Consider the following 56,110-nt stretch of genomic DNA (forward strand, 5'->3'; position numbering starts at 1 on the left):
GGCCGATCCGAAAGGCATGGCGACGCGAGTCGCATCCGGCAAGGTGCTGAATGCCCTCGCCTCCCGCGTACCTTCGCTGGTCGGCGGATCCGCCGATCTGAATCCATCCACCTTCACCGCACTGACCGGGCTCGGCGATTTCGAGGCCGCCGGCATGAACGCGCTTGACCGGCAGGGCTCCGAAGGCGGCGGCTGGAGCCGCAGCGGCCGCAATCTGCATTTCGGCGCGCGCGAGCATGCGATGGGCGCGATCCTGAACGGCCTGGCGACCCACGGCGGCATCCTGCCGTTCGGCGCGACCTTCCTGATCTTTTCCGACTACATGCGTCCGCCGATCCGGCTTGCCGCGTTGATGCGCCTGCAGGTGATCTATGTGTTCACGCACGACAGCCTCGCGGTCGGCGAGGACGGTGCGACGCATCAGCCCGTAGAGCAGCTCGCCGGCCTGCGCGCAATCCCGGGCCTGCTGGTGATTCGACCGGCGGATGCCAACGAGACGGCCGTCGCGTGGCGTGTGGCGCTCGAAGCCCGCGAGCGGCCGACCGCGCTGGTCCTGACTCGCCAGGACGTGCCGACCATCGATCGCCTCCGGTTCGCGCCGGCCGAAGGCTTGCAGCGCGGCGGCTACGTGCTGGCCGATGCCCCCGATGGACGCCCCACGCTGATCCTGATCGCGACGGGCTCGGAAGTCGGGCTCGCGCTGGCGGCGCACGCCGAGCTGCTCGCGCGCGGCGTGGCGGTTCGGGTCGTGTCGCTGCCCTGCTGGAGATTATTCGACGCTCAGCCGCAGCGGTATCAGGACGCCGTGCTGCCGCCGTCGGTCGGTGCGCGGCTGGCGATCGAAGCGGGCGTGTCGCAAGGCTGGCACCGCTATGTCGGCGATCGTGGCGACGTGCTCGGCGTCGCATGCTTCGGTGCGTCGTCCCCGGGCGCCGAGCTGATGCGCGATTTCGGCTTCACCGTCGAGAACGTCTGCGACCGCGCGCTGAAACTGCACGCGTGATCCGCGGGCGGCCGGTGCGCATATCAGGCGCTCGGGCCGCCGCCGGCACGGCGCGTACCGGCTTCGAGCACCGCGTCGACCATCGACTGCGCATCGGACACGATGCGCGCCATGTGATCCTCTCCGGCGAATCCCGGCGTGCCGTCGAGTAATCCGCCGACGAACCACTTGAACCCGACAGGCACTTCGTGGACTTCGCGATCGCGCGCGCGGGCCACTTCGACCGATGTGCAGACAGATAATCGACGAGCACCGCGAGACAGTGATTTTTTTCGGCTCGCGGCAAACGTGATGCGACCGACGTATCGCCATCCCGTGACGCCCCTCGCCGACCGCCGCCGGTACGCGCACCCTGCCAGGGACGATCGGCGCGATACTAGGCAATGAGTGCGGGGGCGTGTCGACGCCACATGGCGACCTGCGCTCGACACGCGGCGAGCGCGACGTTATCCATGCAAGGGATTCAACGTGACCGAAACCATCGGATGCCTCATCTTCGGAGCCCTGCTGATTTTCATGGGACTCATCGGATCGTCGCTCGAGCGCCTGCCGCTTAGCGCGGCCATGGTGTATCTCGGGATCGGCTTTCTGATCGGACCGGCCGGTACCGGTTTCCTGTCGATGACATTGCCGGACGACGTCGCGCGGTTGCGCATCGCCGCCGAAATCGGCTTGCTGATCTCGCTGTTCGCGATCGGCCTGAAGCTGCGTGTCCCGCCCGCCGATCCCCGCTGGATGCTGCCGCTGCGGCTTGGCGTCGTCGCGATGATCTTCACCGTCGCGTCGATCGCCGCGCTCGGCGTGCTGGTGTTGCATTTGAGTCTCGGCGTCGCGGTACTGCTGGGCGCGATGATCGCGCCGACGGACCCGGTACTTGCTCATGACGTCGGCGTGCGCGACGCGGGCGATGTCGAGCTGGTGCGTTTTTCGTTGTCCGGCGAAGGCGGGATCAATGACGGCACGGCCTACCCGTGCGCGGTGCTCGGCCTGCTTTTGTGCGGCTCCGGCACGACGTCGGCGCTTCACTGGAGCATGGTCGGCGGCATTGCATGGGGCATCGCATCCGGCGTGGGCACCGGCTGGCTGTTCGGCTTCGCCACCGCCCGGCTCGTCGCATTCCTGCGCAGCCGTCACGGACAGGCGCTCGGCTTCGAAGGGTTCTTCGCGCTGGGCCTGATCATGCTGTCGTACGGCGTGACGCTCGCCATTCATGGCTACGGGTTCCTGGCCGTATTCGCCGCGGGCGTCGCGATGCGGCGCGTCGAGCATCGAACGAGCGGCCGGAAGACGCCGAAGGAGACGGTCGGCGTCGTGGACAGCGAGGATGTCGAGGCCACCGCCACCGATCCCGACAAAGCCCATGCGTTCGTCGCGGAATCGGTCATGGGATTCACGATCGAGCTGGAACACATCGCCGAAGCCGTGCTGATCCTGCTGATCGGCGCGCTCGTCTCCCGCTATTGGGCCGATATGCTCACCTGGACGGGCGCGGCCGTGGTCGCGACACTGCTGTTCGTCATCCGGCCGGCCGCCATCCAGCTCGCGCTGATCGGGTCCCGCGCGTCGCACCGCCAGCGCCGGTTGATCAGCTGGTTCGGCATTCGCGGCGTGGGTTCGCTGTATTACCTGATGCTCGCGCTCGAGCAAGGGCCGCGCGCGGAACTGTTGCCGCTGGTTCCGTGGGTACTGGTCATCATCGCCGTGTCGATCGTGCTGCACGGCATTTCAGCGGCGCCGCTCATGCGCCGTTATGCGTGAGATCCATCGCGGGCGCAGTGGCACGACGCGTGCCTCGGTCGAACGGTTTGGCGCGATGCCCCCCCCCGACACGCAAGGTGCCGGGCGGCCGTCTTTCCATGAACCTGCAGCATCGATGATGTCCCGCGTCACAGCCTGCCCAGCAGCATCAGGACGAGCAACACGACCAATACCAAGCCCAGTAATCCGCTTGGTCCATAACCCCAGCCGTTGCTGTAGCGCCAGGTCGGGATCACCCCGACCATCAACAGCACGACAACGATCAGTAGAAGAAGTCCCAATGACATGTCGTCTCTCCTCAATCAATCCGGCCCCGGCCATGTCGCGATGCGTCCGCACCGATGGCCGCCGAATGCAATCGAACCGATGTTTCCGTCGATACGCTCCCGTGCGCTCACGCGTCGACGCGCACGCGCGCCGTTCGTCGCCTGTCGCGTCGAATTGGCGGTTCCGCATCTCGAATGCCGGAGTAGCCGGGACGTCAGTCGTCCTGCTCCTTCATGCAGGACGCGTGCTCGATGCACCCGGTTCGGAACGTGCATCGGCTCTTTCGATATCAAGGTAGACGGACGCGGGCGTGGAGTCTGTCCGGCAACGTACCGGACGCACGCGGGCCCTCGCGGACATCGCCGCACATCACCTGCCTGCCGATCTGAAGTGACGCCAACCGCCACTGCACGGCATCGTACCGACTTCCCCCTTTCGCTCGCCCATTCTGTGTCGGCACGCATTCGCGGCAGTGGTCGATATCGATACGCAGTACGCTCCAGATCAGGAGGATCTATGAAACATCATTCAGGCACAACACTTGATCAACGCGATCAGGCTACTTGGCAAAAGCAACGGGAAGATCTCGCCCGCGCCGACATCGAACGGTCCGAAAAGCGCATCCGCGACGCCGCCGGCATCAACTCCAATGCGAGCAAGTGGCGTTATTCGCGTCCCGACAATCGGGCGAGATAAGCGGCGCGCGGCGCAACGCGCCTCACGGCCTCCACGAGGCCAGGCCGGCGTTCAGCCGCCATATCGCGAACGGTGCGTGGCCAGTGGGCTAGCTCGTCACGTTGTGCAGTACGTTGCCGCCCGCCACAATCGCCGACGACCACGAGAACGGGGTTACCTGGAACATTGCCGCAGATATGCGACGGACTCCGCGGCAAAATAGGACGAACAGCACCGCGCCACCGATCGACCTGTCAACGGGCCGATGATCGCGGGTGCTGCGTGAAATGTTCGCCACCCTGCTTTTTCGTGAGGAGCCCGGTTCAGTGGAGATGTCCTCCGAACAGCCCGAGCAACCCGATGACGATCAGATAGATCGCAACGATGTAATTCAACAGACGCGGCACCACCAGAATCAGAATGCCGGCAATCAGCGAAACCAGCGGGCCCGCGCTCGTGAGAATGTTCATACGCCCTCCGCAAGATTGAAAACAACACACGAATACAAAACCGCCCGGCCTCCGCCGCTGATTACAGCGACCTGAGCCGGGTGACCTTCGTGCCTTCGAGCGTCACGCCGGCCATTCACCCGTTGTGCGTCAGCCCGATCGAACCGGTCGTGGTGCTGTCTTACCCTACGGTACTGCCGCCGACGCGCAGCGAGCCTTCACCCTACCGGCCGCCGACGAAAAGACCGGCCGCGATGACTGATGGGAATACCAGCACGTTGCGTGCCTTGCCGGCGAGTTCGCACGAGTCTTTGGCTGTCGTGTAAAGGCGAGCAAGGGTCGATGCGACGCCTGCATCAATGGTGCGACGTTCGTCGATCTGGTGGCCACGGGCGTCGGATGCGTCGCCGGTCAGACCGATAGCCAGGAACGATCCTGGCGTACATCCCATAGAAATATTCGTCACACCATGATTCGCCCCAGGTGGTTCGTGAATACCCTGATGCCGTACATGGGCGAATACGGGACGAAAGCGTACCAAGCGTGTAAAAAAGACAATATGTACAACCCATCTTCGCGGCGATTCGCGTACGGCATCGTACCGACTTCCGTCACGATGGCGCGCAGTGTGTCTTCGGGCACCCTGATTTTCCGGCGCTAAAGCGCCCGATACGAAGCTTCGATGGTTCCGGGTTTCGTACCGGTGAAACAGGCGACCAATGTCAAGGAGCAGTGTCATGAACAGGGATCAGGTGAGAGGCCGCATCGCGGAAGCAAAAGGCAAACTGAGGGAAGTGGTCGGCAAGGTCATCGGAAATCGAGTGACCAGAATGCAGGGCAAGGTCCAGCAGGTCGTCGGAAAGACACAAGCGTCTTTCGGCGACGCGAAAGAGCAATTCAAGAAGCGGCCGTAGGGTATTCGCGCGAACCGCGCCGAAGCGCCGCGCGATCGAGCAAGGTGCCGCGGACTCGCCGGGTGTTGATTGCGCACGTACGCGTCCGGCGAGATCCGTTTCCCAGCCGACCGTCACGATCCTTCATTGGGTCGGGTGTCGTCGCCGTGCGCGGCGGCAAGTGGTTTGTGCTGCTCTGCTCCCATGCCGGGAAAGAACGCATCCCACGCATCCCGGACACCTTTCGCTGCGGTCGCATCCGCGGCAATCGTCTCCTGGTCGCCCGACTTGGCCGGATCGGAGCGCAAGCCTCGCCAATGCGTAAAGGTGAGCACCGGCTTTTCCGTCCATTCGCCGGCGCCAAACTTCGCAAATGCCGTGTCTCCGCTCACCAGTCGCACCTCATACCATCCGTCGCGAACAGGCGCATATCGGTTCAGCGTAAACCATCGTGTAGATTGGATTTTCATCATTGCCTCCATTGCCTCACTTGTCCATGGAGCGTTGTACGCGACAAAACTCCCGTCTCGTCCGGTCGACGCGTGCGCGCTTCTTAATAATCGGCGCACCGATTCAGCCACAGCCGGCCTGCGGCCGTCATATTGATCGAACCGCCGGTGCGCGACTCGTATGCGAGCCCGTGATTCAACAGTTCATTGGCTATGGCGCGTGGTATATCGGCTTGGGAATCCGGAATTCGATCAAGCGATTTGAGGGTCTCGACGACCTCGGGTGAAAGTGGGATGCACATGGCGGCCTCCTCGGTATCGAGTTCATCCTGAACCGGACGACACGCGCGGGTCTGTACGGTATCGACTATTTGGAAGTCTCACTCTTCAGAAACCGCATTGCAGCCGGGCCATTTTCCCGCATCGCAAATATGATTCGGTATCCGATGTTTTGATTGCGTAGCCGGTATCGGACGCGCACACTACAGATACATGCCCGTTTTTTTCGAAGCATCGGCGCCCTTGAATCCTTCGGCGCCAACGATTGCTCTGTCAGGAGCAAATCATGACCATCCCCACTGTCGAATATCGCGGACGTGAACTGCGTGTCTATTCGCAAATCCTGTTCCCGCCGTTCGGCGATCCCCACGCCCCGGGCCCGAAGCGCTTCGGTTCGATCGTGCGCATCGATACGATCCCGGCGACCTCGGCAACGGCGCCGCGTTACTCGACCATTTTCGAGCATGGCGCTCCGCCGACGGCGGCGCTGGCACTCGACCTGGCGATGCAATTCGGCAAGGACATCGTGGATGGCAAGATCGCTCCCGCAGCGATCTGATTCGTCCGCCGCATCCGGCTCGACGCCGCGTCTCGCGACGCGAGCACACCTCACTCCGGAGGATCCATGAAATATCATTCAGGCACCTCGATTGATCGGCGCGATGACGCGACCCGGCAAAAGCAGCGGGACGATCTGGCCCGTGCCGACGTCGAACGCGCCGAGAAGCGCATCCGCCAGAATGCCGGCATCAATTCCAATGCGAGCAAGTGGCGTTATTCGCGTCCAGACAATCGGGCGAGATGAGCGGCAGATGCGCACCGCGCACTGTTGCACGTCGGTCGCGCATGGCAGGCCACCGGCGTGCCGGGATCACGCATACCGGCGCAGGCGCATCGAGAAATCGGCGATCGCCTTGATGCCGCTCTGCTCCGCGCAACGGCACCAATCCTGCAACTGAACCAGCAATTGCTCGTGCGACGCGTGCGACCACGTCCATAGCTCGAGCAATGTCTCGTACATATCCACGTACACGCGTATTCGCCGGTTCGCATTGGGGCTCGTCAGCGCCCGCAGATCGGGCTTGTCCCGATGGCCCCAGGCCTGGCGCAGCCAGCGTTTCATGCCGAGTGCGAACGCGCGCTTGTCGTCGCGGCTCATGTCCTTGATGCGGCGCAGCTCCCGCCGGCAGGCCGGCTCGAGCATGCGCGCATAGGCGGCCAACACTGCATGCCGGTTGCGGATGACCGCTTGCAGCGTCGCGTCGTCGGCCACTGCCTTGTTCGGGAGCAGCCGCGGCTTCGTCGCGACTCGCCGAATCGTCGCGAGTCTCAACGTCGCCAGCAGGCGGATGTACAGCCAGCCGATGTCGAACTCGAACCAGCGGTTCGACAGCCTGGCGGACGTCACGTATGCGTGGTGATTGTTATGCAGCTCTTCTCCGCCGATCAGGATGCCCAGCGGGAATAGGTTGGTGCTCGCATCGGGCGTCGCGAAATTCCGGTAACCGCTGAAGTGGCCGCAACCGTTGACCACGCCGCCGGCCCAGAACGGAATCCACATCATCTGGACCGCCCACGCCGCCACACCGGGCAGCCCGAACAGCCCGACGTCGAGCACGGCCAGCAGCCCGACGCCGAGATTCGGATAGCGGGCATACACGTGGCGTTCGAGCCAGTCGTCCGGCGTGCCCGATCCGTATCGGCGCAACGTTTCCTCGTTCCGCACTTCCGCGCGGTACAGTTCCGCGCCGCGCAGCAGCACGGTCGCGAGGCCGCGGGTGCGCGGGCTATGCGGATCTTCCGGGGTCTCGCTTCTTGCGTGATGCTTGCGATGCACCGCGACCCACTGCGTGGTCTGCATGCCGGTCGTCAACCACAGCCAGAACCGGAAGAAGTGACTGACGCACGGGTGCAGTTCCAGCGCCCGGTGCGCCTGGCAGCGATGCAGGTACACCGTCACGCTGATGATGGTGACATGCGTGAGTGCGAACACGACCCACGCAAGCTGCCACCAGGACAGCTTCAGCTCACCGTTCAGGAGAAATGCCGACATACCGGTCGCACTCCGCGCCACGCACCTATCCGCGCGCGCTTCGCCGTGACGGCGCGTGCGCGTGCCGCTTCCCTACCCTTCAACCGACCGGCCTATTTCCCGACCTGATTGCCGACCACCCCGCCGACAGCCGCACCGCCGACGGTGCCCAACGCACTGCCGCCCGTCAGGACCGCACCGGCGACGCCGCCGACACCCGCCCCGATCACGGTATCCGTTCCGCGGCGAGACATACCGCCGCAACCCGCCAGCACGACAATCGCCATCGTGACTATCGCCATCTCGACTGCCACTGAATGTAGCTTTCTCATGATCATCTCCTCGGGTTGCCGCTGCGCCGTCCGATCCGGCCCGACGCATGGAAGCCCATGCGCTGACGTCTCGATGGAATTCGAAACATCGGTTCATGATCGGACGTAATTCGCGCGCAGTCCGTCCGCTAACGTACCGGCCCGAGCGCCAGCCTGCCGCCTCACGGCAGCACCGCCTGCGCGGCCCCCAGCGTCACGACCACGCTGTGACGCCGACCGTCGTCCACGAGCCGCACCGCCGCTTCGCCGGTGGCGAGCCGCACGCCATCCACGACGAGGCGCGACACGCCGCCGCTGACGTCGTCCGGATTCTCGACGACGATGTCGTAGTGCGACGCCCCGTGGCGCAGCGTTGCCCTGAAGCCCGGCCAGGATCGCGGGATGCACGGTTGAATGGACAGCATGTCGCCATGCCTGCGCAGGCCGAGCAAGCCTTCGACGCCCGCGCGATACAGCCAGCCCGCCGAGCCGGTGTACCAGGTCCATCCGCCGCGACCGACATGCGGCGCGACCGAATAGACGTCGGCCGCGACCACGTACGGCTCCACCCGATAGCGATTCGCGCCGCTGCGCGTGCGACTGCGATTGACCGGATTGAGCAGCGCGAACAGCTTCGCGGCGCGATCGCCGTCGCCCATTTGCGCGAACGCGAGCACCGACCACGTGGCCGCATGCGTATACTGGCCGCCGTTTTCCCGGATGCCCGGCGGATAACCCTTGATATAGCCGGGATCGACCGGCGAACGATCGAACGGCGGCGCGAACAGCAGCGCCAGGCCATCGTCGCGGCGGATCAGCCGCGCGTCCAGCGCGTCCATCGCCTGCGCGGCGCGCGCCGGGTCCGCCGCGCCCGACAGCACGCTCCACGACTGCGCGATCGCGTCGATCGAACATTCGGCGTTGCCGGCCGAGCCGAGCGGCGTACCGTCGTCGAAGTAGCCGCGCCGATACCACTCGCCATCCCATCCCGCATCGGCAAGCGCGTCGCGCAACGCGCCGGCGCGCGTCAGCCAGCGCGCCGCCAGTTCGCCCAAGCCGCGCGCCGTGGCGAGCGGCGCGAACGCCGTGAGCGTTGCATGCAGGAACCACCCGAGCCAGACGCTTTCGCCCCGCCCGGCCTCGCCGACCCGGTTCATGCCGTCGTTCCAGTCGCCGGTGCCGATCAGCGGCAGGCCATGCTCGCCGAAATGCGCCAGACTGGACTCCAACCCGCGCGCGCAATGCTCGAACAGCGACGCGCTCGTTTCCGAGATGCGCGGAATGAAGAACGCGTCCTGCTCGTCGGCGCCCAGCGCCCGCCCGTCGATGAACGGGATCGACGCATCGAGAATCGCCCGGTCGCCGCTGACGTCGACGTAGTGCGCAACCGCATGGGCGAGCCAGACGCGATCGTCGGAGATCCGCGTGCGTACGCCGCTGCCGCTTTCCGGCAGCCACCAGTGCTGCATGTCGCCGTCCGGGAACTGGCGCGCCGCCGCCCGCAGCAGATGCTCGCGCGTCAGCGCCGGGCGGGCGGCCGCGAGCGCCATGCCGTCCTGCAGCTGGTCGCGAAAGCCGTACGCGCCACTGGCCTGATAAAAGCCCGCACGCGCCCAGATCCGGCACGACAGCGTCTGGTACAGCAGCCAGCGGTTCAGCATCAGATCCATCGCGCGGTCCGGCGTCTCGACCTGGAGCGCGCCGAGCGTCTCGTCCCAGAACGCCGTCACGGCGGCGAATGTCGCGTCGAGATCCGCCTGACGGTAATGCTCGATCAACTGTCGCGCCGTTGCCGCATCGGCGCCTTCGCCGAGCAGCAAGACGATTTCGACGCTATCGCCGGGTTCGAGACCGACCGTGGTCTGCAACGCGGCACACGGGTCGAGCCCGGCGCCGACGCGGCCCGACAGCGGCGACGCGCCGACGCGGCCCGGGAAACCGGCGGGATCGCCCAGGACGCCATTGCGGCCGATGAACTCGCGCCGGTCCGCGCTCCAGGAGGTTTGCAGGCCGCACAGATCGGCGAACGCCACCCTGCCGCGATACGCCTGGCTCCAGTCGTTGCGGGCAAACAGCGCGCCGGTGGGCGGATCGATCTCGCTCGCGGTGTGCGGCGCCGCGACGCTGCGCGACGCGCCCAGCGCCCACTCCGCATAGGTTGCGACGGACAGCCGGCGGGGCCGGTCCGACAGGTTGCGCAAGGTCAGGCGGGAAATCTTGACGGGATCGGCCAGCGGCACGAACTGCAGCAATTCGACGGCGACCTCGGCGGCGGTATGCGCAAACCGGCTGTAGCCCTGGCCATGACTCGCCACGAACGGAGTCGCACCCGGCGCGTCGTCGCCGATCGAGTTCGCCTGCGGCCCCCAGCGCATGCCGGTCTCGTCGTCGCGGACATAGAACACCTCGCCGGGCGGATCGGTGACCGGGTCGTTCGACCATGGCGTCAGCGGATGCTCGCGGCTGTTCGTCACCCAGGTATAGCCGCCCCCTTCCGCCGAGCTCAGGAAGCCGCACGACGGGTTCGCGACGACGTTGACCCACGGCATCGGCGTGCATTGACCGGGCTGCAGGGTCACCACGTATTCGCGGCCGCCGCGCGCGAAACCGCCGATGCCGTTGAAGTATTCGAGACCGGCGCCGGCCTGCGCCCCCTTCGGCGGCAGTAACGCGGGCAGCGGCAGCGGCGGGCGCGCGGCATCCGCACGGGCGGGCAGCGGTGAACCCGCGAGCCGTCGCAACTGGTCCACCAGCCGGCCGTTGCGCGCGGCGAGCACGGCTCGCGCGACCGACGGGAACAGCGCGCGCGCCGCCGCCGCCATCAGGTCGTCGCGCAGCACGAAAATACTGCCGCGCCCGGCTTCGCCCGGCGTCTGCCGGCTCCGCACCAGCCCCTCGAGCGCCGCCTGCAAATCCTGCACATACGACGCCGCGCGCTCGTTGACGATGACCAGGTCGACCTCGAGCCGCTTCGTCCGCCAATACTCGTGCGCGCGGATCAGCTGCCGCACCATGGCGATGTGCTCGATGTCGTCGATCCGCACCAGCAGGATCGGCAGATCCCCCGATACGCCGTGCGTCCATAGCGGCGACGCGCCCACGCCGCCCGCCGCCGACACCGCCGCCGCATGGCGCAGCAGTGCGGCGGAACCCGGCCGCATCGACGCATCGCTGTAGAGCATGTATCCGGCCAGCTGCTGGAACAACGCGGCCTCGTCGAGGCTCACCGCGCTATGCCGCAATTGCACCTGCGCCTGGGTCCACGCGAGCATCGCCGCACGCGCGAACGATTCGCCGTCGCGATGCTTGTCGACCAGGTCGAGCAGCTGCGCGCGCGAATCCGCGACGATGGTCCAGTAGGCGATGCTCGCCTTCGCGCCCGGCTCGATGCGCAGCCGCCGCCGCAACGTGAACGCCGCGTCCAGCACCGCGCCTTCGCAAGCGCCCAGCGCACGCCGTTCGGTCAGCGCAAGCGGCAGTCGAACGCCGCGCCCGCGCCCGATGAAGCGCAATCGATCGGTGTCGAATTCTTCCGCGCCGACGGTTTCGCCGGCGGTCACCGCCAGATGGGCGGCCCAGACCTCCGCCTCGTTCGGCGCGCGCTTGCGCCGCGTCGCCAGAATCGCGCCGGACGCCGGCACGTATTCGGTCTCGATGAACAGTTTCGAGAACGCGGGATGGGCGTGATCGGCGGCGGGCGGCGCGAGCACGATTTCCGCGTAGGACGTGAATTCGATCACGCGGGCCCGGGCGCCCGCATTGGCCACCGACACCCGCCGCACCTCCGCGTCGTCCTCGGCGGATACCACCACCTCGAGCGACGTCGTCAAGGTGCCGTCGCGCCGCACGAACTCGGCGCGATCCTCGGTGAACGTCACTTCGTAGCTGTCCGGCACCACGCCGGTGGGTTGCCATGCGGCCGACCAGACGTCGCCGCTGTCGACGTCGCGCAGATACAGGTAGCTGCCCCAATCGTCGCGCGTCGCGTCCTCCCGCCAACGCGTGACGGCCAGATCGTCGCGGCGGCTGTAGCCGGAACCCGCGGCCGTGAGCATCACGGCGTAGCGGCCGTTGGACAGCAGATGCGTGACGGGCGCGGGATCGTCCGCCGACAGCACGCGCCGCGCGACGCCGGCATCGATGCCGTGCATCCTGCCGGCCGGGCTCGCGTCGGCCCGCGGCCGCCCGGCCGCGACCCGGCCCGGTACCCGCTCCTGCAACAGCAGCTCGGTGGCGCGGACGGCCGGCTCGCCGTGGAAGAACGCGCGAATGCGCCCGCCCAGCAGCGCATTGGCGATCGACACGATCGACATGCCCTGGTGATGCGCCATGAACGCGCGCACGATGGCCACCGGCATGCCTTCCGGCACGCGCGCGGGCGTGTAGTCGAGCGCTTCGTAGAAGCCGAAGCGCCCGCACGCGCCGGCCGCGCGCAGCCGCTCGAAGTTGCGTACGGCGGCGTCCGGCGCGACCATCGCCGCGAGTGCGGTCGCATAGGGCGCGACCACCAGGTTCTGGTCGAGATCGCGCTTGAGCCCCAACTCCGGCACGCCGAAGCTCGAATACTGATAGGTCAGCTCGATGTCGCGCGTGTTGTACGCCGATTCGGACATGCCCCACGGCAGGCGCAGCCCGTCGCCATAGGCGATCTGCCGCCGCACCACCAGGTGATTGGTACGCGCGAGCAGGCTGCTGTCCGGCGCGCGCATCACCAGCGACGGCATCAGGTATTCGAACATCGATCCCGACCACGAGATCAGCGCCGCGCCGTGCCCGATCGGCGTCGCCAGGCGGCCGAGCCGGAACCAGTGCCGCGCCGGGACATCGCCCTTCGCGATCGCGACGAAACTCGCCAGGCGAGCCTCCGACGCCAGCAGATCGTAGTTGCCCGGATCGAGCCGTCCGTCGGCCACCGCATAACCGATCGACAGCAGATTGCGCACCGGGTCGAGCAGAAAGCCGAACTCCATCGCATAGGCCATCTGCAACGCGGTATCGGCCAGCGCATGAAGACGCTTGTTCAACACGTCCGCTTCGTCCGGCGTGCGCGTCGCGTCGCGGCAATGCCCTTGCACCGCGTGCTCCAGCGCCTGCGCCCAGAACAGCACGTCGTCGACGTCGCCGCCCCGCACCCGGCCGACCTCGTCCATCAGCGCGCGCGCGACATCGGCGACCGTCGCGGCGAGGACCGTAATCGCGGGCCATTCCGGCGCGGCGCGGCCGTCCAGTGCGCCGTCGTCCCCGGCCGGCGCGGCGAGCGCCTCCTCCAGCTCGGTCGCGGCTCGCTCGAATTCGCCGTGCAAGGCCGTCCGGGCGTCGCCTTCCCGGCACACGGCGTTGTGCAACAGCGCGAGCGTATCGCCGATCCCTTCATACGCGGCCTGCCGCCCCACGCCGGCGGGCTGATTCGCCCACGCGCGGCAACCGTTGCCGAGCGCGATCAGGTGGCCGGCGAGATTGCCGCTGTCGACCGACGACACGTACCGCGGCTCGAGCGGCCGCAGGTCACGGGTGTCGTACCAGTTATAGAAATGGCCGCGATAGCGCGACATCAGCCGCATCGTCGCAAGGGTCGCCTCCAGCCGCGACACCGCGTCCAGCGTGCCGAGCCAGCCGAACTCGCGGGCGCTGACGGCGGACAACAGGTACAGTCCGATATTGGTGGGCGAAGTCCGGTGCGCGCCAACGGGCTTCGGGTCTTCCTGGAAATTGTCCAGCGGCAGCATCTGATCGTCGGCCGTCACGAAGGTCTCGAAATAACGCCAGGTCCGGCGCGCGTCGCGCCGCAGCTGGCGCGCATCGTGCGGCGCCACCGCCAGCTCGCCAGCCGGCCGCGGTGCGCGGCTCAGCCAGTAGGCGATCGCGGGCGCCGCGAGCCAGACCAGCGCGAACGGAGCGGCCAGCCAGCCCGCATGACGATCGAAGCGCCAGCCCGCCAGCAGGCTGGCGGCCGCGGCAAGCAGCGCGAGCGTCACGCCGCCGCGCATTTGCAGATAGGTGAGCGCGAGGGTCCGCCGGTCGCGCGCGCCGGCTTCGGCCGCCGTGGTCCATTCGAGCAGATGGCGACGGCTGATCCCCACGCGAAACAGCGTGCGCGCGATCGCGTCGCCCATCGACCATGCCTGCTGCGGCAGCATGACGATCGACAGGCCGAACCGCGTCAACGCGAACTGCAGCTCCGTCGACCACGCATGGAGCACGCTGCGCGTGGTCATCTTCACATGCGTGCGCCGCCAGCGTGGCACCAGCCCGCTCAACACGGGCAACAGGAACGGCAGCGCGATCGTCACCAGCACGAACGCGCTCCACGCGAGCGACACGGGCAGCGGCAGCACCCATCCGGCCAGCAGCGCGACCAGCATGGCGGGCGCAGTGAGCGTGCGGCGCAGGTTGTCCAGCATCTTCCAGCGGCCGACCGCCGTCAGCGGTTCGCGGCCGAATATCAACCACGGCAGGAGTTGCCAGTCGCCGCGCGCCCATCGGTGCAGGCGTCCCGCCGCGACGTCGTAGCGGGACGGCGATGCTTCGACGACCTCGATATCCGACGCCAGCCCGGCCCGCGCGAATATGCCTTCGAACAGATCGTGACTGAGCACCGTGTTCTCCGGCACGCGGCCGGCGAGCACCGCCTCGAACGCATCGACGTCGTAGATGCCCTTGCCCGCATACGAGCCTTCGTCGAACAGGTCCTGATAGACATCCGATACGGCCGACACGTAAGGATCGATGCCGTGCGCGCTCGACGACACGCGCTGGAACAGCGAGCCCTCGTCGCCGCTCGCGAGGGACGAAGTCACGCGCGGCTGGAGCACGCCGTAGCCCTCGACGATGCGCCGGCTCGCGGAGTCGAATACCGGCCGGTTGAGCGGGTGCGCCATCTTGCCGACCAGGCGGCGCACGGTATCGCGCAGCAGCCGCGTATCGGCATCGAGCGTGATCACGTAGCGCACGTCCGGCGGCACGCGCGGCGGCCGGCCTTCCGGCGCGACGAACGACGTGTCCGACGCCCCGCGCAGCAACCGGTTCAGCTCGTGCAGCTTGCCGCGCTTGCGCTCCCAACCCATCCAGCACCGTTCGCCGTCGTTCCACACGCGCTTGCGGTGCAGCAGCAGAAAACGCTCGCCTTCGCCCGGCGCCGCCGGATAGAGGCCATTCAACCGGTCGATGCCCGCCGCCGCGGACGCCAGCAGCCCGTCGTCGCTGTCGGCGTGCGGAGTGGGCGCGTCCACCCAGTCGGAGAGCAATGCGAAATACAGCGCGCCGTTGGGGCTCGCCAGATGATGAATTTCCAGTTGCTCGATCTGCTCGGCGAGCGCCGCTTCCGTCGTCAGCAGCACCGGCACGGCGACCATCGTGCGCAGGCCCGGCGGGATGCCGTCGAGCAGCGCGAGGCCCGGCAGGATGCTTGCGCCGATATCCCTCATTACCGCGCGATTGACGAGCGCGAGCGCGGCATCGAGCGCGGGCAGCAGGCCGGCCAGACCGAGCCAGATCAGCCAGTGGCCGGGCGGTTCGACGCGCGCGAGCCACGCCATCATGCCCGCCAGCAGCAGTGCGGCGATCAGCCCGGTACGGCCGAGATAACCGCCGAGACCGGCGTGGCGGGTCAGGCGCCGCAACCACAGCGCAACGGGCGGCCGATAGCCGATCTCGGCTTCGAGCGCGGCGCGGCCGTCGGCCAGCAGGTAGTAACCGGGGTCGGTCTCGCGGCCCGGTGCCGCGCCGGCGGCCGGTGCGCGGGCTGCCGCATCGGCGACGACGCGCCGCGCAATCTCGAGCTCGCTGACCGGCGCGCCGCGCGCAAGCGCTTCGACCGCGTCGCGATACAGGTTGCGCGTGGGGAAATCCATCTCCGCGAGCTCGCTGACCGGCGCGCCGCGCGCAAGCGCTTCGACCGCGTCGCGATACAGGTTGCGCGTGGGGAAATCCATCTCCGCGAAGCCCGGGTGGCTGCGCAGCACCTGATCGACCAGGCTGATGCGCTCGAACAGATCGGTCCAGTCCACCTCCGAAATCAGCCGCATGCTGGTGATCACGTTGCGCACGGTCAGGCTGGCGGCGCCCTGCTGATGGTTGACGGACGCAACGATCTGGTCCGGCGTCGCGCCGCGCGCCGCCAGGTGCCGATGCAGCCACGCCAGTGCCGGCGCGACAGCCGGATCGGGATCATGCAGCCGCTGAATCAGCTGCACCGCGAACGCATCGTGCAATACGGCCTGCTCATAACGGGCGACGAGCGGCGCCGTCTCCACCCGCGCCTGCCCGCCTTCGCCGAGCAGGCGATCCGCGAGCGCGTCGGCGTCGAGCCGCGCGCGCCGGTCGTCGATGATCTGATCCGCGAGCCGCCGCAGGTTTTCGATCAGCACGATCCGCAGCGTGATCGCCACCGCCCACAGTTCGCCGATCGTCAGCGGTTCCACGGCCTGATAGGCCAGCATGAAACGGCATAGCGCATCGGGATCGAAACGACTGTCGGTATGGGCGACGAATGACCAGTTGATCCCGAACACGCGCGGATAACCGGCGAACGGGCCGTTGCTCAGTTTGGGCAGTTGCCGGTAATAGCGAGGGGAAAGATCGTCGCGAATCTGCCGCACCTGTTCCGCGACAAGATAGTAGTTGTCGAGCAGCCACTCCGCCGCGGGCGTGATTTCTTCTCCGCGCGCGTCCGCGGCCACCGTGTTCCGGTAGGCCTTCAGCAGATGATCCGAGTTGTCCTTCAGCCGTGCGGCCAGCGAGGGGCCCGACGCCGCACCGGGCAACACCTTCTGCGCGCGAGCCAGGCTGCCCGCATGCTGCGCGAGTCGCTCGTCGCCGAAGAACTCCTCGCGAATCGGCCGGGCATTGCTCCACGGCGAGGTCCGGCGTCGCGAAACACGCGCGACATGAATCTTCAAGAGACGTCCTCCCAGATGGCCGCACCGCTCGGCCACGCGTGCCCGGGCCGTCAAACCGCTTCCGACAGCGATGTCGCGACGGGTTCGCCATGCAAGCCGCCGTGCTGCGCGGACCGGTCGGCGGCGTGCTCGCACGCCATCGACACGAACGCATCGCGAGTCGTATGCAGCGCGCCCGCCGTCCGATCGATGTCGTGCACGATGCGCTTCGGCAGGCACAGCTCGATCCGCACGGAACTCGACGTCACCTGGGTCAGGTCGATGTCGAAGAAGCGCCAGATCCCGTCGCCGGCATCGACCGCCGACGCCTGCAATACGGACATGTCCGTGGTCGGCGGCGGAACGAGACGCGCGGACCGGTCATAACGGGCCATGACCCGTTGCGCGACGGCCGCCTGCAACTCGCCATACGAGTCGCCCTCCACATCGACTTCGGGAAAATCCGCAAGCGCGCCGCGATAGCGGGGATTCCCGTGCCGCGTGATATAGATCGGATATTTCATGAACCGCTCCAGACAGAAGAATGCGACGAACGTCATCGTGCATCGCGACGGCCCGATGAGTCGGTACGCTGAAGAACAGTCTTCGGAGCAGGTTTCGTGGTGACTTGCCCGCCTTGCACGCACCGGAGCCCCGCGAATGCAACGCGATCGATCCACGTACGGCACCGTACCGATGATTTGCACGGTAATCGAGCGCGTTGCTCGCATCAGGCGCGCCGGCCTCCTCTGTTGCCGGCACGCCCGGGACGCCCCGGGATGCGGCGCGTTTCATCACACATGCGCCAGGTCGTTGCCATCGAAGCGGGGCGTCACCGTGAATCCCGTCACACTCGTTCGATCTGCCGCGCTCATCCTCGCGGCATTGCCGTCGGCGCGTGGGGCTGTCTGTATCTCGCCCCCTACGCGTCATCGTCGTGGTCCTCGTCGCGCTCGTGCTGTCCACGCGGGTCGCCAACGTCCGGCATAAGTTCGCAATCCTTCTGATTGGAAAGCTGCAGAGCGACTTGCCGGAACCAATCGCGGGGCGTATGGTTTATTTCTCTGTCGCCCTTTTTTCGGGAGATATCAAAATGGCTGCCATGCAATCCGCGGCCACGCCCCTCTCCGACGAGGAAGCCCGGCGCCAGTTGCGCCGCGCCGTCATAGCCAGCACGATCGGCACCACGATCGAATGGTATGACTTTTTCCTCTACAGCACGGTCACCGGCCTGGTCTTCGCAAAGCTGTATTTCCCGCAGTCCCACCCTCTCGTCGGCACGCTGCAGGCATTCCTGATCTATGCCGTCGGCTTTGTCGCGCGGCCGGTCGGCGCCGCGATCTTCGGCCATTACGGCGACCGCATCGGACGCAAGGCCACCCTGATCGTGACCCTGCTGCTGATGGGGCTCGCCACGTTCGCCGTGGCCTTCGTCCCGACTTACGCGACGATCGGCATCTGGGGCGCCGTTTTCCTCACGGTGCTGCGCTTCATCCAGGGCGTCGGCGTCGGCGGCGAATGGGGCGGCTCGGTCCTGATGTCGATGGAGTGGGCGCGCACCAATGCGCATCGCGGCTTCGTCGCGTCGTGGCCGCAGTTCGGCGTGCCGGCGGGATTGTTCCTCGCCAACCTCGCCGTGCTCGCCATGAGCTGGTTGTCCGGCAGCGGTTTCCTCGCGTGGGGCTGGCGCGTGCCGTTTTTCCTCAGCATCCTGCTGGTCGCGATCGGGCTCTATATCCGCCTGAATATTCTCGAGACGCCGATCTTCGCGAAGCTGCTGGCCGAGCGCCGGATCGAGAAGACGCCGATGCTCGAAGTGCTGCGCAAGCAGCCGAGGGATATCGTGCTGTCGGCGTTTGCGCGGATGGCCGAGCAGGCGCCGTTCTATATCTTTACGGCGTTCGTGTTCACTTACGGGATCACGGCGCTCGGCGTCACGCGCGAACTGTTGCTGACGGCGGTGCTGGTTGCATCCGTGGTCGAATTCGTCACCATCCCGCTGTTCGGGCACGTGTCGGATCTGATCGGACGGCGGCGGATGTACATGATCGGTGCGGCTGCCGTCGGTGTGTTCGGATTCCTCTACTTCGCGATGGTCGACAGCCGGAATCCGGTATGGATCTTCGCGGCCATCGTGCTGTCGCTGGTCCCGCATTCGATGATGTACGGGCCGCAGGCTGCGTTGATTGCCGAGTCGTTTACCGGGCGGTTGCGATACAGCGGTGCGTCGATGGGTTATCAGCTCGCTTCGGTCATCGCAGGCGGCCCGGCACCGCTGATCGCGACGGCGCTGTTTGCCTACTACCATTCGGGGTATGCGATCGCGGTGTACGTGCTGGTATGTGCGGTGCTGAGCCTGGTCGCCGCATCGAAGCTCGGCGACTACACGAACAAGGATATTTCGCGGGAATACGACGAAGCGCGGGATCTGGGGGATCATGGGCACGCGCCGCCGGTGACCTGACGGGTTGGCCGGCGATCGCGCCATCGACGATGCATAGGGCGACGAGGCGGCTGCCGGCCCGATTTCCGCACCCGGTCTCGGTTCAGGACCATCCATGCGCGCGCTCGGAAAACGCGACGACTTCTCGATGACGGGCAGTCGAGCTCACACCCGTTCCGCCGCGCGCCATTCACTTCTTGTTGTCCGCGCGAACGGCGCCCAGCGCTTCGAGCAACGGCCGGAGCGCATCGAGTTCCGCGCCGAAGCCGGCCCAGTCCCCCGCCTTCATCCGCTCGATCGCGCGGTCGTAATGGGCCAGCGCTTCGCGGGCGCGCGCATCCGCCGCGCCGCGGGCCGGCGCCGCCACCGGCCCCGGCCCCGTCTCCTTGAAGAGCGCTGCGAGTGCTTCGCTCAGGTTTTCCTCCATCACGACGCGATCGCCGTAGGCCGCAATCACCCGCTTCAGCTCGGGCAATTGGCCCGACGCCGCACGCAGATAAAGCGGCGACACGTAAAGAATCGAATTCTCGATCGGCACGACCACGAGATGGCCGCGGATCACGCGTGAGCCCATCTGGTTCCACAGCGAGATCTGCTGCGAGATTTCCGTGCTCTGCTGGATGCGCGCCTCGATCTGGTACGGCCCATAGATCAGCTTGTCCTTGGGGAACGCGTAGACGATCAGCTTGCCGTACCCGGGCGGATCGCAACGCGCGGCCAGCCACGCGATCATGTTCTCGCGCTGGCTCGGCACCATCGGCAGCATCAGCACGAAGCCGGCCTGCGCATCGCCGGGCAGCCTCATGATCGTGTAGTACGGCGCCATCTGCGCGTTCGCTGCGTCGCCCCCGTCGATATCGCCCAGCGCGCGAGGAAACTGCCAGAGGTCCTCGCGGTTATAGAACACTTCCGGCGCATCCATGTGATAGGCGCGGTAGAGGTTCGCCTGGATCAGGAACAGATCCTCGGGGTAGCGGATATGCTGTCGAAGATCCGGCGGCATCGCGTCGAGCGGCTTGAACATGCCGGGGAAGATGCGCGCGTAAGTCCGAACCAGCGGATCGGAAGGATCGCTGACGTAGAAGTCGACCGTGCCGTGGTACGCGTCGACCACCACTTTCACTGCGTTGCGAATGTAGTTGGCGCCGTCGCCGACACCGGGCGGCGCATACGGAAACCAGCGGCTGGTCGTATAGGCGTCCTGCATCCAGAACAGGCGTCCGTTGCTTGCCACGACATACGGGTCGTGGTCGAGCGCGAGAAACGGCGCAATCGTGCGTATCCGGTCCCGGATGTTGCGGTGAAACAGGATCCTGCTGTCGTCCGTGATGTAGTGCGTCAGCAGGATGTTGGGATCGCTGAACTGCCATGCGAAGAGGCTACGCCGCGCCGCGCCGCCGATCGCGACACCGTCGCGCCCGCTGTAGGACGTGTAGACGTTGCTGTCGCCCTTCGGGTAGTCGAATTCGGGCACGCTGCCCTTCACGATCGCATAACCCTGCCCGCCTTCGCCGAAGTAGATGCGCGGTTCGTGGATCGCCGGCCCGCCGTCCGCGGCAGGCGGAATGTCGCGCAGATAGAGCGACGGCAGGCCTTCCGTGGATTTCTCGGTGACCGGCGACATCACGACGCCGTTGCCGTGGGTAAACAGCAGATGCAGGTTCACCCAGGTTCGGGCGTTCTCCGGCAGCATCGTCTGCTCCAGTTCGCGCGCCGACAGCATGACCTGCCGGTAGCCGGAGTCGAGCCGGTAGCGATCGATATCCACGGAGAAGAACTTGTAGTACGTCCTGATCTCCTGCAACTGCGCATAGGTATCCATCAGCGGCTGCACATCCCACAGCCGGATGTTGTCGACGGTCGCGCGATTGGCCTGCAGCGCCGAGAGATTCAGGCCCTGTCCGGCCGCAAACGGCTTGACCTCGATCTGCGCAAGACCGTAAGCCTGCCTCGTCAACGCGATGTTGTGCTGGATATAGGGCGTCTCGAGCTGCAGCTCGCTCGGCTTGACGTAGAAGCGCTGGAACAGCGCGGGATAGACGATGCCGAGCGCAAACGAAGTGCCGAACACCAGCAGCACCGCAGCGGCCGGCAACCGATAGCCGGGCCGGCGCAGGTTGACCAGCATCGCAACGGCCGACGCAACGGCGAGGCCGACGAGCAGCCACAGCACCGGCAGCATCACGTGGACATCCGTATAGCCGGCGCCGACCACGACACCGTTGTTGTCGTAGAGCAGCAGAAAGCGTTCGAGCCACCAGGACCAGGCTTTCAGCAGGAAGAACAGCGCCAGCAACGCCGAACCGTGAACGGCGGCAGCCGACGAAAGCCCCTTCGGCGGGCGCAGCATGATGTCGCCGCGCAGCCAGTAGACGCTGCCTGCGACGATCGCGCAGCAGACGACCACTTGCAGCAGCAGGTTCTTCAGTACGATCCAGACGGGCAGCGCGAACAGATAGAAACCGATGTCCTTGCCGAAGATCGGATCGCGCACGCCGAACGGCACCCGATGCAGAAAGCGCAGCGCAACATCCCAGCTCGACATCGCACCGGCGGCGATCGCAAGCCCGAGGAAGACGGCACCCGCGGCGATGACCGCGCGCCATGGAACGCGCGATGCAACCTCCGCTGCGAGCGCCCGAAGGACATCCTCCGCACGCGTCGACGAAGCTTCCTCTACCTGCCAGACATCGACGGACCTTGCAAAACGATGCGCGAGCAACCCCGACGCACCGATCGCGGCCGCCGACACGGCGAGCACCGCGACGAACAGCAGCACCCTCGCGGACAGGATCGTCCAGAAGACGCCGGCATAGCCGATCGACGAGAACCAAAGCCAGTCGACCAGGATACCGGTGATGCGCCCGGCGACGATCAGGCACGCGACGACGACCGCAGCCATGATCCCATAGCGCCTCAGGCGCGAGACGGACGTTGCTTGCGAGCGCATCGAGGCTCCTTTGCCGGGCCGTCATGCGAGGCCGGCTGCGGCCGGATCGGGGTGTGCCGCCGATCCGTCGGTCGGGATCGCGGCCGGCCGCATGTCTGAATGCTACGCTCGTTGCCGGCACGTCGCCATCCAACGGCATGCGCGACGTCGCTTGCGGGCGATCGATCGCGGTGCACTGCACTGCAGCAAATCCGATCGCGTCCCAGTCGCGGGACCCGATGCGAAGCCGGGTGAGCACACGGTCGACGGGGCGTTTGCACACCATCCGGGTCACGCTCACAATGAGTGCTCGGGCGGCTTGCCGCACCGGAACGGACGGAGGGCGAAATGGACGATCCCCATGATCTTCAGCGCTTTGTCGACGCGCAGGATCCGGTGTATGCGCAGGTATGCGACGAGCTGAAGAACGGACACAAGCGAAGCCACTGGATGTGGTTCGTGTTTCCGCAGATCGAAGGGCTTGGCGACAGCGCGATGGCGCAACGGTATGCGATCACGACACTGGCCGAAGCCGTCGCGTATCTTCAGCATCCGCTGCTCGGCGAAAGGCTGCGGGAATGCACACGGCTGGTCAATCAGGTCGAAGGCAGATCGATCCAGACGATTTTCGGGTATCCGGATTACCTGAAATTCCGGTCGTCGGTCACGTTGTTCGCGCATGCGACTGCCGATAACGCGGTGTTCGTGGAGGCGCTCGAGAAATATTTCGGCGGTGAAGCCGATCACAGCACGCTCGCGAGAATCTAGGCGGGGGCGGGCCGAATAAACCTCTACGTCACGACGGGTCGTTGGTCTTCCGCCCACGTGTATCCGTTGACGAGATTCGATATGTCCTGATGCGTTGATTTCAGGCAGCGCGTCGAACAACGATGGCCCGGGATCAACCGACAGACCCCGGGCCACGAATTTCCCGCTGTACCCGGCATCACCACCATTGCCAGGTACCACAGGTTGCTCAACGCGTCGCGAACGACGTCAGAACTGATACCCCGCGCCCACCACCGCGCCGAAGTCCGACCGGCTGTTGCCCGTCACCGACGCCTTGACGACCCAGCGATTGCTCTCCGTCACGTACGAGTAGCCGGCGGCAAACCCCTGCTGACCATGATAGTTCGCGGTCGCCGCCGACACCATCGAGCGGCCCGCACCCGTCGGCTGCGGCAGGCCGGCCACCGCCATCGCCGACGCGACGCCGCCGTACATGTCCTTCTTCAGGTCGTTGAACGAGTTGTACACCTGCCCGATGCGCTGGTCGGTGTAGCTCTTCGCCTGCGTCGAAGCGGCCGTGAGGTTGTCGTTCAGCTGCTGCACGTTCACCGCGTCGGTCGGCGCCGTTCCGGCCGCGACGTTCGTGATCTGGCGTTCGCTGCCCTTCGCGCCGACCGAGAACGAATTGTCGCGATCGGCGACGGAGCCCTGGCCGACCGCCACCGCGTTCTTGCCGGTCGCGGTCGCCGTCGATCCGATCGAACCCGCATCGGCACGCGCGATCCACGTCGTGTTCGCATCGGTCGCCGCCGTGCGGATCCTGTCGTTGGCCGCCACGCTCTTCATCGCGTTGTTGAACTGGCCGACGTTGACCGCATCGTTGTCGTTCACGCCCGCCGCGACACCGGTCAGCGTGCGGTCGCCCGCCGTGCCGGAGAAGTTCACGCTGGTGCCGCCCGAGTCCTTCCCGACCGTGATCGCGCCGTTCGGGTCCTGCTGCTGCACGAGGCCGGCCTTGCCGTTCGCGATGTTGGTCACGCTGCCCTGCAGGTTCGAGATATCGGTCGTGTTCTTCGACACCTGCTGGTTGGTCGCATAGAGCTGCGAGCCGTTCACCGCGTCCGTGCTGGTGGCACTGAGCGTGCCGGCCTGCACGTTGGTGATGCGCGTGCCGCCGGCGCCGCCGAGCGTGATCGTGCTCTTCGAGCTGTCGTCGTACTGCACCGCGAGTGCGCCGAGCTGGTTGAGATTCGACTGCACGTCCTTCAGTTGCTTCACGTTCACCGCGTCGGTATCGCTGGTGCCCGCCGCGACGTTCTTGAGCACGACGGCCGAGTTCGTGTCGCCGCCGACGAGAGAAACCGAATTCAGCCGGTTGCCGTTCGCGTCGACATCGTATTTGACGACGTTCTTCACCGCCTCGCCGGTCTGATTGGACACCTGCGTGATCTGCTGTTCGAGAGCGGATTTCACGCCCGACAGCTGGCCGCCGTTCACCGCGTCGGTACTGCCCGCGGCGACGTTGCCGTCGGCCACGTTCGTCAGCTTCGTCGGCGCGCCGGCGCGCGCCGCGCTGTAGGCACCGAGTTTCGGGTCGAACTGCAGCGCGTCCTGCTGCAGCCCGGCAATCGCGGCCGTATTGCCGGCGATGTTCGTTTCGGCATTGCCGAGGCGCGTTTCGTGATTCTCGAGCGTCGTCGTGTTGCTGCCGACGCGGCCGTCGAGGTTCGTGAGTGCGTCGCCGACATTGTTGAACGAGCCGCCGCCGACCTTATAAGCAGGCGCGCCGATCGAGCCGTCCGGGTTCGCCGTTGCGCCGCCGCCGAGCGCGGCCGCGGTGCCGTCGATCGCGCGGCGCAACTGCGCACCGTTCACCGCGTCCGTGCTGCCGGACGCCACGTTGCCTTCCGCGACGTTGGTCACGCGCACCGGGCTTCCGCCGTTGCCCGCGCCGAGCGAAACCTGCCGCTTGCTCGCATCGTCGTACTTCACGGCCAGCGCATCGAGCTGGCTCGTGCCGTCGTGAATCGCTGCGGTCAACTGATCGACGTTGACCGCGTCGGTTCCGTTCTTGCCGGCCGCGACGTTGCTGATGAGTTGCGGGCCGTTGCCGCCGTGGCTCGCATCGTACGCGCCGAGGCCCGCGTTCCACTGGAGCGCATCCTGCTGGAGCGCGGCGATGTTGCCCGTGTTCGTCGTCACCTGGTTGCCGACGGTCGCGATCGACTGATTGAGCGTGTCGGTCGCCTTGCCGAGCTGGCCGACGTTCACCGCGTCGCCCGCGGCAATGCCATCCGCGACGTTGTGCAGGCCGACCGGCGCCTGCGCGCCCTTCCCGCCGAGCGTGACGCCGCCGTGCGCGTCGTCGTCGTACTGCACGGCGTTCTTCGTCGCAGCGCCGATCTGGCTGGTGATCGACGTGCTCAGGTTGCCGAGCGTCGTGCTGAGGCTGTTCGTCACGCTCGTGCTGAGCGATGCGAGGCCGCCGTTCAGTTGGCCGACGTTGACGGCGTCGTGCATGTCCTTGCCGTCCGCGACGTTGTGCAGCGTGGTGCCGTTGGTGCCGGCGAACGTCACCGAATCGAACCCGCTCGCGCCGTCGTACTTCACGTTGCGCGTATCGGCCGCCTGCAGGTTGCCGATGTTCGAGGCGGCCGTGCTCAGCGACGTGTTGATGCCGGAGACGCTGTTCTGCAGGTTCGCGATGTTCGAAGCTGCCGTCGAAATGGACGTTTGCAGCGGCGCGACGCTGCCCTTCAACTGGCCGACGTTCACCGCGTCGGTATCGGCCACGCCGGCCGCGACGCCGCCGATCGTGGTGCCGTTGCTGCCGTCGAGCGCGATCGCCGCATGCGAATCGTCCGTGTATTTCACGACGTTCTGCGTTGCCGACACGATGCTCGTGCTGAGGCTGTTGCCCACATTGGTCACACGCTGGTCGACGTTCGTGATTGAAGTCGACAACGAATTGCCGACCGACGTCACGCGTGCGTCGACGTTGCCGATGCCCGTGCTGAGCGTGCTGTTCACGTTCTTCAACTGCTGGACGTTGACGGCGTCCGTATCGGCCGCGCCTGCCGCGACGTTCTTGAGCTGGCGTTCGTTGCCGAGCGCGCCGAACGACACCGCGCCGCCGACCGGCGCGGCCGTGCCGCCGAATACCGGCGTACCGCCGTTGTTCGCGCCGACGCTGCCCGAGCCGATCGCCACCTGGTTGTTGTCGTTCGTCTGCGCGCCCGCGCCGATCGCCACGGATTGCGTGCCGCCGGCGCGCGTCTGCGTCGCCGCGTCGTACGCGGCGCCGTTCGATACGCCGTCGCTCGACGTCGGGTTGGCGCCGCCGATCGCGATCGAGCGATCGCCGCTGGCCAGCGCTGAGTGGCCGAGCGCGATCGAGCTCGTGCCGTGCGCATCGGCGACGTTGCCGAGCGCCATCGAGAAATCGCCGATTGCGGCCGACTGGCGGCCGACCGCGAGCGACGTATTGCCTTGCGCGACCGCCACCGTGCCGATCGCCGTGGCCGAGTTCGCCAGCGCCTGCGAGCCGACGCCGATCGCAATCGCGCCGCCGCTGCCGCTGCCGCCCTTGCTGCTCGCATTCGACTGGTCGCCGATCGCGATACCGCTGGCACCGGCCTTCGCATTCGTGCCCTGCGTAACGTTCGTGGTGCTCACCGCGACGAAACTCCCGCTTTTCGTCGCCACGCAAAGCGGGTTGGTCCCGTCGATGCACTGGCCGTTCAGCGCGTTGTCCGGGTTGCCGCGGTCGACGAAATTGTCCGCGTGCGCGACGCCCGCGATCAGCACACCTGCACCCGTGAACATGGCGGCGGCAAGCGCCGAAATCTGATTCCTCTTCATGCTGTTCTGCTCCGTTTTGTAGCGTCTGGTTTGAATATGGACTACTTACTTTTATTGACAGCTTCGACTTCGACTGCGATTGCGACTTCAGTACGGAACCTGTTCCCGATGCCCGGTCTGATCGTGTCGAACGCGACACGCACCGACCGCGCAAATCGACAGGGCGTCCGATAGCCCGGGCACGCCGTCTCTTTGCGTCCCGTTCCGTTAATCCGTTACCTACATTAGGAATACGTAGTGTTATTTATGGGCGAGCCCTCCCCCGATTGAATCCGGAGATTCAACCCGTCTTTATAACTACCCCGAATCCGACGTCGCGCCGACCGCGACCAACCTCGTCTCTTTTATTTCATCTCCGGCAACCGGATTTCCGCTTCGATGCTCGGGACATCCGCTCAGACATGCATCGACTGATGCTTCGGACTCGAATCGCGCAACGTCCGTCGCGGTTCGCCGAGCCTTCGGTTGTTCCGTGCTATCCGGCGCTCAAAGTTCGGACGAATTATGAGACACGATCGAAGATTATCAAAGGCGACATTGTTTATAGATTGCAAAATCCAATATATTCAATGCGTTACTTAAAATATTGCCGTCTCGCAAACGATTGCGCCTCATTGCGATTAATGGAAATGTTTTTTGCGGCAGATAAATACTTTGCCGAAGCGGATTTGAATTAAATGCAATCGAACGACTCGCGACCACGGAGTCGACTCGACCGAGCCATTACGTGCCGGACACACATGGAGTCCGCGCACTTTGACGAACATCAACATGGCGACACTGCAGGCGAAAACCGCAGCACATCCTTAAAATGCGTAAAACGACATGACGCGAATATCGACGAGCCATCTGGCGGGATTCGAAATATGCTCCTACAATTCCGCTCGCATCGATACCGGCGGCCGCGACCATTCACGACGCGACCACGGCAATCCTCCGCGCCTTTACCGGCTCAGCGATCAAAACAACGAACGCCGGGTATTGCGCCGGGCGGTTGCCTGCCGCGCAGTCCGGCCCAATCCGATTGTCGATGCGAGCGTGCGATGCGTTTTGCGCGTCGTCATAGAGCGGCTTCCGACGATTCCCCGCACCGGGCAGGCCACCCGCGGGATCACAGCCAGCCGCCTTTCCAGAACAGGTGCACGATGCCCCCATCGATCTCCGCATTGAGCGACGCCCATCTCCTGATCGTCGACGATCAGCCCGACCAGCTGCGTTTGCTGATCGACATCCTGCGCAGCACCGGCTGCCGGATCAGCATCGCATTCGACGGGGCGCAGGCGTGCGAGCGCGCGCAGGCGCTGATACCCGACCTGATCCTGATGGATGTCCGCATGCCGCGCATGGACGGTTTTACCGCGTGCCGGCTGCTGGCCGCCGATCCGCTGACGAGCGCGATTCCGGTCATCTTCCTGACCGTGGCCGGCGAATTGCACGAGCGCCTCGAGGGGCTCGAAATCGGCGGCGTCGACTACGTGGTGAAGCCGTTCGAGCCGGCCGAAGTGCTCGCGCGAATTCGCGTGCAGCTCGCACGGACCCGGCGTGAGCGGCCTGTCGACACGGAGAGTCCGTTACCGGACAGCAAGGACGACGACATCATCGTGCGCGCGGCCATTCGCCACCTGTCGCGTACATTGAACGATCCGCCGACGGTCGAGCAACTGGCGCGCGCGGTCGGCACGCATGAAAAGCGGCTGTCACGCGCGTTTCGCGACAATCTCGGCCAGACGGTGTTCGAGTATCTGCGGCACGAGCGGCTGCGGATCGCGCAGGACCTGCTGGATTCGACGTCGCTCAGCATCGCCAGCATCGCGAAGGAAATCGGCTTTTCCACGCCGGCGAACTTCGCGACCGCCTTCCGCGAACGTTTCGGCATCACACCGACCGAATGGCGGCGCCAGCGCCACGCGGGCCGGCGCGCGGCGACCCGCGAACCGCAACGCGGCGCATAGGCCGGGGCGGCGCGAGCGCGATTACCAGTTGTATTTCGCGCTGGCCAGCACGGTCCGCTCGTTGCCGAACACGCACACCGTGTACGACGTGCAGCCGCTGACGTAACGCCGGTCGAACAGGTTCGCGACGTTCAGCGCGAACCGCCAGTGGCGCATCTCGTAGTGCATCGCCAGGTCGTACAGCGTCGTGCTCGGCACCGTCAGCGAGTTGTCGGGTGCACCGGCCGACGCGCTCTGGTAGCGCACGCCGGCGCCGATCCCGAGGCCCGACAGCGCGCCCGTATGCCAGGTCCAGTCGGCCCACATCGACGCCATCTGCCGCGGCAGCGGCACGGACACCGGCCAGTGGTTCAACGACGCGTCGTTCGCCTGCACGTTCTTGACGTCCTGATACATATACGACGCGACGACCGACAACTCGCGGGTCACCTTGCCGACCGCGCTCAGCTCGATGCCGCGCGAGCGCACCTTGCCGGTCTGCACGGATGTCGTGCCGGTGGGATCGAGATTCAGCGGTGCCGGGGTCACGACGTTGGTCTGGTCGATCTGATAAATGGCCGCGTTCAGCATCAGGTTCTGGCCGGGCGGTTGCCAGCGCAGCCCGGCTTCCGTCTGCGTGCCGCGCGTCGGCTTCGGCAAGCCGCCGCCGGCCATCCGCACGCCGATGACCGGATCGAACGACGTCGAATAACCCACATACGGCGACAGCCCCGCATCGCCCTGATAGGTGAGCCCGACGCGCCCGGAGAACGCACTGACGTCCTGCCGCGTCTGCGTACCGGCCGTCCGGTTGTCGAACCGCGCATTCACGCGGTCCTCGCGGCCGCCGAGCGTCAGCGTCCAGCGCTGCCAGCGGATCTGGTCCTGCGCGTACACGCCGACCGCGTTCATCGCCGTGTACTGGTCGACGTGGCCGAGCGACGTCGGGCCGGAGAAGATCGCGGCCGTCACGGGCCGATAGACGGGGTGGTACAGGTTCAGCGACGGCGCCAGCGCGAGCCACACGCTGTTGGTCGTCGTCTGCCGGTCGAACTGCAGGCCGAACAGCAGCGTGTGTTCGAACGGCCCCGTGCCGAAGCGCGCCTGCGCGCGGTTGTCGATATCGAGCCGGCTGTAGTTGAGCTGGAACAGCCCCGCGAAACGCATCATGTTGGTCGTGCTGCGGGGCGCCAGGCCGATGCCGAACACCGTCGCGTCGTCGAGCGACAGGTGCGACCAGCGCACGTCCTGGTGCAGCGTCCAGATCGCATTCACGCGATGCTCCAGCGCGTAGCCGAGCGACCATTGCTTCTTCCGGTAGTCGTTGAACGCAGGGTCGCCCATGTAGATGTCCTGCGACAGGCGACCGTTCGGGTTCGGCAGCACCGTGCCCGACGCGGGCAGGAAGTTCGACGAGATGTCGCCGCTGTCCTGCAGGAACGACGCGGAGAACGTCAGCGACGTATCGGCGTTCGGCCGCCATCGGAACGACGGCGCCAGCGCGACGCGCCGGTCGCCGTTCGGGCCGGTCACCGCATTGCCGTCGCGCGCAACGCCGACGAAGCGATACGCATACCGGCCGTCCGGGTCGAGCCGGTCGCCGACGTCGAACATGAACTGCTTGCGCGCATCGTTGCCGATCTGCACGCCGGCTTCGCGCACGCGCTCGCCGTCGGCGAGTTTCGTGTGCGCGTCGACGATCGCGCCGGGCTCGCCCGCGCCGTACAGCACCGACGTCGGCCCGCGCAGCACCGCGATCGAGTCGATCGTGTACGGGTCGACGCGCCAGTTCGCGATCACGGCCGTATTCGGCGTCGGCACGCCGTCGACGTACAGCGTCGGCGTGAAGCCGCGCAGCGCCGCATACCAGTCGGTCCGGCTGTCGGCGCCGAACGTCGCGAAACCCGGCACGTAGCGCAGCGCCTGGTTCAGGTCGGCCGCGCCGGTCATCTCGATCTGTTGCGCGGTCACGATGTTGGTCGTCTGCGGGATCTCGGCCACCGGCGTGTCGGTCTTCGTGCCGGCCGTGGTGCGCAGCCCGACGAGCCCGACGGACGATCCGCCGGCCGTTCCTGGCACGTCGATCGGCGGCAGCACGGCCGCTGCCGTGCCGGCCTGCTGCGGCGCCGCTGCGTTCGACGCCTGCGCGTGCGCACCGCCCGCTGCGGCCACGCACAACGCTCCCCCGGCGGCGATCGCCCATGCGCGCCGCACCGCCCCTGTCTCCGTCAACATTGTTTCAATACTCCATCATGCTGTCTCGGCCCGTTCGGCCCCGGCGACGAGCGGTGCGTCGCCGGCGGCCGTCCTGTGTTGTCGTGCTCGTGATGTCGGTTGCGCGCGGGTCGGCATGCACCGGCCTGCACTGACCAATGGCGCCGTTCGCGAGCGCAGCGATCATACCGGTCGAACGTGGCGCGGTCTTTAAAAAAATAAACGGGCGTTCGAAAGTACGCACGCTTCGAGTCATGCCGTCGCCGATCGCGGCATGACGTCATGCGAGGCCGTATATCGCGAACGTTCCGAGCCAATTGAAAATGCGCATCGAAACCGATCCGCCGTCACGCGCCGGCACCTGGAATGCCGCGCAGCCGAAAGCGTAACGGGCCCGTTCGACGGAGAACACGCCAAACGGGCGGCGGGTGCGCCACGCCATCGCCGGCGTGGCGTGCATGCCGGCCGGATCACATCGACGAAGTCGGCGCGACGGATTTCAGCGCCGTGAATGCGGCGCTGCAGTCGTGCCGCGTGGACGTGCCCGGCGTGCCGGTGACCGTCACGTCGTTCGCGTTCGACGTGACGACCGAGCCGGAGAGCGTGACCTTTCCGCCGCCGAATTTCGCGCTGCCGACGTCGTGAAAGTCCTGGACCGCGATGTTCGTGAAATCCGGATACAACGTGCCGGTCGATGTGCTGTAGAACCTACCGCGTGTCGCGCGAATCCATCGTCAAGGACTGCGATCCTGCTCGTCATCGTGTCGTTCTCCGGTTTTTTTCATACGTCGAGCGACGCCGGCGTTGCTGCGCCGGCATGAAGTCGTATCGGCCCGCGAACCGACATGAGATACACAGAACATCGCTAGTTGTCAGTTGTATGACAACACTGAAAATAGTGCACCGCCATCGATCCGCACACGTGAAGCGCCTCCTGCTCGTGGAGCCGGCGACGATAATATCTCTCAAACATATCAATCGCCACTTATTCTCATTTTTATTAGCATGTTAAGCAATTGACCTGTAGCAATCACTATCCGATCGACGAGTTGTTTCGTGACAACTTTTTATTCCGAAACAGTGACGCGCCCGCTACACTCCGCTTCATTATGCGATGACTGACTTCTACCGCGCTCAAGATGACGCTCGGCGGTCGGTCGCCCACAGCAGCCAGAGCGCCGCGGGGGCCCGCGTCGGTTCGCTGATTTTCATGCGTATCTCCGGCAATCGAGGATCCGCCATTCGTCCTAGCGCCGCGACGCGCGCCGATGGCCAGTTTCCCTATGAGCCAAGGCGGCATCGTCCGGATTCCTGGCGCTCTATCCGGCCTCGTATCGAGGCCTGAAATTTAGGCGCTTAAAAATTTGAAGCCGACGGCCCCATGCCCGACGGGGTCCATCGCATGGAGGATGACGACGAACAGACGATGAACCCCGCCGACCGAACGACGGCGAGAATCGTTTGCGGATTGCCCGAATCGGACGCAGAGAACGAATGAATTGCCCGATTTAAAAATGCGTTGGAACAGGCTGAAACGCGCCGGTCCGGCAAGACGCGTCGCATGACGCGACATCGCTCATTCGATTCGCATCAGGAATCTTTCGAAATGCAAACCAGTCAATCATCTCCATCGGACCATCGATCGGCGATCGGTCGCTCGCGACAAACCCCTCGCGAGCGACCGACTCCCCTTAGAACTTCCACAACAGATTCGCGTACAGCGCATGGTCGCTGAGACTTCCGCCGAGCTGGCCGCTATACGACAACCCGAGCGACAGGTTCTTCGTGACGGCCGCATCGACGCTCCGCACTGCCGGGAGCCCGGCGAACACCGACGCTCCAAACCCCGTCGCCGGAGCCGGTTCCCCGGCGCTGGATCGGCGCGGCTTCCTGAAACTCACGATGGCCGCGGGCGGCTGCCTCGCACTGGGTATCGCGCCGAAACAAGCCCGGGCCGACGCCAACCGCCCCGTTCCGAGCTCGCCACCTCAAGCATTCCTGATCATCTCGCCGGACAACACGGTGACGGTTGCCGTGAACCGGACGGAATCCGGCCAGGGCGTCAGCACGGCGCTGCCGATGGCGCTGGCCGACGAACTGGATGCCGACTGGCGCAACATGCGCACCGTGCTCGCGCCGGCCGGCGAGCCGTACAAGGATCCGGTGACGGGGATTCAGATGACGGGCGGCACGCTGTTCGGCCTCGCGATGACGAAGCCGGGCTTCGTGATCGACGTCGAGCATGGCGCGGCCCGCAACGCCGGTTTCGCCGACTATCCGCCCGTGCGCATGCAGGAGGCGCCGCCGGCGCAATGCCGGCAACGGGGCCTTCAGGGTTAGCAGTAGGGGGCAGCCGATGAGGGCGGTGGACTACGGCTTGCTCCATGGCCGACCATGGGTCCAGGTTGCATTGACGCCGCTATGGTCGACCTGTCTCGCGGCGCCGCCTGGGGAGGGAGCCTCCATGAAGCCTGTTGCCGTGCCGGCCGGCGCGTGTGTCGGGGCCGGCACGCAAAACCTTTAGCTGCACTGGCGAAGCCGCACGTGCCCGCCGCTCACGGTGCGATGCTGACGAACGTCGGCAGCAGCACGCGATAGACGTGAATCATCGCCGGCCCGAGCAGCACCAGCATCAGCGCGGGAAAGATGCAGAAGATCAGCGGGAACAGCAGCTTCAGCGCGATCTTCGCCGCACGCTCTTCCGCGCGCATCCGCCGCCGCGTGCGCAGCATGTCCGACAGCACGCGCAGCGATTCGCTGATGCTCGTGCCGAAGCGATCGGCCTGGATCAGCATCGCGCAGAACGACTCGATGTCCTCGACGCCGGTGCGCAGCGCGAAATTGCGCAGCGCCGTCTCCTTCGTGAAGCCGGAGCGCATCTCGAGCAGCAGCAGGTCGAGTTCGTTCGCGACCACGTTGCTGCGAAACCGCAGTTCCTCGCTCACCCGCATCAGCGCCGCATCGAGCCCGAGCCCCGCTTCGACGCACACCGTCAGCAGGTCGAGCGCGTCCGGAAAATCCTCGAAGATCGTCCGCTGTCGCACCTTGACCCGCTGCGACAGCACGATGTTCGGGATGTAGTAGCCGATTCCGGCGAGCGCCACGAGGATGGCCGACAACAGCGCGCGCTCGTCGCCGAGCTTGGTCGTGACCAGCCCCAGCAGCGCCGCGCACGGCAACGCAAGCGCGAGCAACGTCTTCGCGGTGAAATAGAGTGCGGCCGCGCTCTGGTTGCGCCATCCGGCATTCATGAGCCGGATGCGCAACGGCGAATTCTCCCAGCCCTCCTTCGGCACCGACAGCTTCGAGATCGGGGTGGACAGATCGACCAGCTTCGCGACCCAGCGCGACGCCAGGTCGTCCCCGTCGCCCGGGCCCGCGACGGCACCCGCACCGGCCCCGCCGGCCTGCTGGAGCCGGCGCTGGATGCTGCGCGGCGCGAACAGCAGCATCGCGACGAGCACGCCGCCGGCCACGAAGATGAACAAGCCGCCCAGCATCACGACCTGGACCACGTTCAGATTTTGCATGACAGCCTCGCAAACGGTTCGTTATTCGACTCGCGCGTCAGACGCGAATGCGGACAATCCGGCGGATCCAGAACAGGCCGAAGAGCATCGACACCAGCATCCCGCCGACCATCCTGATCCCTGCCGGATCCTCCCAGAGCACCGACAGGAACTCGCGGTTCAGCAGCGCCATCGCCGCGGCGGTGCCGAACGGCAGCAGCCCGAGAATCCACGCCGACAGCCGCCCTTCCGCCGACAGCACGCGCACCTTGTCGAACAGCTTGAAGCGCTCGCGGATCAGCGCGGCGATGCTGTCGAGCAGCTCGGCCAGGTTGCCGCCCGTCTCGCGCTGGATCAGCACCGCGATCACGAAGTAGCGCAGGTCCTGCACCGGCACGCGCGTCGCGAGGTTCATCAGCGCGTCGTGCAGCGACACGCCGTAGTTGACTTCGTCGAACGTGATCCGGAACTCGCCGCCCATCGGATCGGGAAACTCTTCGCCGACCATCCCGAGCGTGCCCGTGAACGAATGACCGGAGCGCAGCGCGCGCGCGATCATATCGCAGATGTCCGGCAACTGCCGCTCGAGCTTGAGCATCCGGCGCGCACGGCGGCGCATCACGTACATCGTCGGCAGGCACGCGGCAAACAGCGTGCCTGGCAGCGCGGCCAGTTGCGGCAACGTGGCGAGGCTCAGCGCGAGCCAAGTGAACGCCGCGAACACAGCGCTGAGCACGATCAGCTTCGGCAGCGTCCAGTCGAGGCCCGATTGCTGGATCACGAGATCGAGCGAGTGCACGCGCGGCAAGCGCAACAGCAGCCGGTCGAACGGCTTCGAATCGTCGAGCATCCGCTTCTTCAGGATCGACAGCCGCTCCTGCTGCACGTTGCCGCCGGCCGACATCGCGCGAATGCGCGCTTCGATCCGGCGCGCGGCAGCGCCGTGCCGCGCGTTCCACCATTGATAGGCGCCTTCGATCGCGAGCACGACCGCGACGAAGGTGAGAATCACAAAACCGTAAAAGATCGTGTTCATGAAGCCTCCCCGAATGCAAGCGCCGACAGGCCGTCAGTTCGTCTCGTAACGCTGGGACGGGTCGTACAGCGAATCCGGCAGGTTGATGCCGAATGCCTGCAGCCGCTCCACGAACTTCGGCCGTACGCCGGTCGCGCAGAAGTGGCCGCGTACCGTGCCGTCGCGATCCACGCCGGTGCGCTTGAACGTGAAGATCTCCTGCATGTTGATGATGTCGCCTTCCATCCCGGTCAGCTCCTGGATGCTGACGATCTTGCGCTTGCCGTCCGTCAGCCGCGCCGCCTGCACGACCACCGAGATCGCCGACGCGATCTGCTGGCGCATCGTCTTCGGCGGCAGCGACAGGCCGGAGACGCTGATCATGTTCTCGAGCCGCGTCAGCGCATCGCGCGGCGTGTTCGCGTGGATCGTCGCGAGCGAGCCTTCGTGGCCGGTGTTCATCGCGTTGAGCATGTCGAGCGCTTCGGCGCCGCGCACTTCGCCGAGGATGATCCGGTCCGGCCGCATCCGCAGTGCGTTGCGCACCAGCGTGCGCTGCGTGATCTCGCCCTTGCCCTCGATGTTCGGCGGGCGCGTCTCGAGCCGCAGCACGTGCGGCTGCTGGAGCTGCAGCTCGGCGGCGTCCTCGATCGTCACGATCCGCTCGTTGCGCGGAATGTAGCCGGACAGGATGTTGAGCAGCGTCGTCTTGCCGCTGCCCGTGCCGCCCGACACGAGCACGTTCACCTTCGCGCGCGACAGCGCGTCGAGCAAATCGGCCATCGGCGGCGTCAGGCTCTGGTAGCGCACCAGGTCGTCCATCTTCAGCGGGTTGACCGCGAAGCGCCGGATCGACATCAGCGGCCCGTCGATCGCCGACGGCGGGATGATCGCGTTCACGCGCGAGCCGTCCGGCAGCCGCGCATCGACCATCGGGCTCGATTCGTCGATGCGGCGCCCGACACGCGACACGATCTTCTCGATCACCTTCATCAGGTGCGCGTCGTCGTAGAACGTCACGTCGGTCAGTTCGAGCTGGCCGAAGCGTTCGACATAAACCTGCCGGTACGTGTTCACGAGGATGTCGGAGATGCTCGGGTCGCGCAGCAGCGCCTCGAGCGGGCCGAAGCCGAACATCTCGTCGTACACGTCGATCGCGAGCTGCCGCCGCTCGATGTCGTTCGCTGGCGTCCGCTCGTCGTCGAGGATGCGCGAGATCAGCGAGGAGATTTCCTGGCGGACCTGCTCCTGCGGCATCCGCGACAGGCGCTCCAGCTCGACGCGTTCGAGCACGGTCTGGTGAATTTCGCGGCGCAGCTTCTGGTATGCGTCGCGTACCGACGAATGCGCCGGGCCGGCCGGCTCGCTGCCCGCCGCCATCGGCTGGGCCCGGTGCAAGGACATCTGTTCGCGCAATGACATGACGGTTCCCCGAGAGATTTACATGGACTTGAGCTTCGGCGTGGCCTTGCGGCCAAACAGCCGGGACATCAGCGGTTCGCTGCGCGTCGCGCTGCGTCCGGCGCGCACTTCGCCTTCGACGAGATGTTTCGCGCAACCCTGCAATGCCCGCGCGACCGCGGTGCTGCGCGCGAGCCGCGATACCGGATGCCCCTGGTTGATCGCTTCGAGCACGGTGTCGGCGTCGTCGGGAATCGTGCAGGCGGCCTGCAGGCCGAGCACTTCCTCGAGCGCGGTACGGGTCCGGTCGCTCGCGCGCGTCGCGCGGTTCACGATCAGACGCATCTGATCGGTCGAGTAGCCGAGCGACACGAGGATCTCCAGCAGCCGGCGGCCGGCGCGCACGTGCGGCATCGCGGGCTGCAGCACGATCTGGATCTGGTCGCTGCGATCGAGCGCGACCATCGACAGCGGATTGATGCCGACGCCGATGTCGAAGATCACGAAGTCGTAGCGCGGCGCGGCGACGCCGAGAATCCATTCGAGCGCGTCCTCGCGCATCTCGGCGGCCTTGACCGGGTCGCCCGCGCCCGCGAGCACGTGGAAGTTCTCGGTCACGTGCGCGACGCTCGCGTCGAGGAACGCGCTGTCGAGCCGCTCGATCTGCGCGCAAAGCTGCGGCAGCGTCGACGGCGGGGTTTCGTCGCTGACCAGGAACGCCGCGTCGGCGAACTGCTGGTTCAGGTCGATCAGCAGCACGCGGCGCTTGAAGCCTTCGGCGATCTCGAACGCGACGTTGCTGGCGACGAAGCTCGTGCCGGCGCCGCCCTTGCACGACATGAACGACACGATCCGCGTATCGTCGGTGTCGCTCCGCGTGCTTTGCGCGGCGGCACGCTCGAGCGCGTTGCCGAGCGCCTGCCGATCGAGCGGCCACTGCAGCACGTCTCGTGCGCCCGCGCGCATCGCGTCCAGCAGCAGTTGCGGGGACGCGTCAGCCGTCACGAGGATGCAGGTCAGGCCCGCGTGAGCGCGGCAGATTCGCTCGATCGCCGACAGTTCCGACGGGGCGAACGACGAGCCGTCGACCAGCAGGATGTCGAACGCGTCGAGCCCGTCGGTGCGATGCTCGATCTGCGAAGGGCGGCCGGTTGCGCGCGTTGCGCGATAGCGTCCGCAGTCGGTGACGAGTCGCGCGATCTGCGTGAGCCGCGCGGTATCGTCGGAAGCTACGAGGATATTGATCATGTCGTGTGCCTCGTCTGTTCGATTAATTGCAGGCAGTGCCGCCGGTCGCGGAAGTCAGGCTTTCGCGCGGCAGCGTTGTCGTGAACGGCGGCATCTTGATCGTCACGTTCACGAACGGGATCATCGTCTTGACCGTGACGTTCTTGACGCTCACGGTCACGAACGAGCAGGTGGTCACGTCGCAGCTCGCCGGCGAGTAGTCCACCGACACGTTCGCGCTCGACAGCAGCGGCAGCAGCTTCGTCACGCGCTTCGCGACGCCGGCGGCATCCACGTCGCAGACCACCGCCGTGCGCGCGCCGAGACGCACGGCCTCGCTCGCGGTGTTCCAGTAAAACAGCACGCGGCCGAATTCGAAGATGCCGATCAGCAGCATGATCAGCACCGACGCGATGAGCGCGAACTCGACGATCGTCGAACCGCGCTCGCCGCGCCGGCGCGACAGCGGAAAATGGCGCGCATTCATGACACTTGCCTCATCACGGTGACGATGTTGCCGAAGGTGATCGACTTCAGCCCCGGGTACGCGGGGATCGGTTGGTACTGGTAGCCCTTGATCTTCACTTCGACGACGTTGATGCTGCCCGTCGCCGTGCCGCTCGCCGCGTTGTTGTCCGCGTCGTAGGTCGGCAGGTTCGAGAACTGCGCCGGGTCGGACGCATCGCCGCAGCCGGTCGTATGCGACGCATCGCAGATGGTCACCATCGACGTGGTGAGCCCCGGCACCAGCTCGGTGCCGGCCGAGCCGCACGTCGTGCTGCCGTACACGACGAGACACTGCGCCGCCGCCACCGGATACGCGCTGTCGGTCGGCAGCCAGATCGACAGGTAGCGCGCCGCGTCGCGCGTCGCCTTGGTCAGCGTCTCGTACTGGTAGATCGCGCGGCCGAACTCGGCCACGCCGGTCGCGAGCATGATCATCGGCATCAGTACGAGCGCGAACTCGACGGCGGCCACGCCACGGGTGCGCGAACGGCGAAACGGGGACCTTTTCATGATCGCCTCTCCCTATTGAACGAGCATCGGCACCTGGACCCCGGACGCGCTGCCGTCGCCAGGCAACCCGTGCGTCGCGCACGGACTGTTGCCGGACACCGACGAGCCGAGGTATTCGAGGTGCGCCACGACACCGCCTTTGCCGGGGCTGAACGGCAACGGATCGAGCATCAGCACGCAATCCCATTGCGTGATGTGCACCTTGCCGCTGCTGCCGCTCAGCGCCGAGCAGTCGCCTTCCGGCGCGAGCGCGACACGGCGGTCGCCGCCAAAGGTCTGGTAGTTGCTCGCCGTCGCGGTGCCGTTGGTTGAGATCCCGCTGCCAGCCGGCGGCGCGCCGTCGCCCTGGTAGGACTTGAAGGTCGTGCGGTCGGTCACGAACTGCGTGTACGCGTCGCCCTTGATGCCCGGCGTTCCGGGCGGCCCGTAGTTCGGGCCGACATACGCGTAGCCAGTGAAATCGGGCTGGCCGCTGGACCCGTTCGCGCCGCTCGTATAGATGCCGAAGCGCGTATTCCAGGCGCGCAGCGACGCCGACTTCAGGCCGGTGCTGCCGAGGTCGGGCGGGCTCTTGATATTGCAGGTATTGCCCGACAGCTCGCCCGCGATGGTCGTTTCGTTCGTCGAGCCGTCGAGCGCCGCCCAGCCGAAGTTGCCGGGCCCGTAGGTCGAACCGGACGGCGACGTGATCCAGTCGCCGACGTTGTAGGGCGGCGCGCCCGTCGCGCGGCACACGAACACCGGGATCGCGCAGGTGGTCTGCCCGCCGCCGACCGTCGCGATCGCGCTCGCCGACACTTCGGCCGCGTTCGCGAGCTTGGTGCCCGGCAGCACGTTCAGCACCTCGATGAACCAGTGTGCAATGTTGCTCAGCGACGCGACGCACTTCACGTACTTGATGTTCGCCGGCGTCGTGACCGAGTTCTTCGTCAGGAACGGATTGGACAGCGAGTCGCTGAACGTGATGTTCGAATTCGTCAGCATCTGCACCGACTGGTTCTGGAAGAACACGAAATTCAGGTGGCCGGCAGCGATGCCGTTCGCCTCGGCGACCGACAGGCTGATGGCCGAAGTCAGGTCGCGCGCAGCCGACAGCGCGCACGCATCGGCGCTGTTCTGCAGTTCGCTGCGCGTGACGTACAGCTTGCCGAGGTCCAGCGCGAGACCGACGAACCCGATCATCACCGCCAGTGCGAGACCGACGATGATCGCGACGGCGCCGCGCTGGCGATGGAGGCCGCGACGCGTGACTTTCGGATAGCGAGCTGCGCTGGACATGGCGTTCTCCCTGAGCGTGCCGTTGTTATTGGGTCGCCTTGCCGATGCCGATCACGAACGCATTGGCAGGCGGCTGGATCTGCTTGAACGACTTGTCGTAGTTGTCGAGCGCGGCCGCGGCGGCGCCGCCGTCGATGCCCGACGCCGACGCCGATGCCGCGTGTTCGGCGGCATGCGGGTCGATGATCTGGGCCTGCATCACGGTGCGGACCGAATCGCCGAAGCGGCTGTCCCACACCGGGGTCGACGACATGCAGCCGGCAAGCGCGAACGCGAGCGGTGCGGCGAGCGCCGCGCGGCGCACGAATACGAGGTAGGCGGATTTCATGGAGCTTCCCCTTGGATAGCTTCAACGATCGGTGGAATGGGGTTCCGAGCGCGCAACCTGCGCCCGGGCAACCGCGGGCACTCGTTGCTTCGGTCGCGCCGCCGGCTGGGCCGGCGTGCCGGGGCCGGCTGCCGCGAGGCGCGCGGCGGCGGCTTCGATACGCGCGACCCGGGCTGCATTTGCCGCGTTTGCCGCGTCTGGCTGCGGCGCGGTGGCCGCTACCGGTGCAGGCGTCTTCTGTGGCTCGGCCGGCACCGGCGGCTGTGCGTCCGTGCCCTGCGGCGCGCGCGGCGCGGGCAGTGCGGCGGCCGCAGCGGCGGGCGCTTCCGATTGCGGTGCAGGTGCAGGTGCAGGTGCCTGAGCCGGTGCCTGGGCCGGTGCCTCCTGAGGTGCAGCAGCCGCGCCGCTCGCGGGTTGCGCGCCCGGCTTGCGGACCCCGCGGCGGCCTTCCATGTTGCCCGTCGCGTACACGTCGAGTTCGTGCGGCTTCGAGAAGCTGTCGGTCGGCAGCGGCACGTCCGCGGTCTGCAGCGGCTTCACGAGGTGCGGCGTGATCAGGAAGATCAGCTCGGTGCGGTCCTGCTGGAACGACGTGCTGCGGAACAGCGCGCCGAGCACCGGTACTTCGCCCACACCCGGGATCGCCTTCAGCGCGCCGCTCGCGTTGTCCTTGATCAGCCCGCCGATCGCGAACGATTCGCCGTCGCTCATCTGGACCGTCGTCGAAGCACGCCGCGTCGTGATCAGCGGCAGGATCGACGTGCCGCCGATGTTGGACGCACTCAGCGTGACGCCCGTCTGCGACAGCTCCGATACTTCCGGTGCGACCTTCAGGCTGATCCGGCCGTTCGCCAGCACCGTCGGCGTGAACTTCAGCGCGACGCCGAACTCCTCTTCCTGCAGCGTGATCGACGAGATGCCGTTGCCGCTGCTCTGCGGGATCGGGATGAAGATCTTGCCGCCGGCGAGGAACGTCGCTTCCTGGCCGCTGATCGTCACGAGATTCGGCTCCGCGAGGATCTTGACGAGGTTGTCGGTGTTCTGCGCGTCGGCCGCGATGCTGAACGGCTTGTTGTTCGCCTTGTTGAAGATGGCCCCGCTCGCGACGCCCGCGAGCAGGTTGCTGACCAGCGCACCGCTCCACGAACCGAACCCGCCCTGGATGTTGAACGCGCTGCCCATCTGGTTGATCAGCGTCTTCGACACCTCGGCCACCTTCACCTCGAGCATCACCTGCTGCGGCGACGTGACGCTCAGCATGTTCAGCACGCCGGCGCCCTGCTTGCCGCCCCCGGCGGCATCACCCGGACTGTCGCCGTACGCGCGTGCGATCTGCATGGCCTGCTGCGCGGCCTGCGAGTTCGACACGCTGCCCGCCAGCACGATCGTGCCGGCGGCAGTCGACACATGGATGTCGCGTTCTCCCGGCAGCAGTTGCTGCAGCGATCCCTGCAGGCCGGCGGCATCCGCTCCGACCGCGACGTCGATCACGCGGCATGCGCCGCTCTTGCCCTGCACGATCATGTTCGTCGTGCCGACCGACAGCCCGAGGATGTACAGCGTCTGCGGCGATACCATCGTCGCCTGCGCGACGGCCGGGTTGCCGATCGTCCGATTGCGGACCGGCTCCGGCATCGGCACCAGCAGCGACTTGCCGAGCGGCACGCTGACGCTGGTCGACTCGCGCACGGCGCCGACGCAGTTCGGCCCGCGCAGCGGCCCAGCCGTTGCGGCGGCCGCGGCGACCGGCGCCGCCGCCATGCTGATCGTCATCTGCACGGGCCCCTTGCCGACCGCGGCCGGCGCGCTGGCGCCGCCCTTCGTCAGCACGCCCGCCTCGATGCCTTCCTGGGCCAGTGCGCCATAAACGGTCAGCCATCCCGAACAAAGGATCGCGGCCATCATCGTGCCCCGTGCCACGCGCGTCCGCAGTGGGCCTGTACCTGTACGTTGCGGTTTGAGCTTCATTTTGTCTTATCCCCCGAGAGACCGGCGCCGTGCCGGTTGTCGACTTCCGAGGCCGCCGTACCCTGCCGGCGGCCGATCTGTTTATCTGGCTGTGTTGATCTGCTTCAGAAACATTCGACGCTGCCCTTCACGCCCGCCAGCACGCCGACGCAGTCGCGCCGCGCGGCCGGCGCCGCGTGCGACGCGGTGTGCACGCGCACCGTCCGCACTTGTGCGGGAGCGGGAAGCGGCGGCAAATCGGGTACGGGCGGCTTGCCGAGCAGCGTCATCTTGGTCGCGCCATCCGTGTTCATCGTCTTCTGGTCGACCTGGTTGCGCAGCACGAGCGACAGCGTGCCGACGCTGCGCGCGAGGTCGAGCCGTTCGGCCTGCTCGGGCGTGACTTCCAGCGTGACCGCGTTGACCACCTTCGGTGCGGTGTCGTCGCGGCTGACCTGCTGCGCGACGGCGAGCACGAGGATGTGCTCGAGCACGATCTTGGAGATGCTCTGCCCGTCGGTCTTGCCCTGCTGCTCCTGCGTGTTGACGATCACGTCGACGTAGGTGCCCGGCAGCGCGAAGCCCGCGACGCCGACCACGTCGTTCACGCGCACCGTGATCGCGCGGCTGCCGTCGGCGATCACCGCGGACAGCCCGCCCTTCGTGCCGAGCGGTGCGAGCTTCGACTCGATCACCGGCTCGCCGCGCGCCAGGCTGGTGCGCACGACGCGCCCTTCGAGGGTTTTCGTATCGGTGAACGCGCCGGTCGGCACGCTGCCCGACGGCCAGCTCACCATGTGGATCTGGTTCGCCCCGAGCGGCTCGCCCAGGTTCAGGTCGGCGGCCGCTACCGCGACGGGCGTGACCGAGTTCGTGGATGTCTGCACCAGCCAGTGGGACGCGAACACGACCGCGGCAAGACCCGCGACCATCGCGACGGCCAGCATCATGAGCGCTCGACTGTTTTTCATGGCAATGCTCCTCGACGATTCGTGAAAGAAACGGCTCAACCGGTGATGAACGTACGTCCGCCTCGCTCGATGGGCGGCGGATGGCTGCCGTCCCGTTCGGGCGCTGCGCCGAAATAGCTCGCCCATGCGTCGTACAGTGCGTCGTGCGTCACCTCGAGCGGATCGCCGCGGTAACGCGCGCCGGCGGCCACGAGGCGCAACAGGTCCGCCGGAAAGCACGCGAGAAACGCCTTGCCGGTCGGCAGATGCAGCCGGTGCAGCAGGAACTCGAACGCATCGTGCGCCGATACGAGACCGAGCGATGCGCAGGCCGCGTCGTACACCGCGCGGTAGTCGTCGATCGACAACGCGCCGACGTGAAGCTTCGAGCCGAGGCGACGCATGAACGCGTCGTCGCAGAACTGCTCCGGTGCGAGGTTGCTCGAGAACACCGGCCACACGTCGAACGGCAGCACGAAGCGGTTGCCGGATTCGAGCGTCAGGAAATCGACGCCGCGATCGAGCGGGCGCAGCCAGCGATTGAGCAGGTCGCGCGGCTCGACGCGCTGGCGGCCGAGATCGTCGACGACATACATGCCCATGTTCGCCTTCATGTGCGGCGGCGCCTGGTAGAAGCCGGCCGCCTCGTCGCGGCGCAGATCGAGCTCGTCGAGCGTCAGTTCGCCGCCGGACGTCACGACCGGCCGCTTGCACAGGCGCCAGCGGCGATCGACCGACTGGCCGCCGGATTGCGGTTCCGCGTCGACATGCACGAGCGGGTCGTAGATCTGGATCACTTCACCGGCCGCGCAGATCGCGTGCGGCACCGGCACGCGGCCGTGCATCAGCGCGCCGAGCCGCTCGGCGAGGAAGGTCTTGCCGCTGCCGGCCGGGCCGTAGATCAGCAGCGGACGGCCCGCGTTCAGCGCCGCGGCCGCCGCGTCGAGGACCGACGTGTCGATCACGAAGCCTTCGAACGCGGCCCACACATCGCCCTGGCCGATGTGCAGCTTGCGCACCGAATGCGCGCTCACGCATTCGAGATACGCGTCGAGCGTGACCGGCGCGGGCCCGCTGTAGCCGCTGCGCGCGCGTTCCTCGAACGCGAGCACGCGGCCCGCGTCGGTCAGGCGGAACGTCACGTCGAGATCGGTCGCGCCGCGATGGGTGAGCTCGACGAGATGCTCGCGCACCAGGAACGCGAAGACATCGTCGAGCACCGCGAGCGGCAGGCAGTGCCGCTCGACCAGGTCGCCGTACGACGGGCGGCCGAGCATCAGCGTCGACTTCAGCACGAGCCCGGCGACGAACGTCATGCTCAGCCCGGTTTCGTCGAGCGAGCGCGGCGCCGCCGGCAACTGCGCGCCCGGCTTCGTATTGGCCTCCCGCGACGGCAACGGATCGGGCAGTTTGGATACCTGCGCGTCGCGTCTCGGTTCGGTGTGGTTCGTGTTCATGATGGTTCCATCCTCGTTGCGGGCTCGTCGCGCTATGCGCACGACGCGAACAGCATGCCCAGCGTGCCGGCCGCGATCGCCACGCCGTACGGCAGCGTGCCGACCGACGCGATCTCCGCGGGGCCGTCGGCTGCCCCTGCGCGCGCCCCTTGCGAACGGCGCGCGATCAGCGCGCGGACGTTCGCCCACATCTGGCGCATCCGCCCGCGCAACAGCGCGAACGCGATGGAGCCGATCCCGCCGGCCACGAAGGTGGCCAGCACGATGTAAAACGTCATTTCCGCACCGACCCATGCGCCGATCGCGAGCATCAGCTTCACGTCGCCGGCCGCCATCCCGCGCAACAGGTAGAACGGCAGCAGCAGGCCGAAGCCGGTCGCTGCTCCCGCGAGCCATCCGAGTGCGCCTGCCAGGACGCCGTGCAGCATGCACTGGGCCACCAGCGCACCGACGAGGCCGACCGCGACGAGGCGGTTCGGAATGCGGCGGGCCGCGATGTCCGTGCTTGCCGCGGCGACCGCGAGCAGCGTCACGCACAACGGAACCGGGTAAGGCGGCGCAACGAGTAACATGGCGAACCTCGCGGAGCGAATCGATGGATCAGGAAACCATGGCCAGCGCGGTGGTCACGGCCGCCGTCACGGCTGTTGCGATCACTTCGTACGTATCGGCCAGCGAGCCTCTCAGCGTGACGACGCTGCCCAGAACCGCGACGGCGAACATCGCCCCGAGCAACGCATATTCGATCGACGTCACGCCCTGCTCGTCGCCGATCCAGCGGCGACATACGGCACGCACCCTGGCTTGCATGATGGTCTCCAGTTCCGGTTGATCAGATGACCGGGACGGCTCGAGCACTGCACCAGCCGAGCCGTCCGCGGCACGGTCCATCAGAGGCCTGCCACCGCCGAATCCAGGTCGGCCGCGATCGTGCTGAACACGGTCTTGAGGTCCTTCCCGATCGTCGACAGCGCGAGGATGATGCCTACCGCGATCAGTGCGGCGATCAGGCCGTATTCGATGGCGGTCACGCCGTCTTCATCGCGGACGAAGCGGCTGGCTTGTTGAATGAACTTGGACATGGTTATCTCCTTGCGTGATGACTTTCAAAGCCCTCGCGTACCGGCTGGATCGATCGATCTGGCATCGATACGTCGAGGAAAGTTGTTAATGCCGTGTGGTGCCGGCGAACGATTCGGACGAGCCGCCCGCCGTACCGTCCATCAAAGACCTGCTACCGCCGAGTCCAGATCCGCGGCGATCGTGCTGAACACGGTCTTCAGATCCGTACCGACCGTCGCCAACGCGGCGACGATGCCGATCGCGATCAGTGCGGCGATCAGGCCGTATTCAATGGCCGTCACGCCGCGCTGATCCCGAGTGAACCAGGCGATCTTTTCGATGACTCTTGACATGAGCACTCTCCTTTCGGACTGCTATTAAATTCCCTTCGTCGATCATGACGTCGGGGACGGGCACCACCGGCACTACAAGAAAATCGAAACGTGACGCTCAGCTGCGGGGACAGGGATGCGCACACCTGTCCGTGAGAACGGATTTCAGTGAGAAGGAACGCGAGAGATGCGCGTACGGTTCGATCAGCCGGATAAACCGGGCTGGACGATCGACCTGAACGGCGTGACTGCCGTTCGACGCATGGAATCCAGTTGAACGGGAGACAAACTCCCGGCGGTGCGGTAATTCGTTTTCAACGCGGCCAGCCGGCCGCGAAGTGCTGTGGTCTTTCATTTTTATTCCCCATGTGCTGCGATGCCGATCTTCTTGTTGCCCTGACGCTATCGGGTCTCATCGGTCGATCGGCGACGATTCTCGCGGTTCATCGACCTGGAGCTGCGTGTTCCCCGACGCGCTCCGGCCCTCTTCTCCGCAGGTGATTCCGAAGCCGGTTCCGTCTGTTCCCGGAACAGCCCGGTCGTCACTTCGCCGACTGCCGTGCCAACGCTGACGCAAAGAGCAGGCCACCTCGAGCGAAATCCAGGCGTATCAAGGGTTCCGGCGATCCACGGGTTCTCGCGCCAATGGTGCGACGAACGAAATGTTTCAACTTTGATATATGCATTCCCGCGAGCGAGGTACGCCGGAACGCTCGCCGCCGCGCTGCACAAAGGATCCAAAATTTTTTCTCGGGATTTTCCCGGACGCGGGCAGCCGGTTGCATTTCATGGGATCGGAGGGACGCGACACCGCTCAAAAACACGGAATGTTTCAAGCCAGCAACATGAAACCCGACCGGGTCGTTTTCTCATACCAAAAAACGCGGTTTTCACGCCTGTCACTGATTAATCGGGATCCCGGCTTCCAGTGCGCGGTTTGCAACATGCGATTTTTTCTTCAACAATGCATTCACCGGACAACGCCATTCAGAGCGATTCGATCCGGTGGCACGACAACATGAAACGGCTGCGACAGACCAAGCAGCCTCCACCACAAACGGGGCATCATGTACACAGCCAATCGTGGAACGCGCGATCGCGCAATACGCTGTGCTCAATGGTTGACAGCGGACCGGATCGTTCCGTACAGCTGCATCATGCTGATGCTCTTCGCCGCGCTGCTCGCCGTCTGGGGCATCGTGACGGACGGCTTCACGTCGAATGCCACCGCCCGCCCGGGCGCCGACTTCTCGGTCTTCTGGACCGCATCGAACCTCGTATTGCAAGGCCATGCCGCAGCGGCCTACGACTCTTCGTCATTCCTGCAGGCCGAGTTCGCGCACTTCGGTGCGTATCTGCAGCACCGGCCGCTTCCCTGGCTCTATCCGCCGACGATGTTGCTGTTCATCGCGCCCGTTGCCCTTGTGCCTTTCCTGCCCGCATATTTCCTCTTTTTCGCGGGCAGTCTTTTATGCTACGCGTTCGCCGTCTCGCGGTTGTCGGGATTGCGCGCGCATCTTCCGCACCCGCGCGCCGCGGCGCTCGTCGCGGCCGCGTATTCGGCGGTGTGCATGTCCGCGCTGTTCGGCCAGAACAGCATCCTGACCGCCGGCATCGCCGCGCTCGCGCTGCATCTGCTCGGCAAGCGTCCGGTTGCGGCCGGCGTGCTGATCGGGCTGCTCGCGATCAAGCCGCAACTCGCCGTCGTGTTCCCGTTCGTGCTGATCGCGGCGCGGGCGTGGCGCACGTTCGCGGCGGCGGCGATCAGCGCAACGCTGTTCGCGGCGGCCGGCATCGCGCTGGCCGGGCCCGGCGCGATGCACGGCTTGAGCCACGCCATGTCGACGGTACGCGACCAGCATTTCATGCTCGCGTCGTACTGGCTCGCGTCGCCGACACCGTTCGCCGCGTTGCGGCTCGCGGGTGCGCCGGTGGCTGCCGCGCTGGCCGCGCAAGCGGCGGTCGCGCTGCTGGCGATCACCGCGGCCGTCGACGTGTGGCGCCGCACGCGCGACATGCGCCTGCGCGCCGCGGTGCTGGCCGTCGCCACGCTGCTTACGACGCCGTATCTGTGGAACTACGAACTGACCTGGCTCGGCATTGCGATCTTCTGCCTGATCGCACACGGCCTCGACGAAGGCTGGCTTCCCGGCGACCAGGGCATCCTCGTGCTCGCGTGGCTGCTGCCGATCTTCGAGATGTTCAACCGGCTGATGAAGCTGCCGCAGATCGGGCCGGTCGTGCTGCTCGCGGTGCTGTTCGTCGTCGTGCGCCGCACGGCGCTCGCGTCACGGAGCACGCAATGAAAGCGCCTTCGTTCGCCCGCCAAGCGCATTCCGCCGTCGATCTGCATCCGGAACTCCCGATCGCAGGCCCGCGCCGCTATCCGCACTGGCTCAATCGCGATCGCGTGCGCCTCTATGCGGCCGCCGTGCTGCTGACGGAACTGCTGTTCATCGTCATCTACGTGACCCGCGTGCTCCTGTCGCACAACGGTGCACTGGAACAGTTGTCGCAGGATTTCTCGCCGATCTGGAGCGCCGCGCGGCTCGCCGCGCACGGGCACGGTGCCGACGCGTGGCATTTCCCCGCGCTGTTCGCGGTCCAGAAGCTGGCAGTCCCGACGATGACGCTCGCGGACGGCGCGCTGCCGTGGCTCTATCCGCCGACGATGCTGCTGCTCGTGCTGCCGCTCGGCTGGCTGCCGTACATGCTGGCACTCGTGCTGTGGCTCGGCGTCACGTATGTGATGTTCGCCGCGACGATCCGCGCGACCGTGCAGCGCGATGCCGCGTGGCTGTGCGCGCTCGCGTTCCCCGGCGCGTTTCTCACCGTGATCGTCGGTCAAACCAGCCTCTTTACCGCGATGCTCGCGGGCATCGGCCTGCTCGCGCTGAACCGCCGCCCCATCTGCGCCGGGATCTGCTTCGGCTTGCTGACGATGAAGCCGCAGCTCGCGGTGCTGTTCCCGCTCGCGCTGCTGTGCGCGGGCCAGTGGCGTGCGCTGGCCGCGTGGGCCGCGACGATCGCCGGCTGCGCCGCGCTCGCGACGCTCGCGTTCGGTGTCGGCCCGTGGGTCACGTTCGCGCATGTGATCGGCAACGTCTACGCGATCGTCGGCACCGGTCACGCCAAGCTCGCCCGCATGCCGACCGTGTTCGCGCTCGCGACGATGGCCGGCTGGCCCGCGATCGTCGCGCGCGGCCTTCAGCTGCTGTCGGCCGCTGCCGCCGCAATCGCCGTCGTCTACGCGTGGCGCGGCGCATGTTCCTATGCGCTGCGCGCCGCGACCCTCGCATGCGCATGCCTGCTCATCAGCCCTTATCTGTACGACTACGACCTGACCTGGTACGGCATCGTGATCGCGTGGTACGCGCGCTATGCATGGACGCACGGCTGGCGGCGCTTCGATCGCGAATGGCTGATGCTGCTGTGGACGATGCCGCTCGCGGGCCTCGCGGTCGTGTCGCATCTGTCGTTCCAGTTCATGCCGCTCGTGACGCTCGCATCGCTCGCGCTGCTCGTCAGCCGGATCGCGCAGGAAAGACACGACGTGCCGTCGATGCCCGACGCACGCGACGACTCGACCGAGACCGGCTTCGCACATCCGGTTCGACCGCACCACCGCCCGGCGCTCGGAATGCGCCGCACCGGCCGCCCGACGCTCGGCGCCGGCCGGTGAAGCGACATCACAAGGGGAATCATCATGCGGGAACCACTCTACACGCCGCTCGTTTCGCTGGTCGTGCCGTTCTATAACGAAGGCGAGGCCGTCGAGCGCTTCTTCGACGTCGTGATTCCGCTGCTGACGGCCATCGACGCGATCCGCTTCGAGATCGTCTGCGTGAACGACGGCAGCCGCGACGACACGCTCGAACGCCTGATCCGGATCAGCACCGGCGAGCGGCGCGTGCGCGTGATCGATCTCACCCGCAACTTCGGCAAGGAAGCGGCGCTGACGGCCGGCCTCGACGAAGCCGCCGGCGACGCGGTGATCCCGCTCGACGCCGACCTGCAGGATCCGCCGAGCCTGATTCCGGTGATGATCGAACACTGGCGCGCCGGCGCGGAAGTCGTCGCGGCGAAGCGCAGCAACCGCGCATGCGATTCGTTCGCGAAGCGCACCGCGGCCGCGATCTACTACCGCGTGCACAACCTGCTGTCGGATGTGAAGCTGCCGGAGAACGTCGGCGATTTCCGGCTGATGGACCGCAAGGTCGTGAACGCGCTGCGCAACCTGCCCGAGCGGCACCGCTTCATGAAGGGGCTGTTCGCGTGGGTCGGCTTCAAGACCGTGATCGTCGAATACCAGCGCGACCCGCGCAGCGCCGGGCACTCGAAGTTCTCCGGCTGGAAGCTGTGGAATTTCGCGCTGGAAGGGATCACCAGCTTCAGCACGGTGCCGCTGCGCAGCTGGACCTACATCGGCGTCGGCATCGCCGCGCTCGCGTTCCTGTACGGCTCGTTCATCATCTTCCGCACGCTGCTGTTCGGCAATCCGGTGCTCGGTTACGCGTCGCTGATCTCGGTCACGCTGTTCATCGGCGGCATCGAACTGATCGGGATCGGTGTCATCGGCGAATACATCGGGCGGATCTACGACGAGTCGAAACAACGGCCCGTCTACCTGATCCGCCGCCGCTACCAGGCGCACGGCAAGGTGATCGAACTTCCGGTCGCGCGCGATGCGCGCCGCCAGATCGCACGTCGGCGCGTGCAGTTGCCGAACCGTGCGCGGATCGACGTACGCTGAACGCGCGCAGACGGCCATGATCGACCTGCTCCATGCCGAGCGCACGCGGCTCGTGCGCTTCGGCTTGTCCGGGCTCGGCTCGACCGCGCTCCATACGCTGGTCGCGTCCGCGCTGTTCGCGCTGTTCGATGCGACGCTGGTCGCCGCGAACGCGGTCGCGTTTCTCTGCGCGACGGCGTTCTCGTATCTCGCGAATACGCTGTGGAGCTTCTCGTCGACGGTACGCACGCGCAACGCGCTGCGTTTTCTCGTCGTTACGCTGGCCGGCTTCATCGAAACGCTGCTGCTCGCGCGTGCCGCCGAAATGCTCGACGTGTCGCGCGCGATGAGCATCGTCGCGATCGCACTGCTGATCCCGCCGACGACGTTCGTGCTGCATCGGCTCTGGACCTACCGGTAAGCATTGGATAGCCGGCCGCCCGGCGGCCCGATAGCAGTCGCGAATCGCGCCCTTCCCGCTCCCGAAACGTCATGCCGCCGGCCGGCAGGACCTGAAGCTGTTCATCGACGATGCGCCCGAACCGGCCGCGTCGTTCGCCGGCAACGGCAACGACGGCGTCAGGACGTTCACGCTGAACTCGAAAGGCGGCAAGATCCGGATCGACGCATCGGCCAGCGGCAGGAAGTCCGCGACCGATGCGCGCCTCGCGCCGCTGTCCGCGGGCGATCAAGTGTGGCTCGGCTGGCTCGGCGCCGAGGACGGCGCCGACCGCGACTACAACGACGGGATCGTCATTCTTCAGTGGCCGATCACCTGAGCGGCGCCGCGTTCGCACGCGCGCCGTACCGCGCTCAGGTACGCGGCAGCCCCGGCGGATTGGTCCGCGACCGGTCGATCGCTTCGGCATCGAGGCTCCAGCGGCCGAGCACTTTCCGGTAGCTGCCGTTCGCGATCAGCGCATTGATCGCGAGCGTCAGCGGCTCGGCGAGGCCGCTGCCCTTGCGCGTGGTGATCGCGATGTCCGCGGTGCGCGGCCAGCCGCCGCTCACGGTGCCGATGAGCTTCGCATCGCCGCGCAGCGACGCCTGGTAAGCGAGCATCGAATTCACGCTGAAGATCGTGTCGACACGGCCCGACTGCAGCGCGACCCAGCGCTCCGCCGCATCGGCGTAGTACTGGATCTCGACCGGCGCGAGGCCGCGCGCGACGTTCTGCCGGTTCCATTCGAGCAGGATCTTTTCCTGGTTCGTGCCCGAATCGGTCACGACCCGCAGCCCGGCCACGTCCTTCGGCTCGCGGATCGCGGCAATCCGGCTGCTGGTCTTCACGTAAAAGCCGAGCTGATCCTTCCGGTAGGTCGAGAAGTCGAACTTCTCCTTGCGCTGCTCGGTGACCGTCACGTTCGAGATCACCACGTCGACCTTGCCGGACTGCAGCGCGAGCGGCCAGTCGGCCCACGCGAGCGGCACGATCTTCAGCTTGCGCCCGACGCTGTCCGCGATGAGCTGCGCGAGATCGGGATCGAAGCCGACCACCGTCCGCGCATCGGTCGCATACGTGCTGAGCGGCGGCAGGTTCGGCGCGATGCCGATCGTCAGCGCGTTCGCTTCGGCAAACCTGAAGCCGCCCGGCAATGCCTGCTCGACCGCCGGGTTCACGGTGCCGCGCTGCCGGCCGGTCTGCTCGGGGCTCAGGTCGAACGTCGCGGCCTGCGCGGCGAAGCTGCCGCCGATCAGCACCGCGGCCAGCATGCGAACGACACGCGCAACGGGGAATGCTGTTCTTGTCATGTTTTCCGGATTCCTTCCTGTTCGATGACGCATGGGGCGAACGCAAGCGCGGGCAGCGCGATGGTCGGCGCTGGAATACGTCGGTGCGCCGCGCTGCGTTCCCGGCCCGCTCAAGCGGGCGTCGCTTCGAGTTCGGCTGCGGCAGTGCGCCGAGGCGCCGGCTGCGCGACAGGCGACGGGCGATTCGCCTGCGACGATTCGCCCGCATACAGCGCCTTCGGATCGAACACACGTGCCTGCAGCGGCGTGAACGCGCGGAAATTCCACAGGCTGCGCGCGACGAACACACGCTGCACCCAGCGAAACGCGCGGTCGTTCTCGTCGTATTGCGGATCGAAGCGGTCGCGCGAATGCAGCGTGAAATGGTTGTTGATCAGCACCAGCTTGCCCGGCGACACCTGCACCCCGAACGACACCTCGCGCACCGCGCGATACAGGTTCGCCAGCGCTTCCTGCGCGCGCGTGTTGACCGCCAGCACCATGTCCGGATAGAACGCGACCGTCACGCGCGGCGCGTCGAGCGGCCCCGATAGCACGGCGCTCAGGTCGGTGTTGTCGCGCGGCGTCGGCGTGGCGCCGCGCCACCGGTACGGCACGCGGATGATGTAGTGCTCGCCGTAGAGCTGCGCGATATCGTCCGGCGACAGCAATTGCAGCGCACGGCGCGCATCCGCGAGCCGCGTATACGGGCCGCCGCCGGCTTCGCTGCGCACGCCGAGCAGCAGCAGCGCGAACGGCGACGTGTCGCCTTCCGGCATGTGCGCCTGCGCGGCGTTCTCGATATGGAAATCCAGCTCGACCTCGGAGCCGAGGCCCGTGTATTCGCGCGCGGTCGTCTTGTGCGGCGTCAGGTTGTTCACGAGCTCGCGGCCTTCGTGCGCGATCGAATACGGCTCGCCGGCCAGCGTGCTCAGCGCGACCAGCACGTTCTCGCTCAGCACGCCAGCCTTGAACGAGCGGCCGGTTTCCTCGAACCTCGGGCTGCCGTTCACGTCGTCGTCGATCGGCAGGTTGTCGATCTCGATCGACCCGTGCGCGTCCGCGGTCGGCGCCTTCGCGCGGTCGAACGCGTCGACGATCCGGTCGGGAAATGCGTTGTAGGCAAGCTTGCGTACTGCGCTGATATAGCCGGCGCCGCCAGCGGGATCGTAGGCCAGCGCGCCGAGCGTCTTCCGGATGTGACCGGACTCCACTGCCGTCAAGACGATTCGTTCATCTGCGAGATAGGTCATAGGTCTCTCGTATAAAGATCTTGGGTCGAAGAGCGGTATGGCACAACCGCTGCGCTTTGCCTTCCTCGGTGCGAAGCGCTCGACAAGACTAGAAGACCGTCATTGCATTGCGAAATGATATTAAATCGATTGCAAACAAAAATTGTCGATATAAGTTCAGCAACGCGGCTAGCGTCGGGCCGCATCGATTGCGCCGGTCTTTAACACTAATTCTTGTTAAAAAATCGCTGGTTATTATTTGTATTCGCTGGCGGGTCGATGCTAGTTTTCTGTCGGATTCGACGATGCGGCCGGCTCTCGACCGGCAGCCGCCCCATCACCCGCCACACGGAAAACCGCCAGATGAACCGATACCCACTGCTGCGCTGCTTGTTCGGATACGCCGGATGCGACGCTTCGTCGCCGACGGGCAGCCTCGCGACCTACGCGGCACGGGGGCAGCGATGAGCGAACGCGCTCCGGCGCTCGACTGCGCGCTAACCGCCGCCGCGCCGCCGCACCGCACGTCGCTGCGCGCGATCTTCCCGGCCGTCGCGGCCGCGAGCCTCGGCTTCGCGATCGTCCAGCTCGACGTGACCGTCGTCAACGTCGCGATTCCGAGCCTCGGCCATTCATTCGGATCGAGCGTCCACGGGCTGCAGTGGATCGTCGACGCGTACACGCTGTCGTTCGCCGCGCTGCTGCTGACGTCCGGCACGCTGGCCGACCGCTTCGGCAGCCGCCGGCTGTTCGCGTACGGCCTCGCGCTGTTCCTGCTCGCGTCGCTCGGCTGCGCGCTCGCGCCGTCGCTCGCGGCGCTGATCGCCGCGCGTGTCGCGCAGGGCGTCGGCGCGGCGATGATCCTGCCCACGTCGCTCGCGCTCATCACGCATGCTTGCGCGAACGACGCCGCCGCGCGCGTGAAGGCCGTCGCATGGTGGAGCGCGACCGGCGGCGCGATCAGCGCGGCCGGACCGACGCTCGGCGGGCTGCTGATCGATTCGCTCGGCTGGCGCGCGATCTTCTTCATCAACCTGCCGATCTGCGCGGCCGGGCTGTGGCTCACGCTGCGCCGCGTGCAGGATTCGGCCGCCGCGCGCACGCGGCTGTTCGATCCGGCCGGGCAGATCGTCGCAGTGCTCGTGCTCGGCCTGCTGACGGGCGGCATCATCCGGGCCGGCGCGCACGGGCCGGGCGACCCGTATGCGGCCGGCGCGCTGATCGCATCGGTCGTACTCGGCGCGCTGTTTGTCGCGATCGAGCGGCGCGTGGCGGCACCGATGCTGCAGCTCGCGTTCTTCAGGATCGCGCGCGTACCGGGCGTTCTCGCGATCGGTGCGATCACGAACGCCGCGTTCTACGGGCTGATCTTCTCGCTCAGCCTCTATTTCCAGAGCGCGCGCGGCTTCACCGCGACCGAATCGGGGCTCGCGCTCGCGCCGCTCACGATCATCATGCTCGCCAACATCGCGAGTGCGCGCCTCGCCGTCCGTTACGGATTCCGCGCGACCGTCATCGTCGGCCTTGCCGTATCGCTCGCGGGCTACGTGTGGCTGTGGCAAACGCTCGCCGCGCACACGCCATACGCGCTGCTGGTGCCGGGGCTCGCGGCAATGGCGATCGGCGGCGGCATCGCGATTCCCGCGCTGACGTCGACGATGCTCGGCAGTGTCGACGCCGGCCGCTCGGCCACCGCGTCCGCGATCCTCAATACCGCGCGCCAGGTGGGTGCCGCCGTCGGCGTCGCGGCGCTCGGCGCGCTGGTCGCGGGCCAGCGCGCAGCGATCGTGGCC

At 66.5% G+C, this 56,110-nt stretch carries 46 protein-coding genes and 2 pseudogenes (1 of these 48 running past the window's edge); 16 read left to right on the plus strand and 32 right to left on the minus strand.

Annotation, left to right across the window (positions count from 1 at the left end):
• Positions 1 to 1,003: the final stretch of a transketolase gene (gene tkt / locus ACPUER_RS09080; RefSeq protein ID WP_425130898.1), read on the plus strand. The gene continues 1,073 nt to the left of window position 1, outside the view; only the last 1,003 of its 2,076 coding nucleotides appear in the window; the start codon falls outside the window, past its left edge; it ends in the stop codon at positions 1,001 to 1,003.
• Between the two features lie 23 nt (positions 1,004 to 1,026).
• Here the strand turns inward: tkt and ACPUER_RS09085 are convergent, their stop codons facing one another.
• The gene (locus tag ACPUER_RS09085) at positions 1,027 to 1,188 is read right to left on the minus strand and encodes a hypothetical protein (RefSeq protein ID WP_425130899.1); all 162 of its coding nucleotides are present in this window, start codon (positions 1,186 to 1,188) and stop codon (positions 1,027 to 1,029) included.
• A 283-nt stretch (positions 1,189 to 1,471) separates the two neighbouring features.
• Between ACPUER_RS09085 and ACPUER_RS09090 the strand changes: the two genes are divergently transcribed.
• Positions 1,472 to 2,761 (plus strand): cation:proton antiporter, encoded by a 1,290-nt coding sequence (locus ACPUER_RS09090; RefSeq protein WP_310136396.1) that lies wholly within the window; start codon positions 1,472 to 1,474, stop codon positions 2,759 to 2,761.
• Positions 2,762 to 2,889: 128 nt separating this feature from the next.
• Here the strand turns inward: ACPUER_RS09090 and ACPUER_RS09095 are convergent, their stop codons facing one another.
• On the minus strand, positions 2,890 to 3,048 hold the full coding sequence (locus ACPUER_RS09095) for a DUF3309 family protein (RefSeq protein WP_310136394.1): 159 nt from the start codon (positions 3,046 to 3,048) through the stop codon (positions 2,890 to 2,892).
• A gap of 496 nt (positions 3,049 to 3,544) precedes the next feature.
• Here ACPUER_RS09095 and ACPUER_RS09100 point away from each other — a divergent pair, with 496 nt between their 5' ends.
• On the plus strand, positions 3,545 to 3,724 hold the full coding sequence (locus ACPUER_RS09100) for a hypothetical protein (RefSeq protein WP_175962993.1): 180 nt from the start codon (positions 3,545 to 3,547) through the stop codon (positions 3,722 to 3,724).
• 302 nt (positions 3,725 to 4,026) lie between these two features.
• Here ACPUER_RS09100 and ACPUER_RS09105 read toward each other — a convergent pair whose 3' ends face one another.
• Positions 4,027 to 4,173, minus strand: a complete 147-nt coding sequence (locus ACPUER_RS09105) for a DUF3096 domain-containing protein (protein WP_072439647.1) — start codon at positions 4,171 to 4,173, stop codon at positions 4,027 to 4,029.
• A gap of 202 nt (positions 4,174 to 4,375) precedes the next feature.
• Positions 4,376 to 4,618, minus strand: coding sequence for a hypothetical protein (locus tag ACPUER_RS09110; RefSeq protein ID WP_425130900.1), 243 nt, complete (start codon positions 4,616 to 4,618; stop codon positions 4,376 to 4,378).
• Positions 4,619 to 4,889: 271 nt separating this feature from the next.
• Between ACPUER_RS09110 and ACPUER_RS09115 the strand changes: the two genes are divergently transcribed.
• Positions 4,890 to 5,066 carry a CsbD family protein gene (locus tag ACPUER_RS09115; RefSeq protein ID WP_175962994.1) on the plus strand — a complete coding sequence of 59 codons (177 nt, stop codon included), beginning with the start codon at positions 4,890 to 4,892 and terminating at the stop codon, positions 5,064 to 5,066.
• A gap of 113 nt (positions 5,067 to 5,179) precedes the next feature.
• Here ACPUER_RS09115 and ACPUER_RS09120 read toward each other — a convergent pair whose 3' ends face one another.
• Positions 5,180 to 5,515 carry a hypothetical protein gene (locus ACPUER_RS09120; protein ID WP_310136514.1) on the minus strand — a complete coding sequence of 112 codons (336 nt, stop codon included), beginning with the start codon at positions 5,513 to 5,515 and terminating at the stop codon, positions 5,180 to 5,182.
• A gap of 83 nt (positions 5,516 to 5,598) precedes the next feature.
• A complete protein-coding gene (locus tag ACPUER_RS09125) occupies positions 5,599 to 5,796 on the minus strand; it encodes a hypothetical protein (RefSeq protein WP_072439645.1) in 198 nt (65 codons plus the stop codon).
• 263 nt (positions 5,797 to 6,059) lie between these two features.
• Between ACPUER_RS09125 and ACPUER_RS09130 the strand changes: the two genes are divergently transcribed.
• Together ACPUER_RS09130 and ACPUER_RS09135 are read left to right on the plus strand one after the other, a co-directional pair.
• Entirely contained in the window at positions 6,060 to 6,332 is a 273-nt protein-coding gene (locus ACPUER_RS09130; protein WP_310136389.1) for a hypothetical protein, read from the plus strand.
• A gap of 66 nt (positions 6,333 to 6,398) precedes the next feature.
• Positions 6,399 to 6,578 (plus strand): hypothetical protein, encoded by a 180-nt coding sequence (locus ACPUER_RS09135; RefSeq protein ID WP_072439641.1) that lies wholly within the window; start codon positions 6,399 to 6,401, stop codon positions 6,576 to 6,578.
• Positions 6,579 to 6,644: 66 nt separating this feature from the next.
• On the opposite strand, the gene ACPUER_RS09140 is transcribed toward ACPUER_RS09135, so the two are convergent.
• The 4 genes from ACPUER_RS09140 to ACPUER_RS09155 all read right to left on the minus strand — a co-directional run bounded on the left by ACPUER_RS09140 (position 6,645) and on the right by ACPUER_RS09155 (position 17,516).
• Positions 6,645 to 7,826, minus strand: a complete 1,182-nt coding sequence (locus ACPUER_RS09140; protein WP_425130901.1) for a DesA family fatty acid desaturase — start codon at positions 7,824 to 7,826, stop codon at positions 6,645 to 6,647.
• Between the two features lie 92 nt (positions 7,827 to 7,918).
• A complete protein-coding gene (locus tag ACPUER_RS09145) occupies positions 7,919 to 8,137 on the minus strand; it encodes a glycine zipper 2TM domain-containing protein (protein WP_072439846.1) in 219 nt (72 codons plus the stop codon).
• 161 nt (positions 8,138 to 8,298) lie between these two features.
• Positions 8,299 to 17,013 (minus strand): GH36-type glycosyl hydrolase domain-containing protein, encoded by an 8,715-nt coding sequence (locus tag ACPUER_RS09150; RefSeq protein WP_425130902.1) that lies wholly within the window; start codon positions 17,011 to 17,013, stop codon positions 8,299 to 8,301.
• A gap of 50 nt (positions 17,014 to 17,063) precedes the next feature.
• Positions 17,064 to 17,516: a type II toxin-antitoxin system HicB family antitoxin gene (locus tag ACPUER_RS09155; RefSeq protein WP_425130903.1), complete on the minus strand. Its 453-nt coding sequence runs from the start codon at positions 17,514 to 17,516 to the stop codon at positions 17,064 to 17,066.
• A 569-nt stretch (positions 17,517 to 18,085) separates the two neighbouring features.
• Between ACPUER_RS09155 and ACPUER_RS09160 the strand changes: the two genes are divergently transcribed.
• A complete protein-coding gene (locus ACPUER_RS09160) occupies positions 18,086 to 19,456 on the plus strand; it encodes an MFS transporter (protein WP_310136382.1) in 1,371 nt (456 codons plus the stop codon).
• A gap of 169 nt (positions 19,457 to 19,625) precedes the next feature.
• Here ACPUER_RS09160 and ACPUER_RS09165 read toward each other — a convergent pair whose 3' ends face one another.
• Positions 19,626 to 22,385, minus strand: coding sequence for a UPF0182 family protein (locus tag ACPUER_RS09165; RefSeq protein WP_425130904.1), 2,760 nt, complete (start codon positions 22,383 to 22,385; stop codon positions 19,626 to 19,628).
• 327 nt (positions 22,386 to 22,712) lie between these two features.
• Between ACPUER_RS09165 and ACPUER_RS09170 the strand changes: the two genes are divergently transcribed.
• Positions 22,713 to 23,132, plus strand: a complete 420-nt coding sequence (locus ACPUER_RS09170; protein WP_425130905.1) for a DUF1810 domain-containing protein — start codon at positions 22,713 to 22,715, stop codon at positions 23,130 to 23,132.
• Between the two features lie 228 nt (positions 23,133 to 23,360).
• Here the strand turns inward: ACPUER_RS09170 and ACPUER_RS09175 are convergent, their stop codons facing one another.
• On the minus strand, positions 23,361 to 26,954 hold the full coding sequence (locus ACPUER_RS09175; RefSeq protein ID WP_425130906.1) for a YadA-like family protein: 3,594 nt from the start codon (positions 26,952 to 26,954) through the stop codon (positions 23,361 to 23,363).
• Positions 26,955 to 28,099: 1,145 nt separating this feature from the next.
• Between ACPUER_RS09175 and ACPUER_RS09180 the strand changes: the two genes are divergently transcribed.
• Positions 28,100 to 28,906, plus strand: a complete 807-nt coding sequence (locus ACPUER_RS09180) for a response regulator (RefSeq protein WP_310136513.1) — start codon at positions 28,100 to 28,102, stop codon at positions 28,904 to 28,906.
• Positions 28,907 to 28,927: 21 nt separating this feature from the next.
• Here the strand turns inward: ACPUER_RS09180 and ACPUER_RS09185 are convergent, their stop codons facing one another.
• From ACPUER_RS09185 to ACPUER_RS09195, 3 genes and pseudogenes are all read right to left on the minus strand, one after another.
• Positions 28,928 to 31,120: a TonB-dependent siderophore receptor gene (locus tag ACPUER_RS09185; protein ID WP_425130907.1), complete on the minus strand. Its 2,193-nt coding sequence runs from the start codon at positions 31,118 to 31,120 to the stop codon at positions 28,928 to 28,930.
• 449 nt (positions 31,121 to 31,569) lie between these two features.
• Positions 31,570 to 31,782: a hypothetical protein gene (locus tag ACPUER_RS09190; protein ID WP_310136369.1), complete on the minus strand. Its 213-nt coding sequence runs from the start codon at positions 31,780 to 31,782 to the stop codon at positions 31,570 to 31,572.
• Positions 31,783 to 32,790: 1,008 nt separating this feature from the next.
• Positions 32,791 to 32,904: pseudogene (locus ACPUER_RS09195) on the minus strand (autotransporter outer membrane beta-barrel domain-containing protein); the annotation flags it as partial.
• Positions 32,905 to 33,001: 97 nt separating this feature from the next.
• Here ACPUER_RS09195 and ACPUER_RS09200 point away from each other — a divergent pair.
• Positions 33,002 to 33,292, plus strand: a pseudogene (locus ACPUER_RS09200) (xanthine dehydrogenase family protein molybdopterin-binding subunit); the annotation flags it as partial.
• 362 nt (positions 33,293 to 33,654) lie between these two features.
• Here the strand turns inward: ACPUER_RS09200 and ACPUER_RS09205 are convergent.
• From ACPUER_RS09205 to ACPUER_RS09275, 15 genes are all read right to left on the minus strand, one after another.
• Positions 33,655 to 34,629, minus strand: coding sequence for a type II secretion system F family protein (locus ACPUER_RS09205; RefSeq protein WP_175963005.1), 975 nt, complete (start codon positions 34,627 to 34,629; stop codon positions 33,655 to 33,657).
• A 37-nt stretch (positions 34,630 to 34,666) separates the two neighbouring features.
• The gene (locus ACPUER_RS09210; RefSeq protein ID WP_175963006.1) at positions 34,667 to 35,644 is read right to left on the minus strand and encodes a type II secretion system F family protein; all 978 of its coding nucleotides are present in this window, start codon (positions 35,642 to 35,644) and stop codon (positions 34,667 to 34,669) included.
• A gap of 33 nt (positions 35,645 to 35,677) precedes the next feature.
• On the minus strand, positions 35,678 to 37,045 hold the full coding sequence (locus ACPUER_RS09215; RefSeq protein ID WP_175963007.1) for a CpaF family protein: 1,368 nt from the start codon (positions 37,043 to 37,045) through the stop codon (positions 35,678 to 35,680).
• A gap of 18 nt (positions 37,046 to 37,063) precedes the next feature.
• Entirely contained in the window at positions 37,064 to 38,272 is a 1,209-nt protein-coding gene (locus tag ACPUER_RS09220; protein WP_175963008.1) for an AAA family ATPase, read from the minus strand.
• Between the two features lie 22 nt (positions 38,273 to 38,294).
• Positions 38,295 to 38,738 carry a TadE/TadG family type IV pilus assembly protein gene (locus ACPUER_RS09225; protein ID WP_175963009.1) on the minus strand — a complete coding sequence of 148 codons (444 nt, stop codon included), beginning with the start codon at positions 38,736 to 38,738 and terminating at the stop codon, positions 38,295 to 38,297.
• A complete protein-coding gene (locus ACPUER_RS09230) occupies positions 38,735 to 39,268 on the minus strand; it encodes a TadE/TadG family type IV pilus assembly protein (RefSeq protein WP_175963010.1) in 534 nt (177 codons plus the stop codon). Before ACPUER_RS09230 ends, ACPUER_RS09225 begins: the two co-directional genes overlap by 4 nt.
• 12 nt (positions 39,269 to 39,280) lie before the next feature.
• Positions 39,281 to 40,546 carry a pilus assembly protein TadG-related protein gene (locus ACPUER_RS09235; RefSeq protein ID WP_175963011.1) on the minus strand — a complete coding sequence of 422 codons (1,266 nt, stop codon included), beginning with the start codon at positions 40,544 to 40,546 and terminating at the stop codon, positions 39,281 to 39,283.
• 25 nt (positions 40,547 to 40,571) lie between these two features.
• Entirely contained in the window at positions 40,572 to 40,874 is a 303-nt protein-coding gene (locus ACPUER_RS09240; protein WP_175963012.1) for a hypothetical protein, read from the minus strand.
• Between the two features lie 21 nt (positions 40,875 to 40,895).
• The gene (locus ACPUER_RS09245; protein WP_425130908.1) at positions 40,896 to 42,842 is read right to left on the minus strand and encodes a type II and III secretion system protein family protein; all 1,947 of its coding nucleotides are present in this window, start codon (positions 42,840 to 42,842) and stop codon (positions 40,896 to 40,898) included.
• A gap of 104 nt (positions 42,843 to 42,946) precedes the next feature.
• Positions 42,947 to 43,792, minus strand: a complete 846-nt coding sequence (gene cpaB / locus ACPUER_RS09250; RefSeq protein WP_425130909.1) for a Flp pilus assembly protein CpaB — start codon at positions 43,790 to 43,792, stop codon at positions 42,947 to 42,949.
• Positions 43,793 to 43,827: 35 nt separating this feature from the next.
• Positions 43,828 to 45,228: an ATP-binding protein gene (locus tag ACPUER_RS09255; RefSeq protein WP_175963015.1), complete on the minus strand. Its 1,401-nt coding sequence runs from the start codon at positions 45,226 to 45,228 to the stop codon at positions 43,828 to 43,830.
• Between the two features lie 32 nt (positions 45,229 to 45,260).
• Positions 45,261 to 45,800: an A24 family peptidase gene (locus ACPUER_RS09260; RefSeq protein WP_425130910.1), complete on the minus strand. Its 540-nt coding sequence runs from the start codon at positions 45,798 to 45,800 to the stop codon at positions 45,261 to 45,263.
• Positions 45,801 to 45,828: 28 nt separating this feature from the next.
• The gene (locus ACPUER_RS09265) at positions 45,829 to 46,038 is read right to left on the minus strand and encodes a Flp family type IVb pilin (RefSeq protein WP_105390944.1); all 210 of its coding nucleotides are present in this window, start codon (positions 46,036 to 46,038) and stop codon (positions 45,829 to 45,831) included.
• 80 nt (positions 46,039 to 46,118) lie between these two features.
• The gene (locus ACPUER_RS09270; protein WP_111020645.1) at positions 46,119 to 46,310 is read right to left on the minus strand and encodes a Flp family type IVb pilin; all 192 of its coding nucleotides are present in this window, start codon (positions 46,308 to 46,310) and stop codon (positions 46,119 to 46,121) included.
• A gap of 141 nt (positions 46,311 to 46,451) precedes the next feature.
• Complete coding sequence (locus tag ACPUER_RS09275; RefSeq protein ID WP_175963017.1) at positions 46,452 to 46,643, minus strand: Flp family type IVb pilin; 192 nt, start codon at positions 46,641 to 46,643, stop codon at positions 46,452 to 46,454.
• 1,046 nt (positions 46,644 to 47,689) lie between these two features.
• On the opposite strand from ACPUER_RS09275, the gene ACPUER_RS09280 reads away from it, so the two are divergent.
• The 5 genes from ACPUER_RS09280 to ACPUER_RS09300 are packed head-to-tail and all read left to right on the plus strand — an operon-like array spanning position 47,690 to position 52,133.
• On the plus strand, positions 47,690 to 48,928 hold the full coding sequence (locus ACPUER_RS09280) for a glycosyltransferase family 87 protein (protein WP_175963018.1): 1,239 nt from the start codon (positions 47,690 to 47,692) through the stop codon (positions 48,926 to 48,928).
• On the plus strand, positions 48,925 to 50,304 hold the full coding sequence (locus tag ACPUER_RS09285) for a glycosyltransferase family 87 protein (protein WP_425130911.1): 1,380 nt from the start codon (positions 48,925 to 48,927) through the stop codon (positions 50,302 to 50,304). Before ACPUER_RS09280 ends, ACPUER_RS09285 begins: the two co-directional genes overlap by 4 nt.
• A gap of 24 nt (positions 50,305 to 50,328) precedes the next feature.
• On the plus strand, positions 50,329 to 51,375 hold the full coding sequence (locus tag ACPUER_RS09290; RefSeq protein WP_175963020.1) for a glycosyltransferase family 2 protein: 1,047 nt from the start codon (positions 50,329 to 50,331) through the stop codon (positions 51,373 to 51,375).
• A gap of 16 nt (positions 51,376 to 51,391) precedes the next feature.
• Positions 51,392 to 51,775, plus strand: coding sequence for a GtrA family protein (locus tag ACPUER_RS09295; RefSeq protein ID WP_175963021.1), 384 nt, complete (start codon positions 51,392 to 51,394; stop codon positions 51,773 to 51,775).
• Between the two features lie 43 nt (positions 51,776 to 51,818).
• Positions 51,819 to 52,133 carry a fucose-binding lectin II gene (locus tag ACPUER_RS09300; RefSeq protein ID WP_175963045.1) on the plus strand — a complete coding sequence of 105 codons (315 nt, stop codon included), beginning with the start codon at positions 51,819 to 51,821 and terminating at the stop codon, positions 52,131 to 52,133.
• 34 nt (positions 52,134 to 52,167) lie between these two features.
• Here ACPUER_RS09300 and ACPUER_RS09305 read toward each other — a convergent pair whose 3' ends face one another.
• On the minus strand, positions 52,168 to 53,106 hold the full coding sequence (locus ACPUER_RS09305) for an ABC transporter substrate-binding protein (protein ID WP_425130912.1): 939 nt from the start codon (positions 53,104 to 53,106) through the stop codon (positions 52,168 to 52,170).
• A gap of 110 nt (positions 53,107 to 53,216) precedes the next feature.
• Entirely contained in the window at positions 53,217 to 54,338 is a 1,122-nt protein-coding gene (locus tag ACPUER_RS09310; RefSeq protein WP_425130913.1) for a TauD/TfdA family dioxygenase, read from the minus strand.
• Between the two features lie 443 nt (positions 54,339 to 54,781).
• On the opposite strand from ACPUER_RS09310, the gene ACPUER_RS09315 reads away from it, so the two are divergent.
• A partial coding sequence (locus tag ACPUER_RS09315) for an MFS transporter (protein ID WP_425130914.1) occupies positions 54,782 to 56,110 on the plus strand: 1,329 nt, incomplete at its 3' end.

This window comes from Burkholderia sp. DN3021 (genome assembly GCF_049805555.1).
Taxonomy (GTDB): Bacteria; Pseudomonadota; Gammaproteobacteria; order Burkholderiales; family Burkholderiaceae; genus Burkholderia; species Burkholderia pyrrocinia_C.

Coding starts and splice junctions, on each gene's coding strand:
- ACPUER_RS09095 (WP_310136394.1), bottom strand. CDS start 3,048: ATGTCATTGGGACTTCTTCTACTGATCGTTGTCGTGCTGTTGATGGTC.
- ACPUER_RS09100 (WP_175962993.1), top strand. CDS start 3,545: ATGAAACATCATTCAGGCACAACACTTGATCAACGCGATCAGGCTACT.
- ACPUER_RS09105 (WP_072439647.1), bottom strand. CDS start 4,173: ATGAACATTCTCACGAGCGCGGGCCCGCTGGTTTCGCTGATTGCCGGC.
- ACPUER_RS09115 (WP_175962994.1), top strand. CDS start 4,890: ATGAACAGGGATCAGGTGAGAGGCCGCATCGCGGAAGCAAAAGGCAAA.
- ACPUER_RS09120 (WP_310136514.1), bottom strand. CDS start 5,515: ATGAAAATCCAATCTACACGATGGTTTACGCTGAACCGATATGCGCCT.
- ACPUER_RS09125 (WP_072439645.1), bottom strand. CDS start 5,796: ATGTGCATCCCACTTTCACCCGAGGTCGTCGAGACCCTCAAATCGCTT.
- ACPUER_RS09130 (WP_310136389.1), top strand. CDS start 6,060: ATGACCATCCCCACTGTCGAATATCGCGGACGTGAACTGCGTGTCTAT.
- ACPUER_RS09135 (WP_072439641.1), top strand. CDS start 6,399: ATGAAATATCATTCAGGCACCTCGATTGATCGGCGCGATGACGCGACC.
- ACPUER_RS09140 (WP_425130901.1), bottom strand. CDS start 7,826: ATGTCGGCATTTCTCCTGAACGGTGAGCTGAAGCTGTCCTGGTGGCAG.
- ACPUER_RS09145 (WP_072439846.1), bottom strand. CDS start 8,137: ATGAGAAAGCTACATTCAGTGGCAGTCGAGATGGCGATAGTCACGATG.
- ACPUER_RS09155 (WP_425130903.1), bottom strand. CDS start 17,516: ATGAAATATCCGATCTATATCACGCGGCACGGGAATCCCCGCTATCGC.
- ACPUER_RS09160 (WP_310136382.1), top strand. CDS start 18,086: ATGGCTGCCATGCAATCCGCGGCCACGCCCCTCTCCGACGAGGAAGCC.
- ACPUER_RS09165 (WP_425130904.1), bottom strand. CDS start 22,385: ATGCGCTCGCAAGCAACGTCCGTCTCGCGCCTGAGGCGCTATGGGATC.
- ACPUER_RS09170 (WP_425130905.1), top strand. CDS start 22,713: ATGGACGATCCCCATGATCTTCAGCGCTTTGTCGACGCGCAGGATCCG.
- ACPUER_RS09175 (WP_425130906.1), bottom strand. CDS start 26,954: ATGAAGAGGAATCAGATTTCGGCGCTTGCCGCCGCCATGTTCACGGGT.
- ACPUER_RS09180 (WP_310136513.1), top strand. CDS start 28,100: ATGCCCCCATCGATCTCCGCATTGAGCGACGCCCATCTCCTGATCGTC.
- ACPUER_RS09185 (WP_425130907.1), bottom strand. CDS start 31,120: ATGTTGACGGAGACAGGGGCGGTGCGGCGCGCATGGGCGATCGCCGCC.
- ACPUER_RS09205 (WP_175963005.1), bottom strand. CDS start 34,629: ATGCAAAATCTGAACGTGGTCCAGGTCGTGATGCTGGGCGGCTTGTTC.
- ACPUER_RS09210 (WP_175963006.1), bottom strand. CDS start 35,644: ATGAACACGATCTTTTACGGTTTTGTGATTCTCACCTTCGTCGCGGTC.
- ACPUER_RS09215 (WP_175963007.1), bottom strand. CDS start 37,045: ATGTCATTGCGCGAACAGATGTCCTTGCACCGGGCCCAGCCGATGGCG.
- ACPUER_RS09220 (WP_175963008.1), bottom strand. CDS start 38,272: ATGATCAATATCCTCGTAGCTTCCGACGATACCGCGCGGCTCACGCAG.
- ACPUER_RS09225 (WP_175963009.1), bottom strand. CDS start 38,738: ATGAATGCGCGCCATTTTCCGCTGTCGCGCCGGCGCGGCGAGCGCGGT.
- ACPUER_RS09230 (WP_175963010.1), bottom strand. CDS start 39,268: ATGAAAAGGTCCCCGTTTCGCCGTTCGCGCACCCGTGGCGTGGCCGCC.
- ACPUER_RS09235 (WP_175963011.1), bottom strand. CDS start 40,546: ATGTCCAGCGCAGCTCGCTATCCGAAAGTCACGCGTCGCGGCCTCCAT.
- ACPUER_RS09240 (WP_175963012.1), bottom strand. CDS start 40,874: ATGAAATCCGCCTACCTCGTATTCGTGCGCCGCGCGGCGCTCGCCGCA.
- ACPUER_RS09245 (WP_425130908.1), bottom strand. CDS start 42,842: ATGAAGCTCAAACCGCAACGTACAGGTACAGGCCCACTGCGGACGCGC.
- cpaB (WP_425130909.1), bottom strand. CDS start 43,792: ATGAAAAACAGTCGAGCGCTCATGATGCTGGCCGTCGCGATGGTCGCG.
- ACPUER_RS09255 (WP_175963015.1), bottom strand. CDS start 45,228: ATGAACACGAACCACACCGAACCGAGACGCGACGCGCAGGTATCCAAA.
- ACPUER_RS09260 (WP_425130910.1), bottom strand. CDS start 45,800: ATGTTACTCGTTGCGCCGCCTTACCCGGTTCCGTTGTGCGTGACGCTG.
- ACPUER_RS09265 (WP_105390944.1), bottom strand. CDS start 46,038: ATGCAAGCCAGGGTGCGTGCCGTATGTCGCCGCTGGATCGGCGACGAG.
- ACPUER_RS09270 (WP_111020645.1), bottom strand. CDS start 46,310: ATGTCCAAGTTCATTCAACAAGCCAGCCGCTTCGTCCGCGATGAAGAC.
- ACPUER_RS09275 (WP_175963017.1), bottom strand. CDS start 46,643: ATGTCAAGAGTCATCGAAAAGATCGCCTGGTTCACTCGGGATCAGCGC.
- ACPUER_RS09280 (WP_175963018.1), top strand. CDS start 47,690: ATGTACACAGCCAATCGTGGAACGCGCGATCGCGCAATACGCTGTGCT.
- ACPUER_RS09285 (WP_425130911.1), top strand. CDS start 48,925: ATGAAAGCGCCTTCGTTCGCCCGCCAAGCGCATTCCGCCGTCGATCTG.
- ACPUER_RS09290 (WP_175963020.1), top strand. CDS start 50,329: ATGCGGGAACCACTCTACACGCCGCTCGTTTCGCTGGTCGTGCCGTTC.
- ACPUER_RS09295 (WP_175963021.1), top strand. CDS start 51,392: ATGATCGACCTGCTCCATGCCGAGCGCACGCGGCTCGTGCGCTTCGGC.
- ACPUER_RS09305 (WP_425130912.1), bottom strand. CDS start 53,106: ATGACAAGAACAGCATTCCCCGTTGCGCGTGTCGTTCGCATGCTGGCC.
- ACPUER_RS09310 (WP_425130913.1), bottom strand. CDS start 54,338: ATGACCTATCTCGCAGATGAACGAATCGTCTTGACGGCAGTGGAGTCC.